This is a genomic window from Schaalia suimastitidis DSM 15538 (assembly GCF_000429105.1).
In the GTDB taxonomy this organism is placed as follows: Bacteria; Actinomycetota; Actinomycetes; order Actinomycetales; family Actinomycetaceae; genus Pauljensenia; species Pauljensenia suimastitidis.
The window spans coordinates 1-57,671 of the sequence record NZ_AUBF01000006.1; the positions used below are offsets into that span (position 1 = coordinate 1).

48 protein-coding genes, 1 tRNA gene and 1 riboswitch are annotated in these 57,671 nt (G+C 56.6%); of the genes, 23 read left to right on the forward strand and 26 right to left on the reverse strand.

The window, feature by feature from the left end; translation table 11 throughout:
• Together G438_RS10045 and G438_RS0100085 are read left to right on the forward strand one after the other, a co-directional pair.
• On the forward strand, nucleotides 1-266 hold a 266-nt coding region (locus tag G438_RS10045; protein WP_034284492.1), incomplete at its 5' end, for a hypothetical protein.
• On the forward strand, nucleotides 263-856 hold the full coding sequence (locus tag G438_RS0100085) for a DUF4853 domain-containing protein (RefSeq protein ID WP_131245685.1): 594 nt from the start codon (nucleotides 263-265) through the stop codon (nucleotides 854-856). The genes G438_RS10045 and G438_RS0100085, both read left to right, overlap by 4 nt.
• Nucleotides 857-946: 90 nt before the next feature.
• Here the strand turns inward: G438_RS0100085 and G438_RS10050 are convergent, their stop codons facing one another.
• The 10 genes from G438_RS10050 to G438_RS0100135 all read right to left on the reverse strand — a co-directional run bounded on the left by G438_RS10050 (nucleotide 947) and on the right by G438_RS0100135 (nucleotide 13,434).
• On the reverse strand, nucleotides 947-1,612 hold the full coding sequence (locus G438_RS10050) for a nucleoside/nucleotide kinase family protein (RefSeq protein WP_051259144.1): 666 nt from the start codon (nucleotides 1,610-1,612) through the stop codon (nucleotides 947-949).
• Nucleotides 1,605-2,711: an ABC transporter ATP-binding protein gene (locus G438_RS11765; protein WP_051259145.1), complete on the reverse strand. Its 1,107-nt coding sequence runs from the start codon at nucleotides 2,709-2,711 to the stop codon at nucleotides 1,605-1,607. Before G438_RS11765 ends, G438_RS10050 begins: the two co-directional genes overlap by 8 nt.
• On the reverse strand, nucleotides 2,708-4,378 hold the full coding sequence (locus tag G438_RS0100100) for an ABC transporter permease (protein WP_051259146.1): 1,671 nt from the start codon (nucleotides 4,376-4,378) through the stop codon (nucleotides 2,708-2,710). Before G438_RS0100100 ends, G438_RS11765 begins: the two co-directional genes overlap by 4 nt.
• 186 nt (nucleotides 4,379-4,564) lie before the next feature.
• A complete protein-coding gene (locus tag G438_RS0100105; RefSeq protein ID WP_026459630.1) occupies nucleotides 4,565-5,644 on the reverse strand; it encodes a thiamine ABC transporter substrate-binding protein in 1,080 nt (359 codons plus the stop codon).
• A 49-nt stretch (nucleotides 5,645-5,693) separates the two neighbouring features.
• A riboswitch (TPP riboswitch) is annotated at nucleotides 5,694-5,803 on the reverse strand.
• Between the two features lie 80 nt (nucleotides 5,804-5,883).
• Nucleotides 5,884-6,918, reverse strand: a complete 1,035-nt coding sequence (locus G438_RS0100110) for a LacI family DNA-binding transcriptional regulator (protein WP_026459631.1) — start codon at nucleotides 6,916-6,918, stop codon at nucleotides 5,884-5,886.
• 198 nt (nucleotides 6,919-7,116) lie between these two features.
• Entirely contained in the window at nucleotides 7,117-8,292 is a 1,176-nt protein-coding gene (gene mmsB / locus G438_RS0100115; protein ID WP_026459632.1) for a multiple monosaccharide ABC transporter permease, read from the reverse strand.
• Entirely contained in the window at nucleotides 8,289-9,836 is a 1,548-nt protein-coding gene (gene mmsA, locus G438_RS0100120; protein ID WP_026459633.1) for a multiple monosaccharide ABC transporter ATP-binding protein, read from the reverse strand. The genes mmsB and mmsA overlap by 4 nt, the downstream gene beginning before the upstream one ends.
• A gap of 94 nt (nucleotides 9,837-9,930) precedes the next feature.
• The gene (gene chvE, locus G438_RS0100125) at nucleotides 9,931-11,115 is read right to left on the reverse strand and encodes a multiple monosaccharide ABC transporter substrate-binding protein (RefSeq protein ID WP_034284495.1); all 1,185 of its coding nucleotides are present in this window, start codon (nucleotides 11,113-11,115) and stop codon (nucleotides 9,931-9,933) included.
• A gap of 223 nt (nucleotides 11,116-11,338) precedes the next feature.
• Nucleotides 11,339-11,863 carry an NUDIX domain-containing protein gene (locus tag G438_RS0100130; RefSeq protein WP_026459635.1) on the reverse strand — a complete coding sequence of 175 codons (525 nt, stop codon included), beginning with the start codon at nucleotides 11,861-11,863 and terminating at the stop codon, nucleotides 11,339-11,341.
• Between the two features lie 2 nt (nucleotides 11,864-11,865).
• Entirely contained in the window at nucleotides 11,866-13,434 is a 1,569-nt protein-coding gene (locus G438_RS0100135; RefSeq protein ID WP_026459636.1) for an aspartate:alanine exchanger family transporter, read from the reverse strand.
• A 171-nt stretch (nucleotides 13,435-13,605) separates the two neighbouring features.
• Here G438_RS0100135 and G438_RS10060 point away from each other — a divergent pair, with 171 nt between their 5' ends.
• The 4 genes from G438_RS10060 to G438_RS0100155 are packed head-to-tail and all read left to right on the forward strand — an operon-like array spanning nucleotide 13,606 to nucleotide 16,878.
• The gene (locus G438_RS10060) at nucleotides 13,606-14,658 is read left to right on the forward strand and encodes a DUF2510 domain-containing protein (RefSeq protein WP_034284500.1); all 1,053 of its coding nucleotides are present in this window, start codon (nucleotides 13,606-13,608) and stop codon (nucleotides 14,656-14,658) included.
• The gene (locus tag G438_RS10065) at nucleotides 14,655-15,392 is read left to right on the forward strand and encodes a hypothetical protein (protein ID WP_034284503.1); all 738 of its coding nucleotides are present in this window, start codon (nucleotides 14,655-14,657) and stop codon (nucleotides 15,390-15,392) included. Before G438_RS10060 ends, G438_RS10065 begins: the two co-directional genes overlap by 4 nt.
• Nucleotides 15,392-16,456: a hypothetical protein gene (locus G438_RS0100150; protein ID WP_026459637.1), complete on the forward strand. Its 1,065-nt coding sequence runs from the start codon at nucleotides 15,392-15,394 to the stop codon at nucleotides 16,454-16,456. Before G438_RS10065 ends, G438_RS0100150 begins: the two co-directional genes overlap by 1 nt.
• Nucleotides 16,456-16,878 carry an RNA-binding S4 domain-containing protein gene (locus tag G438_RS0100155; RefSeq protein WP_026459638.1) on the forward strand — a complete coding sequence of 141 codons (423 nt, stop codon included), beginning with the start codon at nucleotides 16,456-16,458 and terminating at the stop codon, nucleotides 16,876-16,878. The genes G438_RS0100150 and G438_RS0100155 overlap by 1 nt, the downstream gene beginning before the upstream one ends.
• 50 nt (nucleotides 16,879-16,928) lie before the next feature.
• On the opposite strand, the gene G438_RS0100160 is transcribed toward G438_RS0100155, so the two are convergent.
• The 4 genes from G438_RS0100160 to G438_RS0100175 form a co-directional block, all read right to left on the reverse strand.
• A complete protein-coding gene (locus G438_RS0100160) occupies nucleotides 16,929-19,637 on the reverse strand; it encodes an ABC transporter permease family protein (protein ID WP_026459639.1) in 2,709 nt (902 codons plus the stop codon).
• A gap of 76 nt (nucleotides 19,638-19,713) precedes the next feature.
• Nucleotides 19,714-20,430, reverse strand: coding sequence for an ABC transporter ATP-binding protein (locus tag G438_RS0100165; RefSeq protein WP_026459640.1), 717 nt, complete (start codon nucleotides 20,428-20,430; stop codon nucleotides 19,714-19,716).
• The gene (locus G438_RS0100170) at nucleotides 20,427-21,020 is read right to left on the reverse strand and encodes a PadR family transcriptional regulator (protein ID WP_026459641.1); all 594 of its coding nucleotides are present in this window, start codon (nucleotides 21,018-21,020) and stop codon (nucleotides 20,427-20,429) included. The genes G438_RS0100165 and G438_RS0100170 overlap by 4 nt, the downstream gene beginning before the upstream one ends.
• A gap of 132 nt (nucleotides 21,021-21,152) precedes the next feature.
• Nucleotides 21,153-21,803: a hypothetical protein gene (locus G438_RS0100175; protein ID WP_026459642.1), complete on the reverse strand. Its 651-nt coding sequence runs from the start codon at nucleotides 21,801-21,803 to the stop codon at nucleotides 21,153-21,155.
• Between the two features lie 155 nt (nucleotides 21,804-21,958).
• On the opposite strand from G438_RS0100175, the gene G438_RS0100180 reads away from it, so the two are divergent.
• The 5 genes from G438_RS0100180 (at nucleotide 21,959) to G438_RS0100200 (ending at nucleotide 28,410) form a co-directional block, all read left to right on the forward strand.
• Entirely contained in the window at nucleotides 21,959-23,698 is a 1,740-nt protein-coding gene (locus G438_RS0100180; RefSeq protein WP_026459643.1) for an ABC transporter ATP-binding protein, read from the forward strand.
• The gene (locus tag G438_RS10070; protein WP_084402881.1) at nucleotides 23,695-25,590 is read left to right on the forward strand and encodes an ABC transporter ATP-binding protein; all 1,896 of its coding nucleotides are present in this window, start codon (nucleotides 23,695-23,697) and stop codon (nucleotides 25,588-25,590) included. Before G438_RS0100180 ends, G438_RS10070 begins: the two co-directional genes overlap by 4 nt.
• Before the next feature lie 77 nt (nucleotides 25,591-25,667).
• Complete coding sequence (locus tag G438_RS0100190; RefSeq protein ID WP_026459644.1) at nucleotides 25,668-26,510, forward strand: aldo/keto reductase; 843 nt, start codon at nucleotides 25,668-25,670, stop codon at nucleotides 26,508-26,510.
• A gap of 89 nt (nucleotides 26,511-26,599) precedes the next feature.
• Nucleotides 26,600-27,007 (forward strand): ACT domain-containing protein, encoded by a 408-nt coding sequence (locus G438_RS0100195; RefSeq protein WP_026459645.1) that lies wholly within the window; start codon nucleotides 26,600-26,602, stop codon nucleotides 27,005-27,007.
• Between the two features lie 80 nt (nucleotides 27,008-27,087).
• Entirely contained in the window at nucleotides 27,088-28,410 is a 1,323-nt protein-coding gene (locus G438_RS0100200) for a DUF4921 family protein (protein ID WP_026459646.1), read from the forward strand.
• Nucleotides 28,411-28,483: 73 nt separating this feature from the next.
• On the opposite strand, the gene G438_RS12415 is transcribed toward G438_RS0100200, so the two are convergent.
• Nucleotides 28,484-29,518, reverse strand: coding sequence for a hypothetical protein (locus G438_RS12415; RefSeq protein WP_051259147.1), 1,035 nt, complete (start codon nucleotides 29,516-29,518; stop codon nucleotides 28,484-28,486).
• A 250-nt stretch (nucleotides 29,519-29,768) separates the two neighbouring features.
• Here G438_RS12415 and G438_RS0100210 point away from each other — a divergent pair, with 250 nt between their 5' ends.
• Nucleotides 29,769-30,032, forward strand: coding sequence for a DUF4235 domain-containing protein (locus G438_RS0100210; RefSeq protein ID WP_240470935.1), 264 nt, complete (start codon nucleotides 29,769-29,771; stop codon nucleotides 30,030-30,032).
• Between the two features lie 32 nt (nucleotides 30,033-30,064).
• On the opposite strand, the gene G438_RS0100215 is transcribed toward G438_RS0100210, so the two are convergent.
• From G438_RS0100215 to G438_RS0100230, 5 genes are all read right to left on the reverse strand, one after another.
• Nucleotides 30,065-30,424: a sterol carrier family protein gene (locus tag G438_RS0100215; protein ID WP_026459648.1), complete on the reverse strand. Its 360-nt coding sequence runs from the start codon at nucleotides 30,422-30,424 to the stop codon at nucleotides 30,065-30,067.
• Nucleotides 30,425-30,681: 257 nt separating this feature from the next.
• Complete coding sequence (locus tag G438_RS0100220; RefSeq protein WP_026459649.1) at nucleotides 30,682-32,637, reverse strand: OPT family oligopeptide transporter; 1,956 nt, start codon at nucleotides 32,635-32,637, stop codon at nucleotides 30,682-30,684.
• Nucleotides 32,638-32,821: 184 nt separating this feature from the next.
• Complete coding sequence (locus G438_RS12420; RefSeq protein WP_165569212.1) at nucleotides 32,822-32,959, reverse strand: hypothetical protein; 138 nt, start codon at nucleotides 32,957-32,959, stop codon at nucleotides 32,822-32,824.
• Between the two features lie 239 nt (nucleotides 32,960-33,198).
• Nucleotides 33,199-33,288 (reverse strand) — tRNA-Ser (locus G438_RS0100225).
• Between the two features lie 109 nt (nucleotides 33,289-33,397).
• Complete coding sequence (locus G438_RS0100230) at nucleotides 33,398-34,363, reverse strand: patatin-like phospholipase family protein (RefSeq protein WP_240470936.1); 966 nt, start codon at nucleotides 34,361-34,363, stop codon at nucleotides 33,398-33,400.
• Between the two features lie 105 nt (nucleotides 34,364-34,468).
• On the opposite strand from G438_RS0100230, the gene G438_RS0100235 reads away from it, so the two are divergent.
• From G438_RS0100235 to G438_RS0100260, 5 genes are all read left to right on the forward strand, one after another.
• Nucleotides 34,469-36,673 carry a S9 family peptidase gene (locus G438_RS0100235; protein WP_026459651.1) on the forward strand — a complete coding sequence of 735 codons (2,205 nt, stop codon included), beginning with the start codon at nucleotides 34,469-34,471 and terminating at the stop codon, nucleotides 36,671-36,673.
• Nucleotides 36,670-37,719: a ribonuclease H family protein gene (locus tag G438_RS0100240; RefSeq protein WP_026459652.1), complete on the forward strand. Its 1,050-nt coding sequence runs from the start codon at nucleotides 36,670-36,672 to the stop codon at nucleotides 37,717-37,719. The genes G438_RS0100235 and G438_RS0100240 overlap by 4 nt, the downstream gene beginning before the upstream one ends.
• Before the next feature lie 549 nt (nucleotides 37,720-38,268).
• Complete coding sequence (locus G438_RS10080; protein WP_051259209.1) at nucleotides 38,269-39,033, forward strand: AzlC family ABC transporter permease; 765 nt, start codon at nucleotides 38,269-38,271, stop codon at nucleotides 39,031-39,033.
• Nucleotides 39,030-39,359 (forward strand): branched-chain amino acid transporter permease, encoded by a 330-nt coding sequence (locus tag G438_RS0100255; protein ID WP_026459654.1) that lies wholly within the window; start codon nucleotides 39,030-39,032, stop codon nucleotides 39,357-39,359. Before G438_RS10080 ends, G438_RS0100255 begins: the two co-directional genes overlap by 4 nt.
• Before the next feature lie 10 nt (nucleotides 39,360-39,369).
• Entirely contained in the window at nucleotides 39,370-40,707 is a 1,338-nt protein-coding gene (locus G438_RS0100260) for an alpha/beta fold hydrolase (protein ID WP_026459655.1), read from the forward strand.
• Between the two features lie 165 nt (nucleotides 40,708-40,872).
• Here G438_RS0100260 and G438_RS11775 read toward each other — a convergent pair whose 3' ends face one another.
• Nucleotides 40,873-45,300, reverse strand: coding sequence for a glycosyl hydrolase family 95 catalytic domain-containing protein (locus G438_RS11775; RefSeq protein ID WP_165569213.1), 4,428 nt, complete (start codon nucleotides 45,298-45,300; stop codon nucleotides 40,873-40,875).
• Between the two features lie 285 nt (nucleotides 45,301-45,585).
• Here G438_RS11775 and G438_RS0100270 point away from each other — a divergent pair, with 285 nt between their 5' ends.
• The 5 genes from G438_RS0100270 to iolG all read left to right on the forward strand — a co-directional run bounded on the left by G438_RS0100270 (nucleotide 45,586) and on the right by iolG (nucleotide 49,822).
• Entirely contained in the window at nucleotides 45,586-46,308 is a 723-nt protein-coding gene (locus tag G438_RS0100270; protein ID WP_205618391.1) for a hypothetical protein, read from the forward strand.
• A 133-nt stretch (nucleotides 46,309-46,441) separates the two neighbouring features.
• Entirely contained in the window at nucleotides 46,442-47,401 is a 960-nt protein-coding gene (gene nrdF / locus G438_RS0100275; RefSeq protein WP_026459657.1) for a class 1b ribonucleoside-diphosphate reductase subunit beta, read from the forward strand.
• A 152-nt stretch (nucleotides 47,402-47,553) separates the two neighbouring features.
• Nucleotides 47,554-47,868, forward strand: a complete 315-nt coding sequence (locus G438_RS0100280) for a YbjQ family protein (RefSeq protein ID WP_026459658.1) — start codon at nucleotides 47,554-47,556, stop codon at nucleotides 47,866-47,868.
• 42 nt (nucleotides 47,869-47,910) lie between these two features.
• Nucleotides 47,911-48,690: a DUF1684 domain-containing protein gene (locus G438_RS0100285; RefSeq protein WP_026459659.1), complete on the forward strand. Its 780-nt coding sequence runs from the start codon at nucleotides 47,911-47,913 to the stop codon at nucleotides 48,688-48,690.
• Nucleotides 48,691-48,832: 142 nt separating this feature from the next.
• Nucleotides 48,833-49,822 (forward strand): inositol 2-dehydrogenase, encoded by a 990-nt coding sequence (gene iolG / locus G438_RS0100290; protein ID WP_026459660.1) that lies wholly within the window; start codon nucleotides 48,833-48,835, stop codon nucleotides 49,820-49,822.
• 91 nt (nucleotides 49,823-49,913) lie between these two features.
• On the opposite strand, the gene iolE is transcribed toward iolG, so the two are convergent.
• The 5 genes from iolE to iolC all read right to left on the reverse strand — a co-directional run bounded on the left by iolE (nucleotide 49,914) and on the right by iolC (nucleotide 56,593).
• Nucleotides 49,914-50,801, reverse strand: coding sequence for a myo-inosose-2 dehydratase (gene iolE / locus G438_RS0100295; RefSeq protein WP_026459661.1), 888 nt, complete (start codon nucleotides 50,799-50,801; stop codon nucleotides 49,914-49,916).
• A 144-nt stretch (nucleotides 50,802-50,945) separates the two neighbouring features.
• Entirely contained in the window at nucleotides 50,946-52,439 is a 1,494-nt protein-coding gene (locus G438_RS0100300; RefSeq protein WP_026459662.1) for a CoA-acylating methylmalonate-semialdehyde dehydrogenase, read from the reverse strand.
• 148 nt (nucleotides 52,440-52,587) lie between these two features.
• A complete protein-coding gene (gene iolD / locus G438_RS0100305) occupies nucleotides 52,588-54,495 on the reverse strand; it encodes a 3D-(3,5/4)-trihydroxycyclohexane-1,2-dione acylhydrolase (decyclizing) (RefSeq protein ID WP_026459663.1) in 1,908 nt (635 codons plus the stop codon).
• 218 nt (nucleotides 54,496-54,713) lie between these two features.
• Nucleotides 54,714-55,598 (reverse strand): 5-deoxy-glucuronate isomerase, encoded by an 885-nt coding sequence (gene iolB, locus G438_RS0100310; RefSeq protein ID WP_034284512.1) that lies wholly within the window; start codon nucleotides 55,596-55,598, stop codon nucleotides 54,714-54,716.
• Nucleotides 55,599-55,600: 2 nt separating this feature from the next.
• Nucleotides 55,601-56,593: a 5-dehydro-2-deoxygluconokinase gene (gene iolC, locus G438_RS0100315; protein ID WP_026459665.1), complete on the reverse strand. Its 993-nt coding sequence runs from the start codon at nucleotides 56,591-56,593 to the stop codon at nucleotides 55,601-55,603.
• Between the two features lie 152 nt (nucleotides 56,594-56,745).
• On the opposite strand from iolC, the gene G438_RS0100320 reads away from it, so the two are divergent.
• The gene (locus tag G438_RS0100320; RefSeq protein WP_026459666.1) at nucleotides 56,746-57,510 is read left to right on the forward strand and encodes a GntR family transcriptional regulator; all 765 of its coding nucleotides are present in this window, start codon (nucleotides 56,746-56,748) and stop codon (nucleotides 57,508-57,510) included.
• The last annotated feature ends 161 nt before the right edge of the window (nucleotides 57,511-57,671 follow it).

Consider the following 57,671-nt stretch of genomic DNA (forward strand, 5'->3'; position numbering starts at 1 on the left):
ACAACTTTGATGGTGGCGCGTATGTGTCTGCTGTGGATAGTCATGATGCGGTAGCTGGTGTGGGGCATTGGGTCCATGGCCCTAATCCTTTGGATATTGACCAGTTTGAACGTATTTCAGGTGATGCACCCGGTGTGAGTGGCCTGGCCGAGTGGGTGAATCCTGTTGCTCGGCATAGTAACTACATTATGGTGGATCCTGTAACGGGTCAGCCGTCAGGCGCCTTGCATGATATTGCTCGAATTGTGGCGGGGGTGGAACCATGATGTGGAGCCAGCGGCTGCTGCGCGTGTGTGTGGTGGTGTGTGTGATGGTGATATCTGCGTGTAGTGGTGGGGAGGAACGTATGTGGTTTGAAGGATCACTACCGTTGGAAGAGCGTGAAACAGTGGAGCATTTCCAACACAGTGTTGAGCCCGCGTTAGGGCAATTCGTTAAACGAATGGAAGCCTACAGCGCAGGAGCCACACTCATCAGGGATTCAGTGTTACGAACCTCGGGGGAAGCCTTCGACCTCGAGACAGCAGGTATCGGCTTTGCTGATCCTGTTGATATCGAAGCAGCCCGGGCGTTGGGAGATGAATTATTTATCCCCCTTGGCTTTGACACCATCAGCGTCCATGGTGAAGGTGATGATGCGTCTATTTGGTGGCTCAACCTTGAACACGGTGGGTACGTGCGTTTGATGCTGCTGGGCCCACGCGGAGCATCAATCAGCGCAACATCGTCTCGGCGTCCTAGTGATGGGTCAACCGTACCGAATTCGCGGACTCGTCTGACCGCGCCCGCATGGGAACTGGCCCTACCCAAAGGCGAGCACTACATCCCTTCACGCCGCGACCGGTCACTGGAATAACATGCCCCACCCCACACCACTCTGCATCCTCACCACCACCAGCACGCAATAGCTGACACACTGAAATGTCGAGTGCCAGATGCTATTGCCCTATGTCCAAATCTGAATATCCGCAAGCATCTGCGGCAAGTCTTCATCGCGATGCCGCCGATCGTGAGCTGCCCACCGGTGCCACCAAGGCTCAAATATTTCACCATCACGCACAATTGCGCGACGTTGCCGCTCCTCTTCACCGCCGAGCGCGTCGATCCACACGGCTGCCTCGACCATCTGGCGCGTCACCAGCGTCAGCACACCGCACCCCTCAATTATGAGCGGCACACTCGGGTCCAGCAGTGTGACACCATCGGCACGCATCTGCTCCCAATCCCAGTGACGGTACCCCACCCTGCTGCTGTCAACGATTGCCATATTAGGCACCATCGCCTCGGCATGCGACGCAGGCCGCGAACGGCTGCCAGCAACTAAGGCCGCAGCACTTTGTCCTCCCGAAGCATGTCCATCCCACCCAGGAAACCAATCATCTGCCCTGGCCACTTGGAAACGAACCCCCGCAATCCTTAACTGCCGAGCCAAATACGCTAAGAAAGTACTTTTTCCTGCACCTGATGGCCCGTCGATAACGACAACAGGTGTCGTATTACGCCTAGCTGCCCGGGTGTACTGCCTTGACAGGCGACGACCTTCCAAGGTTTCGCGTAGTGAGGCAAATACCGCAGGAGGAAGCAACCCACCCGACCAAACAACCTCAACCATCGGCCACCACCGGACATGCTCGGTAGTCAATGACAATGGTGCAGCGCTGAGCACGGGTAATCACATGGTCATACGGTAATGCGACGCGGAAACGGCGATCATCCGCCTTCAGCTCCACCTCGCATCGTCCGCGAGCGCTACGTACCGACGTCACAACCGCTGGTAAACGCAGTTCCGAGGCCGACTGCTGCGGGCAGTCATTCTGCTGTCCCACCGCCGCAAGTGCGGGAGCTGCCCCCTCCGGGCCGTCACCCTCCCTCCCCCTGGTATTCCTTCGCCCACTAACTGGCCTTTCTGTATCAGAGCTGCCGTGTGGCACATACTCTTCAACATGTACGGCCGACGGTACCGCCATACGCACCGTCCCGTCGGGCGCACGGAACGCAGGCCCTTGGCCAAGGAACTCGGCAACATCGTGACGCCTCGGATGTGTCCACAAGCCGCTGGGAGTATCGAGGCCAGCAAGCTGTCCGCCGATCATCACACCAATGCGGTCAGCCACTGTGAAGGCTTCATCCTGATCGTGCGTGACATACACGCAGGTCATCCCTGTCTGACGCAATATGGTTCGTATGTCCACCGACAGATGCTCGCGCATGCTGCGATCTAAGGCTGATAGTGGCTCGTCAAGTAGGAGGAGTTTCGGTTGAGGGGCAAGAGCGCGCGCCAGAGCAACACGTTGAGCTTGTCCACCTGAAAGACTATGTACGCTACGGTGCGCATAATCGCCCATGCCGACCATGGAAAGGCATCGCGCCACGGTGGCAGTGCGCTCCTGCCTCTTGTGACTGCGCAGACCATAGGCGACATTGCCTGCCACATCCGCGTGCGGGAAAAGCTGCCCATCTTGGAACATTAAGCCGAAGCCGCGTCGATGCACTGGAAGAGCAGTGATATCTTCACCTTCCCACAACACTTGGCCGCCGCGAATATTTTCTAAACCAGCAATGGCACGCAGGAGGGAGGATTTTCCAGACCCTGACGGCCCTAAAAGAGCAAGGATCTCGCCGGGAAAAATATCAAGACTCAACGCATCAACGGCCTTGGTGGAACCATAATGGACATTGACGTGGCGAAGACTCAACGCAGGGTCGTTCATGCAAAATCTCCAGAAGTAGAAGGCCTGCCTTTTTCGACGCACACCATTACCGCGGCCGCCACTATGGCAAGGAGGACAGATGCGGCAATCGCCACGCCTTGTTCTGCTGCATGAGGACGCGCAATAAGCCGATAAATCATCACTGGGAGTGTGGGGGCCTCTGGTCGCGCAAGGAATGCGGTAGCACCAAATTCCCCGAGGGATGTCGCAAAGGCGAAACCTGCGGCAACAGCGCCCGCGCGCAAAAGGTGCGCACCGTCGATAGTGGCAAGTACACGCATTGGACCAGCCCCCAATGTGGCCGCCACTTCGCGTTGACGCGGGTCGATGGCGCGCAACACAGGCGATACGAGGCGTACCACCAGTGGCACGGCCACCACCGCTTGGGCAGTGGGGATCAGCAAAGGCCACGACCGTAGATCCAAGGGCGGCTGATTCAAGGTGATCAGGAATCCGAATCCTACAGTCACAGCTGACACACCAAGAGGCAGCATGAAAAGTGCGTCAAAGAATGACACCGCTGCACTACCTGCCCTGCTGCGCGGTTTTCGACTGACAATCACGGCAACCGTGACACCAATGGTTAAAGCTATTGCGCTGGCTTGCAATGCCACAAGCACAGAGTTTGCTGTAGCGTCCAGTGCACTCACGCGAATGGCAGGCGACAACTGCGCATCGGCAAGGTCCATCCAATTCGCCCACGTGAGTTGTCCTGATCGATGAAATGAGCGCCACACCAAAGCTGCTATTGGCGCAAGCAGTAGGCCACCTACCACCATCGCAGTGCAGATAAGAGCAGGAAGATCACCGCGTGTCGGCACTTTTTCGTGGGCATCTGAGCGCAGAGCTAACGCGCGTTCACCCCGTTTGCGGGCAATACCTGCCACCCATAAAGACGCGGAGATCACCGCTAGCTGAATGACGGATAAGACCGCGGCGCCTCGTAAATCAAGGAAAGATGTGGTCAGAAGGTATATTTCGGATTCTATCGTCGCCAGGTGCACGCCACCCAAGATAAGGACAATTCCAAATGCAGTCGCACAAAACAAGAAAACGACAGATGCTGCTGACGCAATTGCGGGCAGCAAACTCGGCAGCGTCACCGTAAGTAATGCGCGCATCGGCCCTGCCCCTAGTGCACGCGCAGCCTGCACCATGCGTGGATCTAAACGACACCACACACTACCAACGGTCCGCACAACCAACGAGTAATTAAAGAACACCATGGCAGCCACGACCGCTATCACCGTGCCGTCAAGGTCAAGAAATGCCAGCCACCCGCCCGGCGATAGCAGTGAACGAAATGCGACACCAACAACCACAGTTGGTAGGACAAAGGGGATGGACACGATGATGCGTGCCACTACGCGCCCCGGGAATGTCAATCGGTACAAAACGTGGGCACCTGGCACACCAAGGATGACTGACGCTACGGTTGCCGCCGCTGCCATTGAAAGGGTGAGGCCGATGATGCGCCATGTGCGGCTACGGGTGAATACCTGGTAAAACGCGGTGATATCCCACTGACCAGCTTCGTTGACGAAACCTCGAAGGACTAGGTTGGCAGCGGGCCACGCGAAAAAAACGAGGAGGAAAGCTAGGGGGAGCATTAAGCACAACGCCCATACGCTGATTGTGGCGGCTTTGCGCATTATCGTGCGATACATTCTCTCCTCCTTTCGTCGCTTGCGTGCACCTTGGCACATGTCATGCAGTGCGGTATTCTACGCGGCGCTCAGTGGGCTTTGATCTGCACTGAGTGATGTCCGCTACAGGTATGCCCTGTGCCTCAAACTGCACAGCCTCGTGAGAAGCAAGCGACCACAAGGCATACCTGCGCATCACACTAGCGGTCAGCCAATGACGGTACTTTGCCAGGTGCGTAGCCATACCTCTGCGTTGGCAGCAACGTCATCAGCTGGGATCATCACCGGGGTTGGTGACAGCGGACCGAAGGTGACCAGGTTTTCAGGTGCCTGCGCCCCCTCAACAGTAGGGAACATGTAGGTGACCTCTGAAATGGCTGCTTGCACCTCGGGGGTGAGCATATATTCAATGAATTGGGCCGCACCGTTAGCATCCTTAGCGCCCGCAAGAACCCCCGCGTATTCGACCTGGCGATAGCAGGTCTGGGACATCGATGCAGTAGACGTGTCAGTCCCTTCGTCATTGACCGAGTATGCCGGAGATGAACCGTAGGACACCATCATCGGGTAGGGACCGCTGCCCTCGCCTGCCGAGTAGTCGACCGCGAAGGCTTCTGACCACCCTTGTGTCACCTTCACACCATTGTCTTTCAGTGTTTGCCAATACTCGACCCACCCATCCTGGCCGAAGTGGGCGATGGTGGCCAACATAAATGCCATACCTGGGGTGGAAGTGGCTGGGTTCATCGCCACCAGAAGGTCCTTGTATTCTGCGCGGCTGAGATCTTCGAAGGTCTGTGGTGCCACCATACCTTTGTCCGCGAACCAGGTCTTGTCGAAGTTGACGCAGACGTCACCTTGATCAATGGGGATAAGTCCGGCTTCACCAGCGAAGTTGAGATTCTCGTTGGGACTAGTCACGGTGGTTTCTGCAATGACGCCCTGGCCTGCAATGCGGTATGACACGGTATTGTCGAGGCCATAAACCGCATCACCTAGTGGCGCATCCTTTGTCAAGACCAACTGGTTAGCGAGTGTTCCACCGTCTCCAATTGCTTGGATAGTCACCTCAATCCCTGTGTTAGCGGTAAAGGTATCGAGGAGTTCTTGAGGAAAGTCAAATGAGTCGTGGGACAAAACAACAATTGACCGCGACGTTTCGCTTGCGGCCTGGCTCGTATCGGTAGTGTCTGAGGTGCTCTGCGTCGTGCAGGCAGCCAGGGCAACGATACTGGCGACAGTGAGAACCGTGCCGAATAAGCGTGTCAATGGGCGTGTGTGGGCCATGCTAAGTTCCTCCTCAGCGTATGCGGGAGGGGTTGAAACCGTCGATGGACGGCTAGAGATTGCGACTTCCTACGCCGGTATTGACCGGTTCAGGTTCGAGGGTCTGCGTGCGCACTCTCAGCTCCCGCTCCACATGCGGGGGCTCCCCTGTCTTGCAGGAAAGAGTCTAGCAAGGGGGAGGGAATGCGCGCGGCATTCGGCCACAATATGGCCGCACAGCAGGCTACCTGTCCAGCCGCTTATGCTTCCTGCCGAGGCGCCGCAGTGGAGTCCCGTAAGATCAGACGAGCCGACAGATGTTGTCTGCCCGAAACTGGCCCATTGTCAATGGCATCACGCATCGTTGACACAATCGCGCGACCCAGTTCAGGAAAATCTTGCGCCACCGTAGTTAATGCGGGTCGGTAGTATGCCGTTGTTGGCTCATTGTCGAAACCGATGACGGAAATATCTTGCGGAATCCGCGCCCCCGCCTCGTCACATGCCGCATAAAAACCGGCGGCCACCTCGTCATTTCCGCAAAAAACGGCCGTTGGCCACGGCGTTGCTAATAGTGCTTTCCCCTGTTCGTAACCAACGTCGGCACCCCATCCGCGCACACCGATTGGGCGCAGCGGAAGGCCACGCAACTTCATCGCAGTTGCCCACACATCTTCGCGGATACGTGCATGAATAGAATCTGCGGGTCCTGCGATATGGGCGATATCTGTATGTCCAAGGTCAAACAGGTGCTCCATCGCTTGCCGCGCCGCCTCGTACTGGTCAAACTCAATGGTGATGGCGCCACTGTGTTTCTCCGGTTCATTCGATGTCACTGCAACGAAGGGCACCGACATTTGGGCACCCCACAATTCAGAGTGCACCAGACGTCCAGGGGCAATCAGGATGATGCCCTCCACAGGCAGCGTGAGGAAGCGTTCACAGGCTGTGGTAATCGCATCGGAGTCACTGTCATCCACGGGGGCCACCACCGTGTAATAGCCTGCATCACGTGCAGCAATCTCAACCGACAGCAGGATTGAGGTCGGGCCGTAATACCACTTGTTGGTGGTGACGACGCCAAGTATGCCAGAGCGGCGCGTCGACAAGGCGCGTGCCACCGTATTGCGGCGATACCCCAACTCTTGGATCACCTGGCGAACTTTTTCTTTTGTTGACTCTGCGACACGGCCCTTGTTATTAAGAACGCGAGAAACGGTCTGGTGTGACACCCCCGCTTGGGCAGCCACGTCATGTATTGACGGGGGGCGATCCGTACTTCGTGGGCGTGCCACTGTTTCTCCTCACGTTTTTGGGCTTCGTCAGTAATCGTAGTGGTGAAAGGAGTCAGGGGTGAAGCATTTGTTTTGCTTCACCCCTGACTGGCGTATAAACGGTGTCACAACGGGCGCGACGCTATGCTTACCTCACTGTGCGTCCAACACTGCACATGTCACTGTGTGCGTCACGGTGCGGGCGACACCGTGCGCAGGTCACTGTGCGCCCGCTCGGCGCTTATTCCACACGTCGAAGGCAACAGCAAGCAGAAGCACCATGCCTTTGACGATTTGTTGGGTGGAAGTGGAAGCGCCCAGAAGCTGCATACCGTTGGACATCACTGCCATGATCAGACCACCAATCAGGGCGCCAGAGATACGTCCGATACCGCCGGTGGTTGATGCGCCACCAATGAAACATGCGGCAATGGCATCAAGCTCGAACATATTCCCCGCTGAAGGCTGAGCACCATTCATGCGTGCCGAGTAGACCACCCCTGCAACAGAGGCCAAGAAGCCCATATTGACGAAGGTCCAGAAGGTCACCATCCGCACGTTAATGCCTGACAGCGCCGCTGCCGCTTTATTACCACCGATGGCGTACACATCGCGTCCAAATACGGTGGAATTAGCCAAGATACCGTAGATCAGGACGAGGACCGCGAGAAGGATCAAGACGTTAGGAAGGCCACGTGATTGGGCGAGCTGCCAGGAGAACCACATGACGATGGCGCCAACGACAACAATGCGGACGATAAGCAGCCACATTGCTTCAACCGCCTGATTGTAGGCGATACGCGCTTGACGGTTGCGCCATTGTTGGAAAGCGAAACCCACTACCGCAATACCGAAGATAACGAGGGTGAAAACGTCGTAACCTTGGCCGCCGAGCAGCCCGTTAATGAAGCCGTTGGCGATGTTGTAGTAAGGCTTAGGGAAAGGTGACAACGACACGTTTTCGAGGATTTGGAAGGTGAGGCCCCTAAAGAGGAGCATGCCAGCCAGGGTGACAATGAAGCCTGGGATGCCGACGAAAGCCACCCAAAATCCTTGCCAGGCGCCTATAACAATGCCAAGGGCGATGCCTGCCAATACCCCTACCCACCACGGCATACCGTTTTTAATGATCAGGACAGCAGAAAGTGCGCCGGTGACAGCGACAACAGACCCTACTGACAGGTCAATCTGTGCCAAAACAATGACGAATAGCATACCAATGGCTAGGACCAGGATGTAGGAATACTGCAGAACAATATTCGTCAGGTTACCTGGGCTCAAGAATGAACTGTTGAGGACCGCGAATAGGACAACGATCAGGAAGAAGGCGATGAAAATGCCGCTTTGGCGCATATTGCCTTTGAGCATCTCGCCGAGGCCTTTTGTGGTGCTCACTTTTCTTGCTCCCTTGTAGGTTCGATAGTCATGAGTTCCATGAGGTTTTCTTGGTTCGCTTCGGATACAGGCATTTCGCCGGTGATTCGCCCATATGCGAGGGTGTAGATGCGGTCGGATATGCCAAGTACCTCTTCAAGTTCGGAAGAGATGACGATGACGGCTTTACCCGCTTCCACCATGGTGTTAATGAGGGTATAAATCTCGTATTTGGCGCCGACGTCAATACCGCGCGTCGGTTCGTCAAGGATGAGGACATCCGCGTCAGTAAAGAGCCATTTTGAGAGGACGACTTTTTGTTGATTGCCGCCGGAGAGAGATCCGGTGCGTTGCATGACGCTTTGGGAACGGATATTCATACGTTCCTTGTAGTCCACTGCAACAGCGAGTTCCTCATGCGCATTCACCATGCCTCGTTTTGCCAGTTTGAATAGGCCAGCGGTGGCGATATTGTGTCGGATATCGTCGATAAGATTGAGGCCGTATTGTTTGCGGTCTTCGGTTGCGTAAGCGATACCGTGGTGAATCGCGTCGGAAACCGACTTGATGGTGATCTCTTTTCCTTCTTTGAAGATTCGGCCAGAAATGTCCCGTCCATAAGCCCTACCAAAAAGGCTCATAGCCAATTCGGTGCGTCCAGCACCCATCAGTCCAGCGATACCCACAACCTCGCCGTGACGGACATTAAAGGAAGCGTCCTTTATGACGACACGATCCTGTTGGGTGGGGTGGTACACCGTCCAATTTTCCACACGGAATAGCTCGTCACCGATATTGGCTTGACGTGTAGGGTAACGCTGCGACAGTTCGCGACCCACCATCAGCGAAATGATCTTATTTTGCGTTGATGCTGGGTCTTTCATATCGATGGTTTCGATCGTTTGTCCATCACGCAAGATGGTGGTGCGATCAGCGATGGCCGCTATTTCGTTGAGTTTGTGGGAAATGATCACAACAGAAACACCGCGGTCACGGAGTTGACGGACCAAATCAAGCAGCTGCGCAGAGTCATTATCGTTGAGTGCTGCGGTAGGTTCGTCAAGGATCAGCAAACGCACGTCTTTAGCTAAGGCTTTGCCAATTTCAATGAGTTGTTGTTTGCCCACACCGAGCTGTCCTACGCGGGTGGTGACATTTTCGTCGAGACCCACCATTTTGAGGATTTTTTCTGCCTCATGGTTGACCGCATGCCAGTCGATGAGGCCGGCTTTCTTGGGTTTTTCTGAGCCAAGAAAAAGATTTTCGGCCACAGAGAGGAACGGCACGAGCGCCAATTCCTGGTGGATGATACCGATACCCAGGGCCTCGGAATCTTTAATGGAAGAAAACTGTACTTCTTTGCCATCAAAGATGATGGTTCCGTCGTATTGTCCGTGAGGATACACGCCGGAAAGGACTTTCATCAGTGTAGATTTTCCGGCACCGTTTTCACCGCAGAGGGCGTGTATTTCGCCTTGTCGGACCTCAAGGTTGACGTGCTTGAGCACCTGCACCCCAGAGAATCCTTTGTCGATGTCACGCATTTCGAGAATATTGGACGCCATGTCACCTGTCCCAATCATTGCGTTGTGTATTCAAGGGCGGGGAGTGTCGTGGCGGTTACTACGCATCAGACACTCCCCGCCAGTGGGCTATCGATTAGTTAGCGACGCCGGCGGCGACTTCTTCGGCGGTGTAATAGCCGGAGCCGACAATCTTCTCCTCAATGTTGTCCTTGATGACGGTTTCAACTTCAAGGAGGTAGGAGGGGACGACCTTTACGCCATTGTCGTAGGTTTCGGTGTCATTTGCTTCAGGTTCTTCGCCTGCACCGATAGCTTTGACAGTCTTGACAGCTTGTTCAGCCAAGGTGCGGGTGTCCTTGAAGATGGTGGAATGCTGGACGCCGTCGGCGATGAGTTTCACTGAGGCAATTTCAGCGTCCTGGCCCGATACAATGGGAAGGCCTTCAGCAATCGTTGGGCCGTAACCTGCACCTTGGAGGGCGGTAATGATGCCGCGGGAAATGCCGTCGAAGGGCGACAAGACACCAGCGAGCGGTTCGCTGCCCCCGCCGTAGGTGGAGGTAAGAAGGTCTTCCATACGCTTTTGCGCAGCTTCTTGTGACCAGCGCAGGGTTGCCACTTGGTCGAATGCGGTTTGTCCTGACTTCACAACAAGGGTGCCATCTTCAATGTAGGGCTTGAGGGTATCCATGGCGCCGTTGAAGAAGAAGCCAGCGTTGTTGTCATCAGGGGAGCCTGCGAACAGTTCAATATTGAGTGGACCAGCTGGTGCGTCGGCCTTCTTTTTGCCGTTTTCGTCAACGATGCCAAGGCCTAGGAGCAGTGCGTTGGCTTGAGCCACACCCACCTTGTAGTTGTCGAAGGACACGTAGAAGTTGACGTTTTCATTGTCGCGAATGAGGCGGTCGTAGGAGATCACGGGGATGCCTGCAGCACCTGCTGCGTCAAGCTGGCTTGATAGCGCTGTGCCGTCAATGGAGGCGATCACAAGGATCTTTGCTCCGTTGGTGATCATCTGGTCGATCTGCTGGGTTTGGGTAGGAATGTCGTCGTTGGCGAATTGAAGGTCAACTTCATAGCCCGCGGCTTCGAGGCCTTCCTTGACGGCGTTGCCGTCAGCAATCCACCGTTCAGACGTTTGGGTTGGCATGGCGACACCGACTTTAATGGCTCCATCAGAGGAGTCAACGGCAGTCGTGCCGTCGGTGCTGGTGCTACCTGCACCGCCACCTGCACATGCAGACAATGCCAGCGCTGCGGTTGCAAAGAGTGCCGAGGCGCCAAGAAGACGTCCGGACAATGCCCTACGGATATTCATTGATTACTCTCCTCAAGGTGTCGTCAACTCCGACGTTGACGTGGGCGGTTTCGAGTGCCTCTACATCGCTGTAGATGCCTCACCCACCAAGAATGTTAACGGTCACACTCGCGGGATACAAGCACAAAAGATAACTATTCGATAACGGCGCTCGCATAATATGCCCACCACAGGGCACCTCGTTCCTCACTCCCACCGCATCAGCCTGAAAAAGCCGCCGCATTCAGCAACGCTCAAAACCAGCGGCAATCTCGCCAGACAAAGCACGATTAATCACCCGCTCAAAGCGAGCATTCATCGCGGGCAACTCATTGGCAGGCATGAAGCACGCACGCGTATTCTCACCATCAGCAGGCCACGGCGTCCCACTACGCCACAGCAGCAAGAAAGCAATATCCAGGTATATGGCATGATCGCCGTTGCTGTAGGTCATCGGCCCAACAACCTCGGTGCTCAACAGACGTACCGCCTCAGCCACAACACCTGCTTCCTCCTGCACTTCCCGTTCAGCCGCTGCGGCGGCCTCTTCACCTGGATCAATAATGCCTGTGACAGGTGTCCACCACCCATTGTCGGCACGTTGAACGACGAGGATTTCAACCAAAGTGGGGTCTATGGGGCCGTGGAGAATTGACGAGGCAGGAAGGCCGTTCTTCGGGCGCACAACCACGGCAGTGCAGCCAGGTATCCACAATTGCTCATGTCCGACATGGCGGCGTAGCGCAACGATGAACTCTGGGGTAGCCATATTTATATACTCCACATCAAGGGAACGAGTAGGATTTTCACAACGATCGCGAAGGCAAAGAGCGAGGCGTAGGCCGCCTCGACACGCTCATCAGCACGTCGACTGCTTGCCGACTGAAGCACCGCCGGCTGGCCCAAGAAGCCCGCAATAGCGCCGGCACTGCGCGCAGCCGACAAATTGAGGACTCGCGCACCCACTGCCAAAAGTACGCAGCACACGGCGACGACGGCAGCAGACAGTAATGCTGCCCGCCATCCCATGGGGGAAAACAGCACGGATGCGAGTTCATCGCCCGCATTCAGACCCAATGCTGCCAAAAACATCATGAGCCCAATTTGGCGAATGGTGAGGTTGGCGGCAATGGGTAACGTCCACACCAGGGGCCCAGTGCGGCGTAGCGCCCCAAGCAGCATCCCGACAATCAGTGGCCCCGCAGCCGACCCGAGTTGGAAATACTGGCCACCAGGCATGGGGAAGGCGATCACACCAAGGAGCAGCCCCATGACCATCCCCAGTCCGAAGGCTAGTCCGTCGACTTCGCTGACGCCTCGTTCAGAATCGCCAAAGAAACTCTGTACTGCGTCGAGTTCCTCGGTCGGCACGACCACCGCGACGTGGTCACCAAGCTGCAAAGCAAGGTCGTCGCGCGCAAGCAGATCAAGGTCACCACGACGGACCCTCGTGACCGCACCGCCAAAACGCTGCGCTATCGCAAGGGATGCCACTGTGCGTCCAGCGACATCGGGGTTCGATACAACGATCCGCTCAAATGCCACTTCGCTGCGGTCGTTAGCGAGGTGGGTGTCGGCGGGTTCACCGATTTGCGAAATACACGCGTCAATTGCCGAGGCGTCACCCACAATCAGCACAAGGTCACCTTTGCGTAGTTCCTCCCCTGGTACAACGACGCGGGTGCGGCCTTCGCGGCGTAGGTACGACATGCGTATACGCTGGTCTGCCCAGGCTTTGACATGCCGCATACTCACCGTGTGGCGCACCTTGATGGTTACTGCGTCCAAGCCGCTTTCGGCGACCGATGGGGCATCTTTGGTGCCGGGCCATGCTTGCACGACCACGTAGGAGACAACGAGGATCCCGATGATGACGCCGATGGGGTATCCGAAGGCGTAGCCTACGGCTGCGAGCGGATCACCTGTGACACGGCTTGCAGCATCGAGTGCGGGTGCGGCGGTGAGGGCGCCAGTAAATAGTCCGATGGTGAGACTGCGGTCAATGCCTAGCCATTCGCCTATTGCCCAGGCCAAGCCCGCACCGATAAGGCAAACAAGGGCGGTGACCAGCAGTAAAGGCTGTTGTCTCTTCAGGTCAGAGAAAAAGGTGGCGCCTGCTGCAATTCCGATGGTGTAAACAAAGAATGCCAAACCAATTTGTTGGACAAGTTCAATCCCATGTCCAAGATTGGGCACCAGGGCAGAGAGGGCAAGACCCACAAAGAGTGCTCCGGCCGCCCCGAGACGCAGTGGTCCCAGTCGTATCGCACCGAGTATGCCACCCAGGGCCACGACCAGAAATAAGGTGAGCAGCGGATGCTGTGCGAGTAATGCGGCCATGGGTTCAAGCCTAGTGGTCGCAAGGCTTCCTATAAAACGGGCAGGCGTCACACCTACAGGCGTCAAAACATGAAGTGCCTGCGGTGAATTGGGGATAGGGTCGCATCTACACCAGCACTGTGGCACGATTAGGGGCGTAGATACCGCGGTACTGTTGTTAAAGGAGCGTCAATGTCCACACCACAACAAGGTTGGTACCCTGATCCATCGCAAGCAGGGATGCTTCGTTGGTGGGATGGGACGATGTGGACGGGCTATACCCGCCCTTATGAGAACCCGGCTCAGCCGCCATTTGATACAGATACTCATCAGAGTGATTCAGTTGCACCAAACGCAGACCAGGTAGCAGATTCCGCAGAGGCAGCGCCCTCGGACACAGCGGACGTTACCCCTGAATCCGCCGATGCCGCAGAGGTCGCGCCCTCGGACACAGCGGAGAATAACCCAGAGTCCGCCGGTGCCGCGGAAGTAGCGCCACTTGAACCATCGGAAGTAGCGGCCCCCGAGCCAGCAGAGATTTCCCCTGAATCCTGGGCCACGCCAGCTGACGAGGCCCCTGCGCCCGCAGAGCAGGCAAGTAGCGAAGCATTAGCCACGGACCAGGCACCCGCAGAGCAGGCAAGTAGCGACACAGAGCCTGCCACCAGCGCCGATACGCCCAACGACGAGGCGACAGAGGTTTTTGACGCCCCACTCACGGTGGTCGATACACCCCAACAGGCCGATGAGACCACCATCCTGGAGGCCCCTGTTGTGCCAAATGAACCTGAGGTTGCGCTGGAGGCAACAAGAGTCTTTGGCGCAGTGACGCCCACCGATGTCGCCGTCACAGCAGTCGATGATGCTAGTGTTGCCGACGTTTCCCCCGTACAAACGTCACCATTTGCAGCGCCAACAGCGCAGGCCTCGCAAATGCCGTACCCTACGGTAACGCCACCTCTTCCCTACGGCGATATTCAGAGCGGACACCCACTGGTCGCCCCACCAACGCCGCCGCAACCACAAAACACACGCAAGAGTACCGGCATGATCATTGTCGCCTCGATTCTTCTTGTCGTTGCTGTCATACTCCTCGGCATCTCGTTTGTGATGGACGCCGGTATCCGGGGACAGGAAAAACGTCAACAGGATTTGAACGCTGAAATCAGCAATTCGCAACAAATCAACGAAGAACGCCAAGCAACCCTTGACGAATTGCGCACTGCTGTGGAGGAAGCACAATGAGCACCCACTTCCCACAAAATCCGGCACCACAGGCTCCTTCTGGGAAAAAGCCCTTGTCGACAGCGGGGCTGATCTTCCTTATTGTTGCTGCAGTCGCCTTGGTCCTTTCTGGCGTGAAACTCGGACTATCCGCAGCCGGGTTACGCGCAGCCTCAGCCCAGACTCAGACGCTTGAAGCACAACTGTTAGATTCCCAAGCACAAACTGATGCACTTGATGCCGAAATCGACACAGCGCAAGAAGAATACGACGCGCTACAGGCCAAACAGGCTGCTGCCGCCTGGTGCGCCCAAGTGAACGAAAAAACACCACCCGATGACACCCGTGCTCTCCTTGGCGACTTGTCGGCCATGAACGATCAAGAATATGCCGCCACAAACGAGCAATGTGCATGGGAAGTTGGAGCAGTCACCGTGTCATCAGCCATCGGTGACTCTATAGAACGTCATCTCACGTTGGATGAATGTGTGATCGAAGTTGGTTCAACCAATGCCACTTTCACAGGTAAAGTTCGGTGGGATATGCCCACAGAAGTTCCTGAAGGTTTCACACTGTCACGCGTTGATGTCTGGATTGACGGCGTCGTGAAAAATGGCGACACCGTTGAAGCCACAGGCACGGCAAATGTGTCCCTTGCGCCTGGTGAAGATGGATCGTACCGCCTAGTGACAAGTGGCAATATCACTGGCAACCTGTGCTCACTTGCTGACGTGAGATGGTGGCCAGCGAAGTAATGAGTTCCACTCCATTACGCGGTGCCCTCGGGTCCATTGAACCTGATGCCACCGAATTATCCACACTGCTATCCCGCCTAGACATCCTTGAAACCCATCCTGAATGGGTACTTGTCGAAGTCGACGCGACGACCCATCCGCAGGCGTGTATGGATGGGCGTCCACAGGCACCGATCAACATTCACGAGGCAAATTCAGGCGCGCTGCCACCGGTGCGTATGGCAGGGGCAACCTTAGCAACATGGGTCACCGACCTGCTGGTCACATGCTCATTCGCACCGCCACCCGATGTCGTAGGGATACCATCGCCCGTCTCAAGCGATGACGCCGCAGGCATGTCCGTACTTCAGGCAACACCCGACGCGAATGCGCTGCGCAATATCGCCCCAACGTGGTTGTCCTTGATGTGCTCTACGCTGAGGGAACGCGGTATCGACGTTGCCACTCACAGCGATACCCACGCTCACGGCAGCGGATGCGGGTGCGGTGCCGCTGATAATCTCAGTTCCATTTTGGCCCTGATTGCGCAAATGCCGTCAGGTTTGGAAGAGACCTTGAGGCAATGGGGTGTCGACCCAGCGCATATTGATGATTCCGTACGTAGACGTTGCGCTGAATTTGCGGCGACCGTTCCCAGCGGTGCCAGTATTTCAGGCATCCTCAATGGCTACTGTTCCACGCCCGCACCGACTCTTGTCGGTGACCATCGCGAGGTCACTGTGGTGGTCAACCTTCGACCATCGACCGCGGTCGACAGCCAAGCGGTAGGCCGCTGGTTGGCCACAGGCTCCTTTGACGCCATCGGTACCGAAGAACTTGAATACACGGCCGCACCCACCGATGACCAAGCGGTAGATCCACACCAAATCCTGTGCATCGATGCGTGGGCCTGCGATGTGGTGGCAGATTTTCTCTGCACGCATCAACCGGGCCCAGCCTCGCCAACAGCGGAACTGCCACGTGAAGACTTACGTGAACGCGCCTCGTCAGTGGCCGCCGCGGTAAATGCCGCCACGCTGATGGTGCTTGCTGGCCCGCACCTTCCCATGGCGATACTCCGTTAATGTGTGCCGAGGCGCTGCCGGTCCCCTCTGCTGCTGTCGCCTCGGGGCGATCAGTCCGGGTCGACACGTGGCTATGGTCGGTCCGGCAGGTGAAGTCACGCTCACAGGCGACAGCTGCCGCACGTGCGGGCCACGTCAAAATCAACGGTGTGACCGCAAAGGCCGCCGCGCCTGTGTCACTTGGAGACGAGGTTCGTCTGCGCGTAGACGGTTTCGATCGGATACTTGTCGTCACTGGCCTACTGGTCAAACGTGTGGGAGCTCCACTTGCCAAGCAGTGTTACCAGGACCTGTCTCCCGAGCGACCACGACCAGGCATTGCCGCTGTCCCCTACCGCGAGCGCGGAACAGGCCGTCCGTCAAAGAAGGAACGCAGAGAACTTGACCGCTTGCGGGGCTGGGATTCATCGTCGCATTTTTAGGTGATTTTCGATGGGTTTCTGCCGCACCAGTGGTGACGCTGCGCAGCGAATTAGCCGATTCTACGGATTGGTTGACGTCGTGATGGCACCAGCATGGCCGAGGCAATGCCCGCCACTAGGGGGATACCAATAAGTAACAGCGCAAGCAGAAACCACGGCACCTCAAGCATCAGCGGAGGTGTCACTGACAGTCCCTGCCTGGCGGTCGCACGTTCAACAGCCATCACAAGAGCTATGCCAATTCCACTTCCTGCAATGACGGCTGTGGGCACCGTGTAGGCAGTCAACACCAGACCCTGGGCGGTTCCGATGCGGCGACGCAGAGTTGGTGGTGCGCCAAGGCTATCTAGGAGCGCGTATTCCTTACGTCCACGTCCAAGCGCGATTGCTGCCACCATACTCATCGACACCAGCACCGATATCGACACCAATAGGCCGATGACATAGGGCAACGCACTGACGTCACCCTCTACACGCATCACATGCAGATTCGGGTCCGCATCGGCGAAAGCACTGTCCAATGCGCCAAGTTCTTGATCAGACACGTGAGTGGGTGAAGAAATGACGCTCCCGAGGATGTCATTAGGTACGTTCAGCTGTTCGGCAACCTGTGGCGAAATAATAGGGATGTCAACTGCAGCGATATAACGTGCCCGCACCTGCGCGACCTTCACATCGTCTTCAGTATCGACAGTCAATTCGTCGAGCCAGGACGTGTTAGCAACACGTAACTGCGCCCAGCCATCCTGACTGACAGCTGTTTGAACTGGGATGAGTGCGCCACCATTGCGCAGCACCTCGCGTGCGTCTTTTAGCTCCTTGTCACTGAGTAGTTGCGTATGTTCTAGCCATGTACCGTCGTCAATGATGTAAATTGGCGACGTTTCTTTGATTTGTCGTGACGCCTCCGACGAGAGCACAGTATCACCGGTGACTTGATCCACCATGAAGAGGAATGTGGTGGGGCCCCATTCGCCCGAATCCCAGCTCACGCCTCGTAACGCGGTGGAGTGGTGTGTTCCGATGATTTGCTCCACGATCATCGAGGCGTGGGCCAGTTCCGCTTCCTTGGTGCTGGTGGTTGCGTCCTCGTCGCTGGAGGTAACAAATAAGTCGCCTTCTCGCCCCACGTGTGCGGCAGACTCCCAAACTGCTCGTTCGCGGCTCGCATGTATTACGAGGGTGGCGCTGGCAATGATCACCACTGTCATCAGGGCTGCCATTGTGGGGAAGGTCCTGTGTCCGATGCGGATACAGTCACGCACCGCCAGACGCCACGGCAAATAACGATGCCCTTTAAAACGTGATGACCCAGTCAGCATCCACGGCAGGCAACCAATAAGCGCAAAGGCAATAAGGATTGCACCTACGAACGTGACGATCAGGTGTCCCCAATAGGTGCCTGCAACAATGGTGGCGACACCAAGCGGCAGTAGCAGAAGAAATACGCGGTATTTCAACGCCAAACGCGATCGCTCACGATAGCGGCGCTGCAATACGGCAACTGCATGTGTGCGCCCTGCGTGTATGGCCGATGGGATAGCTGATAGGCAACATACGAGGAATGCGATGAGGCCAGCTGCAACAATGACAGTATTGCTCGCCTGCCACGATGGGACCTCAAGGTAAGTATGGAGGACGGTAATACCGGCTGCCATCAGAACCAAAGCGGTTGCCGAGGAAGCTACAGCAAGAAAGAGGGCGAAGATGTAAAACAGGCACCGGATATCCTTTGGTCTGGCGCCGATAGCAAGTAGTTGCGCAACAAGCCTCAAATGGCGCCGTTGAAAACCGGTGTAAATAGGCATGACCAACATGGTCGATTCGACAATAATGACCAGAATTATCAGCGCCATCGCAATGGTGCTTCCCTGCCCCCACAATTCACTTTCCAGGCCATTGGTTACCCGCATAATAAAGATCTGTTCACCTACAGCAAGCGGCTCATTGACCAGTTTTTGTTGTCTCAGCCGGGTTTCTTCAACTACTTGCGGGTCTATCTCATTGTTGCTGGGTAGGTGATGAAGGACGTAACGAGAGGTCACGACAAGACCGAGGTCATTGAGTTGTCTCACCTGATCCCAGGTCACGGGCTCTTGGCCGGTGATCGTCCACAGTGTTGCTTTGACTGCAGAACTGTCACCGGTGGGCAGTGTCACCGTGCCCTGACCGACGATGACTGAGTTTTCGTCAACAAAGGTCTCAACCAGTGTCACTTCGGTGGCAGTGCCTGTGGGGGTGGCATCGGATCGTCGCCCCTGCGGTGTTGCGCCAACCTCAACAAATAGGCGCTGCCCAACACTTACGCCGAGGCGGGCAGCCACGTCAGTGGATAAGGCAACTTCTCCAGGTGCCAAGGTTTCTCGCTCCAGCAGCACACCTGAATGATCAGGGTAGCTGGTCTGCGTCACCATGAGTATTTCTTGCTTACCAGCGTCATTCCACACATTCAGCGGGTAATAGTTTTGCGTCAAACTCACTGAGTTATTGGGCGAGATGATTTTTTCAATATCGTGGTGGGAGGCTTCTTGTCCAAGGGCTTGGCTTGTTGTCACCGTGTGATCGCCATAAGGGTCCTGACGTATTTTCCCTTGGTTCAGTTGAACGGCGACTGCTTGTATGCGTTCATCTGCACCTAGCCATTGATATGCCTCGCGCTGCGGCAGCTCAGCCATAATTGAGGCAGACATAGTGCCCAGTGCCAGTGTCACCGGCAGTGCGATGAGCAGCGCAGCAAAAACAACGGTTCCCAAATCCATTCGAGTCTGCCGGGCGACTACTCGGTATAAGGTCCGCCATCGGTGAAGGTATCGGGCTAGCGCCATTATGGCCTCATTAACGTAACAATGTTTCGGGGCGGTCGCTTCGGGTGCGATCAACGACTTTTCCGTCGCGCAAAAATACTGTGCGGTCCGCCCATGCAGCGTGACGGGCCTCGTGCGTCACCATCAGACATGCAGCCCCTGCGTCAGCACGTTGACGCAGCAAACTAATGATTTCTTCGCCTGCGGCAGTGTCGAGGGCGCCGGTCGGTTCGTCGGCAAGCAGCAGCTTACGGTGCCCCACCAGTGCACGTGCAATGGTGGCTCGTTGCGCTTGACCGCCCGAAAGCTCGTCAGGAAAACGGTGATCGAGATCTGTGGCGCTCACTGCCTCAAGGGCGAGGCGCGCCTGAGCAATTGCCTCCGATGTTGCCACACCGTCAAGCTCTAGGGGAAGAGCAATATTTTCCAGTACTGACAAACCCGGCACGAGATTTGACTCTTGGAATACGTAGCCAATATCCCGCAGGCGCACGCGCGCACATCCGGCGACGTCGAGGGCGCTCAGTTCATGTCCTGCCACAATGACCGTACCCTTGGTGGGGCGTTCAAGACCACCTGCAATATTGAGCAAGGTTGACTTACCAGAACCTGACGGTCCCATGACCGCAACGAGTTCACCGGCATACACCTTTAATGACACGTCTTTCAGTGCATCAACAAGTGCAGGACCGTTGCCGTGCTGGTGACTAACGGCCTCAAGTGTTAGGACAGGCGCCTGGGCGCTCACTTCGTTCCAACGAGGTCGTCAGCGTCTTGAGTGGCACGCCGACCCTTTGCCAGTGCAAATGATGCGCGCCCCGCGGCTGCCGAAATTGCGCCTGATTCAATATGATCAAGCCAATTGAGTTCTGCTTCGAGGTCGAAGATATGCCGTTCAAGGATGAGCTTCCACGCCAATTCAGTTTCGTCAGCACTGGCCTTGAGACGCGTAATGTCACGCAGCGTTTCATGGGTGGCGCGCCGTTGGGTTTGGATAAGCGCACTGACGTCAACGCGAGGATCGGCGGCGGCAACTGCTAGTTTCATGACAAGTTCGTCGCGTTCTGGACGTTCACGCGACACTGGTGTGGCCCACCATGCCTCAAGGACCACGCGCCCCTCTTCAGTCAGTTCAAATACTTCTGAGTCTCGGCCATCATTTGTTTCAGGGTGGGAGACAACGTGCCCATCACGTTCGAGGCGCTGCATCGTTTGGTAGACCTGGCCGATATTGAGCGGCCATGCTGAGCATGTTTGCTCTTCGAACATCTGCTTGAGGCGGTATACGCCGGCAGGTTGTTGCGACACGAGTGCAAGTAGCGCATATCGAACCGACATAGGACCTCCTACGGTACGCGGTTGAAGTACCCTTCCAACCTGAAGTGTTAACCAAAGAATATGCCCCTTTGGTTATTTCGTCACTATTACGCGGTATTTACTACCTCACGCCTGCGCGATGTGCGCATTTTTTCAGGACAAGCCTGCGGTCGTCAAAGCTGCACCCCAGGTGCCGAATTTTTGACGAATCGTTGCTGGCGAAGGAATGTTGACACCCTGCTCACGCAAACGTGTGGCCCACCGCGTGTACCCTGTAAAGGAGAGTCCTTGACCACCGTCTTCGGAGGCATAGCGGCGAAGTGCCTGGCAAAAATCGTCGTCACTGAATTTACCGGCGCCGCGTTCACGTCCACGTTGTGACACTTTCATGTCATATGTTTCCATCGCAGTATTCCAGGCGCCGTCCCCCAAACGCACTGCAATGGTGCGCGCGGTGGGCGGCCAAATCAAGGCGCCTTTACTGCTGGCGAGACCCCACTCGTCGAGGATCAACGCACGGGCTTTGTCAAAGCCGGCACTGGACGGCGCTTGGCGTCGCCGAAGTGTCCATCGGTGTCGCGAGGCAACTGCCGCTTCAGCAACCATTCGATGCAGCCGCGCAACAATCCCCTGATGTTCCAAAATGGGGGTAAGGAGGTCAACGGTATCGTCTACTTGGCCACGTAACTCATCAGGCACATCAGCGGAGATTCCTTTCGCGCGGTCCATCAAGGCCACGACGAACCAGAAGCCCTCATCGATGAGCTCATCGGAAAACGCTGCGGTACGAGGTGAACGGGTCATAAGACGATCCTAACCAGTTGTAAGACATTTTGCGCTACGTAGCATTAATGTGAGGGACTCCTCATGTGGGTATTTCAAAGTGGAATTGACACAGTGTCAGCATAGGCTGAATGCATTACGTTACCAACAATACGCACGAAATGAAGTGAATACCTGTGCTCTTTTCGCTGTCCTGGGACTACCTCAGCACGCGGTGGCGTGAAGTAGTTATCGTCGTCGTTTTGCAGGTGGCAGCTACGCTCGCCGCACTCGAATTACCAACCCTTAATGCGAGAATCATCGATGAAGGTGTTGCGCTGGCCAATACGGCCACGATCTGGCAACTTGGCCTCGTCATGCTACTCCTCACGGTCGCACAGGGTATTGCAACCGCAATCGCCGTGTATTTAGGCGCACGTATGGCGATGGGTTTAGGTGCGTGGTTACGTCACAAAACTTTCATACATGTTCAACAATTCGCGGCACAGGATATGCACGATTTTGGTGCGCCGTCTCTCATTACTCGAACAACCAACGACGTACAACAAGTCCAAATGGTGGTCGTTATGGCCTTCGCCATAATGGTTCAAGCCCCCATTATGGGGATCGGCGCATTAGTCCAAGCCTTCCGCCAAGACGTCAGCCTTTCGGTGCTGTTATGGATTATGGTGCCCGTCCTTGTGGTGGCGGTCGCCATCATGATGCGTCTGATGGCACCCCAGTTCTCGCGCCAACAAAAACGTATCGACGCAATGAACACCGTCCTACGCGAAGAACTCACTGGCATTCGCGTCATACGTGCTTTTGTCCGCCAGCCCTTCATTGCGAGTCGATATGGCGACGCTAATGACGCATTGCGCGAGGTGGCTATGCGAATCGGCGGCCTTTTTGCTGTCCTATTCCCCTTGGTCACGCTGATCATTTCGGTGACAAATGTGGCCGTCGTGTGGGTGGGTGGCCACCTCATTGATACTGGTCAATCTCAGGTAGGCTCGCTCTTTGCCTTCCTCAGTTATGTTGGCATGCTCATGGGCGCGGTAATGATGTCCGCGATGATTATCATCATGGTGCCACGTGCTGATATTGCTGCAGGTCGTATCCGTGAGGTGCTTACACATGAGGTCGCAATCCGCCCTCCCCGTGAACCCCAAACGGTCGAAGGTGAGCGTTGGACCTTCACACTGACCGATGTTGCAGTGCAATACGCCGGTGCAGAACATGCAGTCCTAGAAAATATTGACCTCACCCTTCAGGCAGGAACACGCACCGCGCTCATCGGCGCTACCGGCTCAGGCAAGACAACCCTGGCTCAACTCTTCCCACGCCTCCTCGACCCCAGTAGCGGCACTATTGCCGCCAACGGTGTGGCATTGTCCGATATCGACCTTGCTCAGTTGCGTCGCCGCATTGCCTTCGTCCCACAAAAGGCGCACCTTTTCTCCGGCACCATTGCGTCAACGGTGTCAGGCGTTGACACGCCCAATGATGCCGAGCGTGCACGTGTCGAATGGGCTTTGCAGGGCGCCTGCGCCCAAGAGTTCGTCTCACGGCTAAGTGACGGTATCGATGCAGTAGTTGAACCTGGTGGAAAGAATTTCTCTGGCGGGCAGCGGCAACGGCTCTCCATTGCTCGGGCACTGTACCGGCAAGCTGATCTTTATATCTTTGACGATTCTTCCTCTGCTTTGGATCACGCAACCGACGCCCAACTGCGCGCCAACCTTGCTGCCTATACGGCCGGTGCAGCAGTCCTTCTTATTGCTCAACGTGTCGCCAGTGTCAAAGATGCCGACGTCATTATCGTCATTGACGGCGGACGTATCGTTGGACGCGGCACTCACGACGATCTGCTCAAGGAGTGCCTCACCTACCAAGAGATTGTCGCCTCGCAAATGAGTCAGGAGGTGGAGCAATGAGCCACGGACCACACGGACGCACCATTGATCCCACCGCAAAATCCAGCGATTTTTCACGCACCTTGCGCCGTCTCGCTGCTGAACTACAACCCGATCGCTGGCGAATCCTCCTTGCCGCAGGTGCCACCGTCGCAACGGTTTCCGCCACCGTTGCCGCACCGAAGCTCCTAGGGCAAGGCACCGATATTCTGTTCTCTGGCGTCATGTCGAAATTCGTCACCCAGGGTTCGTCCATTGACGAGGCGGTGGCATCGTTGCGCGCCAGCGGGCAAGATCAGTTGGCGGATATGGTCGCCACCATGGATTTCGTGCCGGGTGCTGGCGTTGATTTTGCTGCACTGGGCACTATCTTGCTCATCGTGCTTGCCATCTACATTGCCAGCGCAGTTTTCGGGTGGATCACCGGCATAGTGCTCCGCACCGCCGTGCAGAATACGGCGTGGCGTCTACGCGACAAAGTGCAACGCAAAATCGAGCGATTGCCGCTGTCTCATATCGACAAGAATTCGCGTGGCGACTTGATGTCGCGCGTATCCAACGACGTGGATAACGTTGCGCAGGTAATGAACCAAACCCTGTCACAGTTCATGCAGTCGGCACTGACGGTGGTCGGCATTATCGTGATGATGCTGTCCATGTCGTGGCAGCTCACACTGTTGTCACTCGTTGTCCTACCAGTTGGTATGGGTATTGTTGGTTTCCTTATGGGCAGGGCTCAGCCACATTTCCGCGCCCAGTGGAAGCACACGGGCGACCTGGCTGGCACTGTGGAAGAAGCCATTTCTGGTCACGAAGTGGCATTACTTTACGGCTTAGAGCAGCGTTTTGAGGACGAGCTCAACGCTTCTAATAGTGCCTTGTATCAAGCATCAACGCGTGCACAATTTGTGTCGAACCTCGTGATGCCGATTATGAATATGATTTCGTCAGCAACCTACGTGGTGGTGGCCGTTGGTGGTGGGCTGATGGTGGCCAATGGGTCAATGTCCCTTGGCTCTGTCCAAGCGTTCATCCAGTATTCACGCCAATTCATGCATCCGCTGGGCACACTGGCAACGATGGCCAGTTCCCTCCAATCGGGTGTGGCCAGTGCCGAACGTGTCCTCGATTTCCTTGACGCTGACGAGATGGAACCAGAGACCGCGAGTGCATCTTTGCCTCAGCACGTGTCGGGTCGCATCGTATTTGACCATGTGTCTTTTAGTTACGTCGCTGGCTCTCCGGTAATCAAAGACCTATGTGTCACGGTGGAACCTGGACAGATGGTGGCAATTATTGGCCCCACGGGTGCAGGAAAAACTACATTGGTCAACCTTTTGATGCGTTTTTATGAGGTTGATTCGGGCACTATCACCCTTGACGGCGTTGATATCCGTACCTTGTCGCGTGACGAATTACGGCGCCACATGGGGATGGTTTTGCAAGACACTTGGCTCTTCGACGGCACAATTGAGGAAAATATTGCCTTCGGACGCCAGGGTGCGACAACAGCTGATGTCATTGAGGCTGCCGAGGCGACGGCTGTTGATCGTCTCGTACGCCATTTGCCTCAGGGATACGACACGCATGTGAGCGACGAATCGGATGCCCTGTCCACTGGGGAAAGGCAGCTTCTGACCATTGCGCGTGCCTTCGTTGCACAGCCCGATATTTTAATCCTTGACGAGGCGACCTCCTCTGTTGATACGCGTACCGAGGTCTTGGTGCAGCGCGCAATGGATCGCTTGCGTCACGGGCGCACAGCCTTCGTTATTGCTCATCGTCTGTCAACTATTCGCGATGCTGACCTTATTTTGGTGATGGAGGAGGGTGACGTGGTGGAAATGGGTCGCCACGAGGAGCTCCTTGCCTTGGGTGGTACCTATGCGCGCCTGCACCATGCAGCAAATTAGGGGACAATTGAAGGCACAGTAGCGCAGTGGATTCAGTCAGCCATACGGCTTTTGCGTGTCAACCCAAAGGAAGGACTATGCAGACGATTCCAACGGTAACTTTGCCAACGGGCGCGCCAATCCCTCAGTTAGGTTTTGGCACCTACAAGGTGGCACCTGATGTCACCGTTGATGTCGTCGCCAATGCCCTTGAAGTGGGATATCGACATATTGATACGGCCCAAATGTATGCCAATGAAGCTGAAGTGGGACATGCGTGGTCGCAGTCAGGAATTGCTCGCGAGGATCTGTTTCTCACATCGAAACTCAATAATGGCAACCACGAACCGGGGCCTGCTCGCGATTCCTTTGAGCGGACATTGGAGGCGCTGCAAACCGATTATGTGGATCTGTTTTTGATTCACTGGCCACTGCCCGACCTGTATGACGGCGATTTCCTTATGCCGTGGCGTGTCTTAGAGGAGTTTTTCGCTGATGGTCGGGCACGCGCGATTGGTGTCTCTAATTTTCAACCCGCCCATATGCGTGTCCTTCTTGAGGGTGGCGACGTTGTTCCACACGTGAGTCAAGTGGAGGCGCATCCTTTTATGGCCAATGACGCGGTTCGAAGTGCGGCTCGCGAGGCGGGAATGGTGACCCAGGCGTGGTCACCTCTGGCACGTGGGCGTGCCTGCACCGATCCTATTCTTGCCGAGGTGGGGGCGACTTATGGGGTGAGTGCCTCACAGGTGGCACTGCGGTGGGCAATCCAGCGTGGCGACGTGATTTTCCCAAAGTCGCTTGATCGCAACCGCCAAGAGGAGAACGTTAATATCTTCTCCTTTGAATTATCTGCTGAGGATATGCAACGCATTAATGCGCTCGATCAGGGGGAGGCTGGGCGTACAGGTTCGCATCCTGACACGATGAACCGCCTATAGGACGCATGTCACTTGTCGCATGATGAGATAGATGTCCATTTGCGGGACAGTAACCGGACAACTATGGCGAGCCAGGCTAGCCTATCGACATGCCGAATGTGTCTGAACTTGATCAAGCCCTAGCAACTATTAATCCCAGCTCGTTGGGAACCTACGTTTTTGCCCTCGTTGATTCTGTCCCGGAGGGTGTCGACGCCTTCGCAATCATCCGAGATGAGAACCTATGGACGGTAGTCGTCCCCGAAGCTGAAGCACGCCGCCTCCACCTCCCTACCGATGATACCTATGAGCGCATTAGCCTTGGCCTCACCTCGGCTCTTGCAGCCGTTGGCGTAACAGCTTCGATTGCACAAATTTTGTCCGCGCGGTCAATCACCGCGAATTTTGTCGCCTCCAACCGCCACAACCACCTATTCGTTCAAAAGGGACGTGCCCAAGAAACCCTGGCACTCCTCACCGATCTGGGACGACGCGCCAAGGGCTACCTCCCCCTTTAACGACATAGGGCGTATCACCTCGTCAATCGGGAACGAGGCGATAGCGCACCGACAGGGGCTACGACCGATAGACTAAGCCTATGGCAGCGCTGCACCCCTCGACTGATTCCGCAATACGCCGACTTCCTGACGGAACGGTCAAACAGCGTAACCTATTAACTGGAACGGAAGTGTGGACAGTACCCGGCAGAGGCAACCGGCCCCTCGACAATGTCCGTACCGTCGACCCTTTACCAATCGATCAACACGCACACGGGCACTACTGTGCATTTTGTGAAGGCCGCTACCTCGATACGCCGCCGGAGAAAGCGCGACTCATCCGTGACGCGCACGGTGCGTGGCACGAACTTGCTGGCCTACCAGCTGAAGATCTTTCCGCCACGGTGGCCGAGTTTCGCCGCATTCCAAATCTGTTCGAAATCGTCTCCTACAACTACTGGCACCTCAACTACGGCCATGTCCCCTCTGAGGGTGAACACCGTCGAATGGCGGAATATTTGGCGTCATCACGCGGCTATGACCATGTGATGAATGTTGTGGGCGCGCGTATGAAAGCGCAGGGAACCACCGAGGAAGAACTTGCGGGCTTAAGTGATTCTGATTTGCTGCGGCAGGCCAACGGCTTTTTCAGTGGCGGACATGACCTTATCGTCGGGCGTCGCCACTATGTTGACGGCGCAGAAGACACCTCTCAATTGGCGTCATCTGGCACTCTAACCCCGGAAGAGCACTACCAGTACACCGCCTTTACTGCGCGCTCCATGCGGGACTTATACCGCCTCGATCCTGCCGTGCGCTACGTCGCTACCTTCCAAAACTGGCTTAAACCTGCTGGTGCATCCTTCGACCACCTCCATAAGCAGCTGGTGGCCATCGACGAACATTCAGTGCAAACACAGGCTGAAGCCGACCGACTGATTCACGACCCAGATATTTACGACGAGATTTTGAAAGTTGGGGCCACTCGGAAACTGCTTATCGCACAAAACGACCATGCGGTAGCGATGGTGGGCTTTGGGCATCGATTCCCAGGCTTGGCGGTGTGGCCACTTCACACGCCGCGCAATCCGTGGGAAGTCAGCGACGAAGTGATGCGAAGCGTATCTGATCTGCTTCACGCTGTTCATGCAGCAACTGGCTCACAGGTACCTTGTAATGAAGAGTGGTACCACAGGCCACCTGATCTTGATGTACCAATGCGGTGGCGGATTCTCCTCAAGTGGCGTCTGTCAACCTTGGCGGGTTTTGAGGGTGGTACGCGTATCTACCTCAATACGATCGATCCTTGGCAGGTTGCCTCGCAAGTCGTCCCACGCCTGCTGCACATGCGTGAGGCTGGCCAAATTGCGCCCATGAAGATTGGTGAGGAGTGCCGCGTATCACCCAGTCTGCTACGGGATTAGGCGTTCATCGTGGCCTGGGAACACTGGCCTGGCCAGGCTTTGCGGCACCGGCGTATACATGCTGAGGCGGAATCTACCGTTCAAGCGACGCAGGATCGGGTGTGAGGAACCACCATGCAGGGGCATCGGCTGTCTCAGGTGTGGGCGTTCCTGCCAATGGGGTGACCCACGGACTGTAATTCAACAAGGCCTGGCCAGCATCAGAGGTGAGGTAGGTGATGAGGTTTTTGGCTGCCCCAGACAGTTCTTCTGGCGCTGCGTCACCCGCTGGCGCAATATGCACGATGCGTTGGATACACGTGCCTGGGATAAGGCGTGCGTAACTTTGTGTACCAGTGTTGTCGCGGGCTTGCGCCGCTAACGATTGCGGGGCAACGATCAGAGGATAATTGCCATTAGTGGCGTCCGGCAGCCACGACAGTGACGAGGCGGCGCTCCACTGCGTCAGCGCGTCGTTGTAGGTGGGGGCCGTCATGGCGCCAACGCCTTGCGCCGAAGCTAACCACTGGCTGGCGTCGCCTGTATGTCGACTAAGCATCTCAACAAATGCGTTGCCGAAGGTCGTATCTGCTGCAGGTATCACAAGGTGCTCGGCCATAGTAGCCACCTCATCCGCAGTCGTTGGCATGGCCACGTTATTGGCCGAAAACCAGCTGATATCTGCCATCACACAAATATCGTCGCGCCCATAGGCCGTGGCGTGGGGCACCTGCGCGTTATCCACACCAAGGACAAGTTCTGCATCTTCAGGTACCGCATCGAGGCTAGCGGCTTCATTTTGGACGATGGTCTCACCAGTAATTTCATTGAATATTGAGACAAGTTCGTCGCTCAGGCGAGCACCCGGCAAGTAGGCAACATTAACCTGACCTTTTCCACGTTCAACGGCGAAAGCAGATAAGAGTTCCTCCCGGTGGGACGTGGACGTCACTTCCTCTTCGCTTATTCCCACCTCGGGCGTGGAGGATTGACTGTGTTGCGGCTTTCCATCAAGGGGACCAAAACTATCCGTGAAGGGCTGTGCATCGCCGATAGCAGGACTGCACGCTGTCAAAAAGGTGGCGGTACCTGCAATGATGACGGCGGCAATACTGCGTTTGCGTGGCATATGTGTTCCCTTCTGAGCAAGTCTTAGTGTATTGCGCCCACGGCATTGGCGGGTTGGCATATACGCGGCGCGCCTTGGAGCGCAACAAAAGAAGGCATCTGCCTGATGGCACCGTGACCGTGCCCGCTGGCAAATACTCTTAAGCACACTGGTCCGCATATGCGTGACACACCTGCATCGTATGACTAAATAAGGCAAGATGAGTTCTAGCAGTTGCTGCTCAATCGCCACAAGGAAACAGGAGAGCATGATGGATTTAGGGTGGAAGATCTTTTCAGGCGGCGCATTAGCTCTGACCGCCCTAGCTGCTGGCAAAGTCGCCGAGGTGGGGTGGCGCGTGGCCACCGGTATGGATGTTCCCGATGACGATGACGACGAGGTGAGCCTCGTTGCGGTGGTGGCTTTCGCTGCGGTTTCTGCTGCCGTTATTGCCTACGCACAGCACTACACTTCACGAGGCGCGAAGAAGGTCTACGCTCGACGCAGCCAGCGTCGGCAGATTACCGAAGCCTGAGTGCGCGGTTCGAGGCGTCAGTAAGACGCAGTTCACATTAGCGGTAAATGTGCCGCCAAATCGGTTCGTTGTCCCGACGCTTCTACACTCCCTGCGCGCACGGCCTCGTCCCACGTGACCGCACCCGTGACCAAAGCAAGCCACGTGTGAGGGTCCGTTTCGATGACAGCCGGAGGAGTGCCTCGTCGATGGGTGGTACCAGAGAACGCTTGTGTCACGCCAGCTGGAGGAACACGGATTTCGACGGCACCGCCTGGGTGAAGCGCGGCAAGTTCTTCGAGGCTCCACCGCACCGCAGTCAACAGGTGTTGACGATCCGTATCCTCACCTAAGCGCCTCCAGGTTGAAATCGCCGCGATGCCGTCACTGTCACTGATCCGTCGCTTCACCATATCCCTATCCTTGCACAGCTCCTCAGCCTGCATGTCAACGGTGGCGCTCGGTGGTGCGCTGGCAGGGCGTCGCAGCTTGTGCGAAGCGTCTCTTCGGTGACACGACACCGGAAGAACGTGCAGACGAGATTATCGCCTACTGCAAACAGCACATTAAGAACTCGACGCTTCGCACTCGCGGACCTATTACTACGACTGCTCACCGTTCCAACACGTGCATGCCGGGCCCCACCAAGATCACACTATTGCGCAACCTTCTACCTCTGAGTGGCGACCCTGCGAGTGCGCGTGTACAGAGCCACCACGATGGCAACAAATACGGCCAGACCCAGCCATGTCGCCACCGGCGCGAAGGATTCGGGGACAAAGCTGAGCGGCACATTCAGACCAACCAAGCCCGCGAAGATCACGCCCCACAGGGATTCGCCAACGATCAAACCCGTCGCAGTAAGAATCCCCATGCGTTTGGCACGTTCAGGATCCTTCTGGGTAGCAGCCCACTTGTCGTAGAAATGCCCCAAGAGGGCGCCGATCGGGATGACGATGGTGACCGCCATCGGCAGATACATACCCATGCCCACTGCTAGACCCGGCAAGGACAGACCCTGAGTAAAACGGCGAAGCACCTCGTCAATGATGATCACGCCGATACCAATCAAAGCGCCAAGACCCAGCAGATTCCAATCAAGGTCACCACCGAAAACACCTTGGGCCAACGTTGACAACAGCGAGGCTTGTGGGGCAGCCAAGGCATTCTCGCCCGCTCCCGGCGCACCCTGGAATCCAAAAGCAGTCTGCATAAGGTTCAAGACGGGTGGGATGATGATTGCACCAAAAATCACGCCGATGACCAGCGCGACCTGCTGGCGCCACGGGGTCGCGTCCACCAGTTGGCCGGTCTTGAGGTCCTGCAGGTTGTCGTTAGAGATAGTGGCGATACCAAAGACGATGGCGGCAGTGAACAGCGTGTAAGCAACTAGTGCGCCCTGCTCATCTCCGGTCGCGGTGCCATGCACTAGCTTGACGACCAAGGCGGCAGTAATAACGACGAGGATACCCACGCCGGAGATAGGCGAATTGGATGCACCAATGAGGCCCGCCATATACCCGCAGACCGAGGCGACAGCCAAGCCGGTGAGCAGGACGAAAAGGATGGACACAATGACCAGACCGACGATGCCGTGGGCAGCAGGGGTGTCTTTGACGAATAACCACAGCAGCACGCCGATAGGCAGCATCGAGGCCAGGGTGACGCCGATGACGACCTTGGCAGACAGATCTTGTTCGGTCAGTGGCACCTCTTCACCTGCACCGCGCTTTGCGGAGGAGGCGAGGGAGTCGCGGATACCAGTGACAATGGGACCAATGAGCTTGAGGAGGGTCCAGATTGCGGCGATCGCGATGGTGCCAGCGCCAATCAGACGGACCTCGCTGCGGAAGGTGGTGGATACGACGGAAGCCAGATCGGCAGCGTCAGCGATCTGACCGGAGGTGAGCACCGGCAGGAGCACACCGTAAGAGATGAGCAGACCGACGATCATGGCTGCACCGACCCCGATACCGACGAGGTGCCCCACGCCAATCAGGGCCAGGGACAGAGAGCCAGCAGCCATGGTGCCGCCCGCACCCAAGCGGAATACACCGGAGATTTCAGTGCCTACGGCCTTAATAGAGCCGAGGATGGCAAAGCCTGCCGAGGACAGGCCACCCCAGATGATAGCCCACAGCCCGCGCTTGGAATCCTCGGCGCCTTGGTGAGAGTCACCGACCTTGAGGACCTCGGCGGCTGCCACGCCTTCGGGGTAGGGCAGGGTCGAGTTGGTGACCAGCGCCCGTCGCAGCGGGATGGAGTACATGACGCCGAGGATGCCACCCAAGGCAATAACAAAAACCGACTGCCAGTAGGGGAAGCCTTGCCACCAGCCGACCATCACCAGGCCAGGCAGGACGAAGATGATCGCTGACAGGGTGCCTGCGGCGGACGCAATGGTCTGGACAATGTTGTTCTCTTGGACGGTGTGGTCCTTGAAGTAACGCAGGATCGCCATAGAGATGACAGCCGCTGGGATAGATGTCGCGAAAGTCAGACCCGCTTTGAGGCCCAGGTAGACATTGGCCGCCGTGAAGATCAGGGTGATGATCCCACCAATGATGACGCCTCTCAGCGTCAACTCTTTGATCGACGGGCCGCCGGTCTTCGATGCAGGTCTCATATGGGGTGTCATGGTGTACTCCGTTAACGAATTGATGAACTGTCGCATTCAACACCCTCTGAACTAGCCGTGCCCCACCCTTTCGTCCCTTGCCTACATAGGCAGGCTACCTGGGTGTGCGTCACATTACGGCACGCGTATATGTGCCGGATCACGTGACAACGGGGATGCCTGACTTCGCCAGTCATCTCACCTCCGGGTCGAGGCGGGCAGCCTTCCAGAATCCGCTGAAGACGATCCGCACCTTGGGTACTCCTGCTGCCACCAGGTGGCGGCGCCCGCAGGTCACCCGTCCCTGTTCGCCGAGCACATAGGCTGACACAAAGCGAGGTTGAGACGAGATAAACGGTACGGAGCTCCTCAAGGACTTTTTCACCCGCGATCGTACTCGAGCCGTCACGACTCAGCCACCGGACCTCGACATTACTGGGCGCTTCGATACATTGGATAACGGCCTCCCGGGGACCTCGGGGACCTCTATCCGCACCCTCAGCATCGGGGTTTTAAGACATAAAGAAACCGCTTGACCCCAACTTTTTGTTGGAATCATGCGGTTTTCAATGGCGGTAGCGGTGGGATTTGAACCCACGGTGGCTGTTACACCACACAGCATTTCGAGTGCTGCACCTTCGGCCGCTCGGACACGCTACCTCGGCCAATAACATTAGCGCATGGCAACCAATCGGTGCTAATCGGCTCTGACGCTTTTCGTCACAATCCACGCACAGCAACTATGCACGACGAAGAGCCTCCCTGTCGCCTACAGCCCCAAGAACGCCTTAAATGCCGGTAACTCCCGTTGGAATTGAGCAAGACCCATGTGATACGCCGCGTCGAGACGATCCACATTCATCTCGGTACTACTTGCGGTTGTCACCTCAGGAGCAAAGACGAAGGCACGTCCTTGTTCTTCCAACTCAAATACTTTGCGTCGCGCCGTATTGTAACGCGCAGGTCGACGCAGCACCCCCTCGTACACGGAAGGAAAATCCTTAAATTTTGCCCGCAACGCAATGTCAAGAGCAGGCCGCAACCCACCCTTGACGTAGTCACGTGGCCGCGTCAGCACCACGACGTATTTTTTGTAGCCTGCGCGCATCGCGGCATCTAAGGCAATACCGCCATTGTCACCAAGTGCGCCGTCAAAATACGTTTCGCCCTCAACTTGCAGTGGCGGCATCAATATTGGCAGGGTTGACGAGGCACGTACCGCTTGGCACACCGCCTGCAGTGTCGCCATATCTTTCCTTGTCAGCCACTCCGTTTGACCGCGGGTAGCATTAAATGTGGCCACCTGAACCTGCGCTGGATTTGCCTCGAATGCCTCCATATCGAATGGTAATTCACCATCTGGCTGGGGGATTTGCTCGTAGAGGAACTCAACATTAAACATCCCTTCTCCCCTCAGGAAGGAGGCCATTCCTCCACACCGTGGATCAGCCGCAATATCAACAAATGCGGCGCGTGCTCGCCACGCATCACGAGACACATAGTTCAGCGAATGTGTCGCCCCTGCAGAAACACCGGATACATGCGGGAAGACGATTCCTTCTTCAATCAGTGTAGTAACAACACCTGCCGTGTGGGCGCCACGCATACCCCCACCTTCGAAAACAATGGCAACATCGTCGATCACGTGTTCACCGGTATTACTGTCCGTCATAGCGACCTTCCCCATATCTGACTGCTGAGTCGATTTTGCTCCTTTCACCTTGTCGGCGCCCACCGTAGTCCTCCCTATGAGACCCGCTCAGTATCCACGATCACAACACCTCACCTACACAAGCACCGTTTCGCGCCTTTTTCTGCCAGAACCTTTAGGCTTACAGGCATGACTGATGCCCGCGTCGACCACTGCCATCCGCCTCGTGCCGCAAAAAAATACGGTTACCGTATTCGCAACATCCACGGCGCACATTTTGACGACCCGTGGGATTGGTTGCGTGACAAGCATGATCCTGAGGTTATTGCTCACCTCAACGCTGAAAACGCTTGGGCTGACACCATATGTGCGCCGCAACGCGATTTGGCTGAGGCCATCACGCAGGAGATTCGTTCCCACACTGCGCTCACCGACGTCACGGTACCGGTACGCGACGGCGATTACTGGTGGTTTTCACGATGGGCCGAAGGGCAGCAATACCGCACGCATCACCGGATAGCTGCGCACAACAACCACCTGCCGATACCGAAGCCTGGTGTCGCATGGAGAGGCGAAGAACTCGTCCTCGACGAAAACCAACACGCTGTCGGCCACACGTATTTTCAGCTCGGAGACCTTGTGCCCAGCCCCTGCGGACGCCTCGTCGCGTGGTCCCGCGATACGAGCGGCGACGAACGCTGGACGTGGACAGTGCAGGAGGCGGCCACGGGCACCGTAATTGACGAGGCGGTGCACGATACCGGGGTCGGCCTGGCGTGGGCAGCTGACTCGTCGGCTTTTATCTATACCCGTCTTGACGAGGCGTGGCGACAGCACGAAGTGTGGCTGCACCGCGTGGGCACGAGCGCCGATGAAGACCTTCTGCTCCTTCGTGAAGACGATGAACGTTTTGAGGTGTGGTTCTCCCCTAGCGCTGACCCACACCATGTCGCCATACACGCTGTGTCACCCACCACGGGTGAGGCGTGGTTGTGGCGCACGGCAACCCCTGAACAGGTCCCGCTCCCGCTCACTGGACGCCAGGCCTCGGTAATGGTCACTGTCGAACCCGCTGGGGACCACCTGTTGTTGATTCATACGCGCGACAGTGTCGAAGGTACCCTCTGTGCTGCTCCGCTGCCCGCCGTCACCGTCACTACCGCATCTGAGCCACTGGCTCCACCATCGACCTGGGTACCTATCCGGCACGCGAGCGACGGGGAACGCCTCACGGAAGTAGAAGCCTATCGGGACTTCTGCGTCCTATCGTTGCGTTCCGGCTCCTTGACGCAAGTGGAACACCGTCTACGCACAGAAAAACCCGCTGACAGTACCGATGCCTTGGACCTGACAACTCTTTGGGGACCAGGCGTCTTTGTCGAGGTCCCCTCCTCGGTGCGCACGATTTCGACAGCCCCTGCCGGGCGTTTTGTCGATCGACATTTCCGCATCACATATCACAGTGTCACCGTGCCACCCACCTGGGAAAATGTTGACCCGCGTACCGGGACACGCACCCGTTTAAAAACCTTGGAGGTCCCCTTATGGGATCCCAACGACTATGTTGAAGAGCGCGTATGGGTGCAGGCGCGCGATGGACACACCCAGATCCCTGTGACACTCGTGCACCGACGAGACGCCCAACCCGATGGCACACATGCGGCGTGGCTCCACGGCTACGGCGCATATGAAATACCCTTTGATGCCGAGTTCTCTGCTCTGCGTCTGCCAGCGCTGCGTCGCGGCGTGGTTCACGCTATTGCGCATATCCGAGGTGGCGGCGAAATGGGGCGCGCATGGTATGAAGATGGGAAAGAACTCCGTAAAGTCAACACCTTCACTGATTTCCTTGATGTTGCCCAGTGGTTGGAAACGAGCGGGTGGGTTCAGCCGGGTCGCCTCATCGCTGAAGGACGTTCCGCTGGCGGCCTTTTGATGGGTGCCGTTGTGAATATGGATCCCACCCGCTTTGGAGCTGTTTTAGCTGGAGTGCCATTCGTTGATGCGCTCACAACGATCCTTGATGCATCTCTGCCATTGACTGCCGGCGAATGGGAAGAATGGGGAAATCCCATAACTGACGCCACTATTTACCGGGCGATGCGAGCTTATACGCCTTATGAGAATGTTCGCGACGGGGTGGCGTATCCGGCGATGATGGTGACGACCTCACTCAATGACACGCGCGTATTCCATGTTGAACCTGCCAAATGGGTGCAGCGCCTGCGCGAAGCGACGACATCGGATACCCATCGTTGTCCGATTGTTTTGCGCACGGAAATGGTCGCTGGACACGGTGGGCCGTCAGGACGTGAAGGTCACTGGAGGGCGCGCGCTGAAGAGTTTGCCTTTGCGCTGTCACGCGTTGACGCCACCATAAGGTTGGACGCATGACGATCACAGCGGCAGCGGATGGTTCATCGCTGGGCAATCCTGGCCCGGCAGGATGGGCGTGGGTAGTTTCAGAAGATATCTGGGCTGCTGGAGGCTGGAATGAAGGGACGAATAACCTCGGTGAGCTCACCGCTGTTTTGGAATTGTTGCGCGCCACCGCAGAAGCAGGGTTAGCTGATGAACCGTTGCATATTCTGGCCGATTCACAGTACGCCATTAATGTCGTCACCAAGTGGAGGCACGGGTGGAAGCAACGCGGATGGACCAAAGCTGATAAGCAGCCCATTAAAAACCTTGACTTGATTCAAGCCATTGACCGAGCCATCGAAGGACGGAACGTCACCTTTGAATGGGTGAAAGGGCATGCGGGGCATCATCTCAACGAGATGGCTGACCTGCGGGCACGTTCCTGCGCTGAGGCATTCCGCGACGGTGTGCCACCTGAGTTGGGGCCTGGTTTTTCTGCTGATAACCTCATTGTTGGTGAAGACCCGTTTGATGGCACTGTCGGCGTGAGCAAGATCGGCGCCGGTGAGATCGACACTAGTGAGATCAGCGCTGCGGCACCATTGATTGTCGGCATTCAAGAACCTTCAGATACTCCACTGGACCACTCAATGCCGACCAGCACAATTGAGGCGCAACACCTGGGTGCGTTCGCGGATAAGTCAACGCTTCACAAGGCGCCCCACAGTAGCACTGCCACCACAGACCCTGCTTCGACCACGCGTTCAGATGCGGAAGTCCTTGCAGCTCATGAGGCATATATTGTCGCGTGGCTCAAGGCTGACGAGGCTGCACTGGCACCCATCACCACCAACGACACTCGCCGTGTCTGGCCAGATGGCACCATCACCTCGACCTTGACGGGCAGGGCCCCACAGCACGCCACAATTGTGCACCCAAAGGTTCGCCAACTCGGACCCGGCGTATGGCTCATCCGGCACCTCTTACGATGGGACGGCGGAGGCAGCGTTGACGCGGCGATATGGGAGGCTTCGGATGATGGTTTGACGCTCATCCACCACCAATCCACCCGCGCCTAACAAACTGGCACACGTGTAACAGCACCGAACCGATTACTGAATCAAAACCCCACACCGAACAACACACCGTTTGGACCCTGCCCTACCGTTCCATGTGTTGACCCGGCAGAACACGTCTCCAATACCCCCATCCCACGCAGGTCAACACACCAAACGGAAGCACACCTACCGTTCCGTGTGTCGACACCAACGAGGGCACCCCTTTGTCCACCTCCAACGCACGAACAACACACCGTTTGGACCCTGCCCTACCGTTTGCTGTGTCGACGACAGAAAAACGTTCCCTTTAGTTGATCCTCACAACAGGTGAACACACCAAACGGAAGCACACCTTCCGCACGCTGTGTCGACCCGGTCTGTGCGGTGCTGGTAACCAATAGCAATCAGTACAGTGCCTGAATCAAGGTCCTTCACAACCACAGCTATTTCCACCGAAGCGGCAGCGCCTCCATACCCTTGCCCATACTTGCGCCCCACACCCACACCGGCACCTGCACGCACAGCGGACTATTGGGCACCGCCACCAGTGGCAGTGCCACAATCGCATATATGACCCTTGGCCCACACGAGTACGGTATTGAGCTACGCGCCGTACCAGCCTCGCCTGTGCGTGCCGAGATCGCCGCCGGTTTAAGAATCACAGCACCTGCAGCACTAGGTTACGTGCCACTAGGTTTGGCTTTCGGTTTACTCGTCGCCCAATCGTCGTTGCCGTGGTGGATGGCACCTGCCTTGTCGCTCACCGCCTATTCAGGTTCGGTGGAGCTACTCATGGTGTCCCTGGCAGGAGGTGGAGCGCCGCTAGCCACCATTGCGGTGACAACGTTCCTAGTCAATGCTCGCCACGCTTTCTATGCCTTCTCCTTCCCTTTGCGGGCGGTGCGTGGGAAGGCAGCGCGCGCCTACTCCGTTTACGCCCTTGTTGACGAGGCCTACGCGCTTACGGTGGCACGCCCACATGGATGGACCAGCAGTCGCATACTCACAATGCAAATATTCCTGCAATCCACGTGGGTGATTTCGGGCCTTATCGGGGTGACTTTGGGGTCTCTCATCCCAGCGAAAATTGATGGCCTAGATTTTGCGTTATGCGCCATGTTTATCACCCTTGCTTTAGATGCAGCACGCAGCCGTGAACATATCCCCTCCGTACTATTGGCTGGACTTGCACTTGTCGTAGCGTGGTTCTTATTCCGGGGCCAATGGTTAATTTCTACCCTGCTGCTTTTCGTTGCCTTACTTATTGGGCGTCATCTGTGGGAGCGCTACCTCACCGCCCGTGACCATGCTGCTAGGTGCACGGAGGCCCAATGACACCTACTGTGCAGTATCTGCTCGCAGTCCTTGCCATTGTTTTTGTCATTGACCTAGCGTTGCGTGCCCTTCCATTCGTTGTTCTTGAACCGCTGAAAGAGTCACATTTTGTTCGCAATATGGGCGCATGGATGCCTGTCGGTATCCTCCTCGTCCTTGCAGTGGTCACTCTAGAAGGACACCTCATTGCCGTCCCGTCCCATGCGTGGGCTGCTCTTGTCGCCGCGGCGGTCACCGTTGCCACCCATCTTTTGTTCGGTCGTCGCATGATGATCAGCATCGCCGCTGGTACGGCAACCTACGTGCTTTTACTTCACGTGCTCTAGGCTTTTGCCTATGCGCACCACACGTTACCGCCAATATGGCTGCACTATTTACGAACACCGCTTCGACATGCCTGCCGACCATACGAGGCCCAACGACGGTAATACCACCATCGAAGTTTTTGTCCGTGAGGTGGTACGTGATGGAGGGGAAAACCTTCCTTACCTGCTGTATCTACAGGGCGGTCCAGGCTACGGGGCGCCTCGGCCAGGTAATTTCCACGACGGCTGGTTGGGACACCTCCTGAAGGACTACCGCCTGGTCCTCCTTGACCAACGCGGAACGGGACAGTCCACGCGCCTCGATGCGCGCCGCCTCGTCAATGATCCGCGTTTTTGCACCACCTCCGGCACCCTTGACGCACCCGCCCTTGCTGCCTACCTCATGCTTTTTCGTCAAGACCAGATTGTGCGCGACGCCGAGGTTGTGCGCGAAGCGTTAACGGGCGGCAAAATGTGGACCACCCTGGGTCAAAGTTTCGGTGGGTTTATTACCACCACGTACCTGTCTTTGGCACCGCATGCCATTGAAAAGTCATATATCACTGGCGGCCTGCCGGGCATGGTGCATATCGACGATATTTACCGGCGCACCTACCAGGCTACTGCCGCACGCAACGAGGCGTACCTGCGTCGCCACAGTAATGATGCGCAAGTCATTCGAGAGATTGCCGCGCACCTCCAAGACGTTGAGGAGTACCTCCCCAGCGGTGAGCGTCTGAGCACGCAGCGTTTTCGTATGCTCGGCCTTGGTTTAGGTACGCAGACACGAACGGACCTCCTGCATTATCTGCTGGAGGGCCCGTGGGTGCAGGTGAAAGGCACGCGACGCCTCTCCGAGCAATTCCTTGAAGATATCGCTGCTGAACTTGCGATCACACCAATGTATGCCGTGCTCCACGAAACGATCTACGCTGGTGCGACACCGGCGCTTGCGGGCACTGCAACCGCATGGTCAGCTGACCGTTTGGCCGAGGAAGTGCCCGGTTTTGCCAAAGATGCGAATCCTTTAGATATGTCCGAACCGTATTATCTGACGGGCGAACATATGATGCGGTCGCTCTTTACCGAAAGCCCTGCATTACGACCTTTCGCACAGGTGGTCGATATTTTGGCGACACGTACCGACTGGAATGCGGTTTATTTGCCTGAGGTTCTGAGTGATCTAGACGTGCCGGTTGCGGCAGCGGTGTACTACGACGACATGTTTGTTCCACGGGAGTTGTCAATGGACACAGCAGCCCTCATGAAGAATGTACGCACCTGGGTGACCAGCGAGTATCAACATGACGGGTTGCGCGCGTCAGGATCGCAGGTAGTGGAGCACCTTCAGTCGCTGCTGAATGAATAAATAAGGGTGCACGAAGCGTCGCTCACGGCGCCGACCAGCGCGTATACAAGATGCACGAGGCGTTATGTGCGCACTCTGCGCACCTCGCGGCGCTCGCGACCACGCATGCGCGTGCCGCTGCCCCATGAAAGAAGCAGCGGCACGCCCACAGCGACAGGGATTCGCCTAGTGGTCTTGGCGGCGTACCTTCATGGTCACTGCCCCCGCGGTTGCTAAGAGCATCGCGCAGGTGAGGAGCATAATGCCGTCAGACCCTGTCTTTGCCAGAGCTGAGCGCACTGTGCTGATCTTCGTTGTCTTCTGGCTGCCGACACTTGACGTGTCTTTCGTACCTGCAGTACCCGTATCGGTTTGTGATCCCGACTCAGTAGCATCACTTGCCTTCACGGTGACCGGTATGCGGACTTGTCCAAATGACCCTTTCGCAACGATGTGATGCTGGCCAGCAGGGAAATCGGCAGGGACATTCCACACCAGTGACACTGTGCCCGAGGCAGGTACGGTGAGCGTTGCAATGTGGAGTGGGTCTGAGTGTGCCTCTAGGATCACTTCGTCTCCCGGGGTCAGGCCGTTCAATGTGATACGGATGGGTTGACCCGCAATGAGTTCGGAAGCACCCAGGTCGAATACTGGCATGGGATTTCCTCCACCCTGGTCTGGATCCGGGGTATCGATTGGCGGCTGTGCTGGGTCGCTTGGCTGTGCCGGGTCGGCAGCAAAACCATGTGTCCACGACGTTACGGCATCGTCAGCGAAGACGTATCCATTTGCTGGCGCTGCGGTCACGGTGATGCTGGCAGGTGGTGCCACCTTGACGGTACCTGTCACCACAACGTCGTCGACTGTGTAAATGACGCCTTCAACGTGATGAATGGTGTAGGACTTTGCGTCATCATTCCACGTCGGTTCCAGTGGAGTGACCTGAGTTTCAAGTACGAAACGGTGGCTAAAGTCAATCGGCGCCTCATCGGGGATGTAGTAGCCGTCGTGCGGCACCGCAACGACTGTAACGGTACCCGTTTCTGTGGCGGCAACAGTGCCTGTGACGACTTCCCCATTGACGGTGTATGTCACGCCTTCCACTGTTGGAATCGTGTAGGCATGATCAGTGTCGTTCCATTCAGGTTCGATTGGTGTTACTGCCGTGGGCTGTGCTTTCACGGCGCCTGTTATCACGCCAATTTCAGCTACTGTCATATTGCCAGCGCCTGGCGCGTGCCGACTAATGCCACTGAGGCGAAGGTACTTGGCGTTGGTATTGAGTGGAACAATCTGAGCGCCTGCGGCGGTCGTGAAATTACCGGTGCTCACTGCGTCGCCCCAATTCACGCCGTCAGCAGACACGTGGATTTCGTAGGCATTGACGCGCCCATTTGTTGACCCGCCGGTGGTGCGAGCAGTGTAGGCAAAGCCGCAGATATCTGTCGCTTCAGGTAGTTGGACGGAAATCCAGTGTGGGCCTGCGCTAGTCCACGCGCTGTGCCAGAAGGTTGCAGCGTCGCCATCAACGGCTTTCACCATACCTGTTGGTTCAATCTCGGTGTGCTCAGAGGACGCCTGGTGAATCTGCGGTGTCGTCAGCTGTCCACAGGTTGCAGTCAGTGCCACCGACAGTTCGACCCGTTGTGTGCCGCTGGTGACGTTAAAGGGGAAGGTTTTGTCGCCGATGGCCCAATCGGTCCCTACCTGGAAGGTCACGCTACGGCTTTGGCCGGCCGGCACCTCGTCAATGGTTTGGGACCGGGTGTCCATGGTCCATCCTGCTGTGCGGGTTGGCCCTGCAACGACAACATCGTTGAGTACCCCGTCGCCCACATTGTGCACATTCACCGTGATCTGTGAGGTGAGATTGCCGCTGATCGAGGTGGTGCTGGCGACGATATCGGCGCGCAGTGTCGGGAATCCCGACAGCGCATAGCTCTTACCGGCAACCGTTGGGAAGGTGATGTGGGTGTCGTCTAGGACCGTGATGTCGACCGTATTGCCGTCACTGTCGCGAACCGAGGCGTTGGCGGCGTGAGGGAAAGACAGCGTCGCTTGTCCGCCGTCGTAGGAGAGGACCTTGAGTTTTGTGAGAGAACCACCCACCCAATCCATGTCGACTTCGAAGTTGCCGCGCGCACGCAGACCGTGGATCGAACCTTCGGACCACGCACTGGGTAGCGCAGGGAGGATATTCATGTAGTTGGCGTAGCGCTCGCCGTCACTTGCCACATAGGTGGCGTTGGACTGGAGCAGCATTTCGTTGACACCTGCGGTGTAACCAAAGTTGCCGTCAATTTGGAATGGGGGATGCGAGTCGAAAAGGTTGGGGTACATCCCGTTGCGCATCAGGGAGTTCACCAGTTCGTATGCGCGCTCCCCTTCACCGGTGCGTGCCCACGAGGCGAGGCGTTGGGCAAGGCCCCAGCCGGTGGAGTTGGTTCCGCGTTCAGTCAGAGACACGATTGCCGCATTCATAAACTCGGGCTGGTCTGCTGTGATGAGGTCGCCGGGGAATAGTCCGAGCATGTGGGACAGGTGACGGTGTCCTGATTGGAAGCTTTGGATTCGGTTGCCGTTATTGTCGCTACCAAGCGCACCTTCGTGGTACCACTCTTTGATTTGCCCGGAGTCGCCCACTTTAATGGGTTTGAGCAGGCTGAGGGTACATGCCCACGTGCGGTTGGCGTCGGCATTAACGAATGCGCCTTCGTTATTCCAGTCTTTGCTCCAGTTTTCAACGGTGCAGGCATCAACATTGCCGACAAGGTTCTGGTCAACGCCCAGGGCATTCGCCGCTTCAATAAGGTCATTAAATAGCTGCCAAATCAGGACCTGTTCATACACGTTACCGTCGGTGGTGGGGCCATGTTCAGGTGAGTAGGCCGGTGACGACACTAAGCGTTGTTCGCCGTATACATCGGTTGATCGGTGGAGTAATTTCTCGGTGTAAAGGGTCGCGCTTTCTTTCAGCAGTGGGTAAATCTGGTCACGCAGCACTGTTGTATTGCCAGTGAATTCGTAGTATTCGTAGACGTTTTGGAGGATCCACGGCACTGCGGCAGGTGACCATCCCCAGGAGAACTGGTAGCCCGGCGTGGTCCATCCATATGGCGTGTTTTCGGTGTGTGCCATAAATCCGGTCCCCGGCTCACCGGTCGTACCGGCGTAGACACGTGCTGTGATGCGGCCGGGAGTGACAAGGCCGTTGACGTAGTCAATGAGTGGCAGCGCGGAATCTGGCAGGTTACCTGAGTATGCGGGCCAGTAGTTCATCTGGAGGTTGACGTTCATGTGGTAGTCCGCCCGCCAGGGGTTCTCGCCGTTAACGTCTTTAGAGCAGGCTGCCCATAGGCCTTGGAGGTTGGCGGGCAGTTGACTTGTTGATCGGGACGAGGAGACAAGGAGGTAGCGTCCGTACTGGTGGACGAGGTTTTCTAGGTGGCGGTTTTGGGCGGGGGTATTGCGGTTGGCTTTGTAGCCTGCAAGTAGCGCATCGGTTGCTTGGCCGCCGTCGTTGCCTTTGAGGTCGAGGCGCTGGGCGCTCATTTGCGTGACAAAGTCTTCTGCGTGGTGTTCTTTGACGGTGTCGTAGCCAGCGCGAGCAGCGGTATCGACACGCTCATTGACACGTTGAGCTAGTTCTTCGGCTGTTTCGCCGTTGCGGTAGTTGGGGTGAATATTTTTGTAGTCGGTGGCTGCCGCCAGGTAAAAGGTCACAGATTGCGCACCTGTGACGTTGATTTTCTTCGCGTTGTCGTCAACGGTGGCACTGCCGCCGTCAACTTCGACACGGAGATGAGCGTTGTATTTCAGTCCGTTGTTGTGCAAGGCGCCCGCGACGGTGATGCTGTCGGGACGTACAGTCGTCACTTCGTTATTTTGTGCCGCATTTTGCAGTGTCGGCAAGGTGATACCCACATTGACGCTGCCGCCTTGGGCCGTGAGGCGTCCTGCGATGACATTATGCGGGTGGGACGAGAAGTATTCGCGCGTATATGTCACCCCGTCTTTTTCAAATGAGACATTCGCGATGCCGTGGTCGAGGTCGAGGTCACGGACGTAGTTGGTGGCCCCAGTAATGCCCTGGTCGAGGCGGAGTTTGCCAAAGGCTTGATAGCCGCCGTATTCGTTGGAGCGGTTATGCCCGCCAACGAGGTTGCGTGTGCCTGTGGTGGCTGCCGCTTGACTGTTACCTTCTTCGAAGAGGCGTTGCACGTCGCGCAGGGTGGCGCCGTTACGTCCGTGTGTGACGGAGTTTCCTCCGTCGAAGGTTGGGGTGGAGCCTGGTCCGCCGGTCCACAGGGTTTTTTCGTTAATCAGCAGTTCTTCGATGCCGGTTTCACCGTAGATGGTGGCGCCGAGGTCGCCGTTGCCGATGGGGAGTGTCGTTTGCTGCCATCGGTTGTCACATTGTCCGGATCCTGCTGACAGCGTCAGTGTGGTTGCCGAGGCGGGTTGGGCATACCACAGGCGCATGTCGCTACTGCCGTCGGCAGCTTCGGCGACTTCTTGAAAAGCGCCGACTGACAGCAGTGGAGTAAGGGCGAGGCTCAGCCCGGCTCCTAACGCAACGAGGCGTCGCGGGAGCGGCGTTGTCGTCGTTCTCATAACAGGGACTCCATTGTCGATTGTGTTCAATTCGATGGGCATTCGCGCAACATTGCGCACTCCTTGATCGTAACTGCCACAGCTTCACCATTTCAAGCCCCAATTTCACACGGGTCTACGAATAGAAGATTGTCGCCAACGTGAGTCCTTTACGACTGGACGAGGCCTCAGCGCGGTCAGCTTCAGCTACCTCACGTTACGGGTACGTATCCTTCGCGACTGGATAACGCATGGCCCCTCGGCGATATGACAAGCATCTGCGCACGGTTCCCGCTAGGCTCGTATGTGTCACCTATACCTGTTTGGGAGTTCACCATGTCAGATCTTTGCCCGTCATCAGCCTGCCAAGCAGTGCGGGAAACCCTCAACGACCAACCACAGGCATTAACGAATGCCGGCATTGATGCCGCCTTGACCTTTGCTTGGTACGCCATGCCTGACTTCATCCGCTCACGCGCACTTCGAACAGTGGCAAAGACCGGGCTTCTGGGCCTTTATGTGGCGCGCAATACAAAGGATCTCAGCGTGATGCTGACCGAGGAAGGCACCTGGGAAGACTTCGAGATGGCTATGGCCGACGACGAAGGTGTGGCTGCCAATGATCAGGGTCTGTCTAAGGACGCCACCGTTGACCTGGGCATTGATGACCTTAGTGTTGATGCCGACGACTCACTTGTCGACGCACACGGTGACGACTCTTGTGACACAGCCTGTTGCGGTGGGCAAGATGGTTGTGGTTGCGTCGTTGACCCCAGCGCTCACAGTATTCCTTTGATTGCTGCAGCCGTTGGTATTACCGCGGGTACTGTCGCGGTCACAGTCGCCTGCGAAAAGTGGCTGTTTGGCCGAGGCGAACGCGCCCGCACCGCAGGAAAGTCACTGCCTCACCTCAAGCAAGCGATTCCTTTGGCGTTCCTGGCTGGCGCTATCTCCTTTGGTGCGGAGGTTCTCCTTCACCGTGCCGAAAAGGAAGATATCTGGGCAGACGAGTACGACGAACTCAGCTAAGTTTGCGCTACCTGGTGTGACACTGCCTTCCTTGTTGTTCATTGGCCCGTGATGCCTCGGCATTGCGGGCCAATGAACGCTAGCCTTAGTCTCAACGAGATTATCCATCCCGGACACAAGGAAGGTGCCGACCGTGACTGAGCCGGTGTTTGAAGCCATCAACTGGAACCGTATTGAGGACGAGAAGGATCTTGAAGTCTGGGATCGCCTCACCGGCAACTTCTGGCTCCCGGAAAAGGTGCCCTTGTCTAATGACATTCAGTCGTGGAATACACTCACGCCTGAAGAACAGCTCATGACCAACCGGGTCTTTACGGGCCTCACGTTGCTTGACACCCTGCAAGGGACAATTGGCGCGGTCTCGCTCCTGCCTGATGCGCGCACCCCGCATGAGGAAGCGGTGTTGACCAATATTGCCTTTATGGAATCGGTCCACGCGAAGTCGTACTCGTCCATCTTCTCTACGTTGCTGTCCACCGAGGACATTAACGCCTCGTTCCGCTGGTCTCGTGAGAACCCTGCCTTGCAACGCAAAGCGGAAATCATCAAGTCGTACTACGAAGGCGACGATCCTGAAAAACGCAAGGTCGCCTCGACAATGCTGGAGTCCTTCCTTTTCTACTCTGGTTTCTATGCGCCGATGTACTGGTCCAGCCATGCGAAGCTCACCAATACGGCTGACCTCATTCGTTTGATCATTCGTGACGAGGCGGTCCACGGGTACTACATCGGCTACAAGTACCAGCTCGCCGTCGCTGAGTCCTCGCCACAACGTCAGGAAGAACTGAAAGACTACACGTACGCATTGCTCTTTGAACTGTATGAGAACGAAGAGCAGTACACCGAGGACCTCTACGATCCTCTGGGGCTGACTGAGGACGTGAAGAAGTTCCTGCGCTACAACGCCAATAAAGCGCTGATGAACCTGGGGTACGAGGCGCTCTTCCCTGCCGACGCAACCGACGTTAATCCAGCGATCCTTGCAGCCTTGTCACCCAATGCTGACGAAAACCATGACTTCTTCTCGGGATCTGGCTCCTCCTATGTCATCGGTGAAATTGTGGACACCGAAGACGAGGACTGGGATTTCTAAGCTTCATTGGGCACGGTCGGCTTTGGGTGTGCCCAATCCTGACCGTGCCTTGTCTTGAGCGCGCGTACGCCCAGCAGAGGACAAAGGCGCCGACCCGCAGTGGGAGCAATCGGCACCACCCGCCAACACAACACCTACTAAGGAGTAACCTGATGCTCGTTATCACCACACCTACGATCGAAGGACATCCCATCACGCGATACCTGGGCATGGTGTCAGGCGAAACAATCGCAGGGGTGAATTTCCTCAAAGACATTGGCGCTGGGCTGCGCAACCTTGTGGGCGGACGCGCAGAATCCTATGAGCGCGAAATGCGTGACGCCTCCATTGCTGCCGTTAACGAGATGTGTGGCCGTGCGGCACAAATGGGTGCCAACGCGGTTGTCGGCGTGAAAGTTGATTACTTTACAGTGGGCGACGGTTCTATGCTTGCCGCCTGCGCAACCGGCACAGCTGTGCAAATCTAGCGTCTGCCGCGCAAATACGTCACGTAACGAAAGGGTGCCATTATGTTCCCTACACCTGAATCCTGGACCGCGTGGCGCCGCGAGCGCACCGAAACACTGTCGCAGCCTCACGGTTGGCTTTCCCTCACTTCACTTACCTGGCTGAGTAACGCGCCGACGACACTGCCCAATTTTCCGGGCCAGTGGCGAGTTGAAGGCACTGGCCCACACACCGTAACGGCACTTTTTGACAAGGCAGATCAGGTACATGACGCCGACGGTGCGGTCAGCACGTCTTATGTCATCACCCTCAGTCCTGGTAGTTCCACCATGGACCTTACGTGGGGTGAATCTCGCGCAGAAGTCGCCCAACGAGGCGACGGCGTAATTGTGCGCATCCGCGACCCTCGTGCGCCTCGTCTATCCACTTTTTCCGGTGTGCCGTGCTGGGATTTTGACTCCTCCTGGGTGTGCTCAGCAATCACGACCTGGGAAGATGCCACGCCGGTTGAGGTTTCTTCTGCGCAACCTGGACTGCGTTCGCGCCTCATGCGCGTTGGCAGCACTGCGGTAGCGCTTCCTAACGGTTCCACCGCCACACTGATGGTGACTGGAGAACGTGACGACGCCTCAGTAATCTTTCATGACCTGACCAACGGGGTGGATACCCCCGATTGGCGTGTGGCGCCAATCATCGAGGCTGATTCGCGCACCTGGGTGGATTTCACGCGCTCGACAGTATTTCCTGCACATTTTTCGCCCTTTGGTACCTGCCCGATGCCTCCCGCAGGTAATTGTGTGGACATGAGAGTCGAAGCGGGTGAGAAAACGCCTCTCCCCTGAGCAATGGCGGTGCAGGCCAGCAGCACACCCACACCCACACCCATTTTGTCATCACATGGAGTGGAAAACTCTTAACATAGATCGTAAGATTCTTTCGGGGTGCTCACGCGTCCCATTCGTCTAGACACGAGGGAGTGCCTCTATGTTAAGAATCGGCCTAATTGGCGCAGGCCGCATCGGCCAAGTCCACGCTCGTTCCGTTGCCGCACACCCGGAGGCAACCCTTTCAGTCGTCGCCGACGTATATGCTGACGGCGCGCAGAAAGTCGCAGCCGCATACGGTGCTCGCGCAACAGCCGACGTGGATTCAGTGTTCACCGCCGACGATGTTGACGCTGTCATTATCTGTTCGCCCACGCCATTGCATGTGCCACATATCTTGGCAGCCGCACGCGCAGGTAAACCCGCATTGTGCGAAAAACCCGTGGCAATGGAAACAGCAGCCGTCGAGCAACTCCGCAAGGACCTTGAAGGCCTCAACCCGGTCGTGATGCTTGGTTTTAATCGCCGATTCGACCCGTCATTCAAAGCCATACATGACGCGGTTGAGGCAGGAAAAATCGGCACTCTCGAACAGCTCACCATTATTTCACGTGACCCCGCCGCACCACCGAAGGAATATATTGCAGTCTCAGGTGGCATTTTCAAAGATATGACCATCCACGATTTCGACATGGCTCGCTACTTCCTCGGCGATATCGTGTCAGTATCTGCCATGGGCCTTAACCTTGACCCAGCCCTAGCCGACACCGGCGATTTTGATGGGGCAGTCATCACCCTAGTCAACAGCGACGGCAAGTGCGCTACGATCACCAATTCTCGCCACTGCGCCACCGGATACGACCAACGCCTAGAAGCATTCGGTACCGAAGGCGCGCTATTTGCTGACAATGTGCGACCCACCACCGTTCGCTACTCGTCAGCACAGGCAAGTGACGCACTTGATCCCTACCTCGATTTCTTCCTCGAACGCTACGAGGCAGCCTATTCCAACGAATTGTCAGAATTCGTGTTGGCAATCAGCCAGGGACGTCGCCCTACGCCCGATATTGAGGACGGCGCAGCAGCACTACGTATTGCCGAGGCGGCAGCAGCCTCAGCTCAAAGCGGGACCGTCATCCGCCTCGACTAGCCCTATTTATCCCCAGCGCAATAAGCAAGAGAGCGGATGGCCACAATGCCTTCCGCTCTCTTGTCGTCTGTGCCGTTTACCTTCCCGAGCGTTACAACCCGAGGCTATCGTGCAGTGTCTTGCGTGCGAGCTTGGCATACTCCAAAGGATTGGCCAATGCTGGATCTTGCTCTGCCTCGACCATAAACCATCCGTCATAGTCGGATTCGACAACTGGACGCAGCAGCGTCGCAAAATCTGTTTCCCCGTCCCCAGGTACCGTGAATGCACCGTGAAGGACTGCGTCAAGGAATGACCAACCCTGCTCACGCGCCTGTTCAACAACTGCGGGACGAATATCCTTCAGGTGCATATGCCCGATACGTGGCAGATACTGTGCGATCACGTCGGCGGTGTTTTCGCCAGAAAACAGCAGGTGCCCATTGTCGACCAGCAGAAGGAGCGCATCAGGATCGGTCATTTCCATCAGACGGTCGATCTCGGCGCGCGTTTGTACACCTGTGCCCATGTGATGGTGGTAGGCCAGCCGCAGGCCTTTGTCTTTGGCCAAGCGTCCAAAGCGGTTGAGACCATCCGCCAAACGCTGCCATTCGTCGTCAGTGAAGGTCGGCTTGTCAGCAAAAACTGATTTGTCGCGCATCCCTTGAATAGAGTGCCCCTGCTCGCAAATATTCACACAGTCCGCACCCAAGGCCACCATGTAGTCACAAAATTCAAGGAAACGCTGTTCTTCAACCTCGTAGGTGCCAGTGGTGAGTAAACACCCGTGCCATGCCGCCGCAATACGGATACCACGCAACTGCAATTCCTTGTTGAGGACCGTCGGATCTTTAGGGTACTTATTGCCAATTTCGGTGCCCTCATACCCTGCCAAGGCGACCTCCGACAGGATCTGCTGGTAGGTGGTTTCACCTCCAAGTTCAGGCATGTCGTCATTGGTCCAGGCGATGGGGGCGCAGCCAAGGCGGATGCGGCTCATGGGTTCTCCTTATGTGGGGTGGTGGGGATGGCGACTGTGGGCCGAGGCGGCAACGCATTGCGCGCGTTCTTGGGGCCGTATTGCCGAGGCGGTGGCGGCGAGGCCAGGGAAGGGGTGAGAGCAGGCCCTGGCCTCGCCACGCACCTATTCTTCGCGTTGGAATGACATCGTCGCGCTGTAGGTTTTTTCGGAGGGCCAGCGCGAGGTGACCGCTTTAGCGCGCGTGTAGAAATGCACGCCTTCTGGGCCGTGGATATGTGTGTCTCCAAGCAGCGATTCTTTCCAGCCGCCGAAAGAGTAGTAGGCAACCGGGGTAGGGATGGGGACATTCACGCCGACCATGCCTGCGTCCACGTCAAGGGTGAAGCGACGTGCTACGCCACCATCGTTGGTGAAGATTGCTGAACCATTGCCGAATTCTGAGGCGTTGACCAGTTCAATGGCAGCCTCATAGGTGTCGGCATGAACGATGGTCAGGACTGGGCCAAATACTTCTTCATAGTAAACGGGGGCATCCGTGGGTACCCCATCGAGGATAGTGGGGCCCAGGTAGTGGCCATTTTCGTAGCCGGGTACCACCAAGTGACGTCCGTCCAGGACAATATCGCAGCCGCGCTGTTCAGCATCGTCGATCAGTCCGGTGATGCGTTTCTTTGCGGCAGCGTCAATGACGGGTCCCATTTCGACGCCTTCATCCATGCCATAACCAACGTGAATCTTTTCGGCGTGGGCTTTGATGCGTTGTGCGAGTTCAGGACCGCAGCCTCCGACGGCAACAACCACAGGCAGAGCCATGCAGCGTTCTCCAGCGGCACCGAATGCTGCTGCGCTAATGTGTTGAGCCGCAAAATCCAGGTCGCAATCAGGCATGACGATGGCGTGGTTATTGGCTCCGCCAAGGGCTTGGACACGTTTGCCGTGTGCCACACCGGTGTCTTGCACGATGTGGGCCACGGGGGTTGAGCCAACGAAGGAGATGGCGTCAATACCCGGATGTTGAAGGATGGCGGTGACCATATCGCGGTTGCCTGATAGGACGTTGAAGATACCGTCCGGTAGCCCTGCTTCTTTGTAGAGCTCGGCTGTGAGGAGGGCTGCGGACGGGGTGGTGGAGGCGGGTTTTAAAATAAAGGCGTTGCCGGTGGCGATTGCGACAGGGTGCATCCACATGGGCACCATGGCTGGGAAGTTGAAGGGGCAGATACCTGCAACAACACCGACAGGTTGGCGCATTGTGTGGATGTCAACGCCACTGGCAATGTCGAATGAATGTTCCCCTTTGAGGGCAATATTGATGGCGGTGGCGAAATCAAGCGTTTCGCGGCCGCGTTGGATTTCGCCGATAGCATCGGAATAATTCTTGCCGTGTTCAGCGACAATCATTTTGGCCATTTCGTCTTGGTGATCCAAGACAAGCTGACGCATGCGGAACATCACTGCCACACGCTTGGACAACGGTGTGCGTGCCCAGGCTTTTTGGGCTTCGCGGGCGACGGCCACCACATGGTCAAGGTCCTCATTGGAGGCTTGAAGAAGCTGCGCTTCGATTTGGCCGGTCCCGGGGTTTTCTACCGCGAAATGGCCAACGGGTTGGCCAGCGTAGTAGGCACCATTTACCCAATGTTCAATTGTTCTCATCTTTATGACCGCCTTGTCACCTTTGATTCTTGGAGATTTCGTGCCACAACAGCAACACGCCTCACTTAATAGTAATATACAGAATCCTATTTGTCATTACATAGGTGTGGTCCGGTTGCGCTCAGACCGGACCACACCCACATCACAATCAGCGCAAGTAATGGCGCTGCGGCGCCCGATTAACCACATGCTCCTGGTAGGCACGCTGGGTACTCTCCAAACGGGACACCTCACTGACCGGTACATCCCACCATGACGACGACGGTGGATTTGGCCCGCACAGATCTGTCTCAATATGAATCATCGTGGCCCGAGGCGACGCCTCAGCCTGCCTGTAAGCCGCCTTAAACTCAGCAATGGTATGTACCTCAATGACGTCAATACCCCAAGACCGAGCATTGGCAGCAATATCCACATCAAGTCGAATACCCTCACTGGTATGCGACGCGCCTACGCCGCCAACACGGTAACGCGTCCCAAAACGCTGCGAACCACGTGACTCAGACAGTGCCCCAATGGAAGCGAAACCATGGTTTTGCAACAGGACAAAGATCGCCTTAATTCCCTCTTGAGCCACCGTTGCCAACTCCATGGGAAGCATCTGATACGTGCCGTCACCAACGATAGAGACCACCTGTGACTGTGGCCGCGCCAACTTCACGCCAATTGCTGCGGGTATCTCGTAGCCCATGCAAGAGAAGGCGTATTCGACGTGGTATTGCACAGGGGTGCGCGCACGCCACAGTGCCTGAAGATCCCCCGGCATTGAACCAGCAGCATTAATGACAATATCGTCCTCACCCATGAGTTCATTGAGCGCACCAAAGACCTCCACCTGAGAAGGAAGCGGGCCATGATCGCAATGGGTAAGCTCATCAACCACCGCATCCCACGCAGCCTTCACCTGCTCAATTTCATCCGAATACGCCTGGCTGACCCGATACTGTGCCAACGCCTCGGTAAGCGCACGAAGCGTTTCGCGGGCGTCCGCCACCAACATCTCACCCCCGTGCTTGACTGCATCAAAGGCCTTCACGTTGATATTGATGAAGGCAACATCGGGATTCTTAAACTGCGTATGTGACGCCGTAGTGAAGTCTGAATACCGGGTGCCAACGCCGATCACAAGGTCCGCCTGGTCCGCGAGCACATTCGCGCTGGCCGCCCCCGTTGAACCGACGCCACCGACTGCACACGGATGATCGAAGTTAATGGCGCCCTTACCCGCCTGCGTATCAGCGACAGGTATCCCTGTTGCTGAGGCAAATGCACGCAATTCTTCACTGGCTTCAGAGTAAATGACACCACCACCTGCAATAACGAGTGGCCGCTGAGCTGCGGCAATTTTCTTCACCGCACGCTCCAGCGAAGCGTAGTCTACCGGCGTGCGGCGTACATGCCACACACGTTTGTTAAACATTTCAACAGGGAAATCGTAGGCTTCGGCTTGCACATCCTGCGGCATAGCGAGTACCACCGCGCCAGTGTCTGCCGGATCGGTGAGGGTACGCATCGCCTGCATCAGCGAAGGGAGCAGCTGCTCTGGACGGTTAATGCGATCAAAGAAGGCCGCCACCGGACGGAAGGCATCATTGCAGGTAGTGTCTAACGTTTGGGCATTTTCAACCTGCTGAAGTACCGGGTCAGGAAAACGTGTAGCAAATTGGTCTGATGGGAACAAGAGGACAGGAAGTCGGTTTGTTGTCGCCAAGGCGGCACCCGTCACCATATTGAGAGAACCTGGCCCGATCGAGGCGGTGCACATCAGGGTTTGCATTCGGTTCGTAGTCTTAGCGAATGCTGCTGCCGCATGAACAGCACCTTGTTCATTACGTGGCATGATGTACGGCATTTCGCCACCATCGGGCGCCGAGTCCACTTCGTTTTGCAAAAGCGCTTGGCCGATGCCCGCAACATTGCCGTGGCCAAAAATACCCAGCGCTCCAGCAATGAGACGATGCTCCACCCCGTCACGCTCGGAGTACTGGTTGACGAGGAATCGGATCGTCGCCTGTGCCACGGTGAGGCGCACAGTTTCTTGTTGGGCATATGTCATGGGTTTCTCCTTGCGGCGTTGTTCGAAAATCTAGTGTGCCTGCGGGCGCAGCGCGACGAGGCGGTGGCGAGTGAGGGAATGAGTAGGGTCGTCACTTAGTGGCGCAGCTTGGCGAGTGGGCGGTATGCGCCTTGGGGGGTGCGGTGTAGGTGGGTCGGTCAGTGGTAGCACTGGTGGTGAGTGGTGACACACGTTAGTCAATGGATCGTGTCCGTGGGTCACCGGGCAGGATTCATCGGCGTCATCGGCAACCGAGGATCAACCACCTGGTCATCCCACGTAGTACGAACCCATGTGTGATGAGGGTCGTCGGTCATCAGCCATGTTGAATCCTCGGCCGGCCCTGCCATGACATTGAGGTAATACAGGTCGTATCCCGGAGCAGCGATAGATGGACCGTGATACCCGTAGGGCATAATCACCATGTCACCGTGGCGAACTTCCGTACACACATCAATATCGTGGCCTGGCGACGGGTAAATGCGTTGGATCGCAAAGCCTTCAGCGCCATCTGCGCCTGAGCGAATTTCGTAGTAGTAAATCTCTTCAAGGATGCGTTCAACATCTGTGTGTTCGTCGTGCTTATGCGGTGGGTACGATGACCAATTACCTCCGGGGGTAAGTACCTCGCAGGCCAAGAGGTGCGATGTTTCCACGTCATTACCCAAAGCGTAATTGTTGACTTGTCGCGAGGCCGGGCCTGCGCCTCGTAAAGTCGTCACTACCTCGCCGCGTGGGCAGTAGCGGATCGGCAGGTCGTGGGTTGCCTTCGAGCCAGGCAAGGCGATGCGCGCACCCGCCTCACTGCCGAGGACCACATCAACGTTGCGGGGAATATACGCGTAGTCCGTAATGTCAGTAAATACGCTATCACGGCCTGTAATAACGAAATGCTCACCATCTACGTCAACGACGCATCCACCAGAAAGCGGCAACACCAGATATTCCGTTTCACTGCCTGCGATTTCAACGCTGCTACCCGGGGCGATTTCTACGACGCGCAGCGAGGACCATTGCCACTGAGCATCCTCAGGGGTGAGGTCAACCGCGTACGGCCCATGTGATGTGGAGCCAGCGCGGCGAATATAACGATCTTGTGTCATGCTCATAGGGCCTTCCGGGTAGTGACATGCGGGGTGATCGCGTCATACGTCGCGATCAATGCGTTAACTTCGTCTTCTGTAGGCATTGCGGTTGAACATTCGAGGCGGGACGCAACTATGGCACCTGCGGCGGCCGCAAAGTGGAGGCAGCGTGGCAGCTCCCACCCTTGAAGTAGGGCGTGGCAGATTGCGCCGCCGAAGGCATCACCTGCGCCAAGGCCGTTGTAGACGTCGACAGGGATGGCTGGGATTGTTGCGGTCAGGTCACGACTGCGCAGCAAAGCGCCCGAAGGACCCTGTTTGACAATGGCAATATCAACACCGCGCTCAAGGAGCGCGTCGGCTGCACCTATTGCGTCGCGTCGACCAACCGCAACTTCACACTCTTTGATATTGCCAATGACGATATTGACCTGCGGGAGAACGGTGTCGATCTCGCGTGCAGCGTCCGCCTCCTCGCCCCAAAAACGTGAGCGGTAATCAAGGTCAAGGATTGTCGTGTGCTCACGCGCACGAGTCGAGAGGACTTGGTGGTGTGCGCCGCGCGATGGTTCCTCTGATAGCCCAGTGACCGACAGCCACAGGATCGGTACGGTACGCACCATATCGAAAGGAATGTGGTCACCGCTCAGCTGCAGGTCCGGCGCGGAAGGTTCCCGATAGAAATACAAGGGGAAGTTGTCGGGGGGGAAGATTTCACAGAATGTGACGGGCGTATTGAAATGTTCGTGGGCGATGACGTAGCGGTCATCCACGCCGAGGCGACGCATCTCTTTGCGCACGAAACGTCCAAATGGGTCACATCCAACGCCTGTGAGCAATGCTGTGCGGGTGCCGTGCCGCGCGGCGGCCACAGCAACATTGGCAGGAGAACCACCAAGGAACTTTCCGAAACTCACGACGTCTTCAAGACCGACGCCTGTTTGAAGCGGATAGATATCAACACCGCTTCGCCCGATCGCAAGCAGATCGAAGTCGCAGGGGGCGGTAGACACTCGTCATTCCTTCCACGTCGTCGGGAAATGGAAAGTACATTAAGTCTCCCCCACCCACGACCTACAGTCAAGTTTTGTATTAACAAAACAACATTCGCGCCGGTCAGGTATGCTAGTTATGTCATAATCCCTGTTGCACACCGGAGTAACCAATGGCGGATACACCCTCAACGCTTGACGATCCTTTTATTCCACCAATCGTCCTTGATCGCACATCGCCCGTTCCGCTGTACCACCAGATCTCACAGCCGCTTGAAGAGCTCATCGTCGCAGGCAAGATCACTGCGGGGCGCCTCATCGAAGATGAAGTATCAATGGCGCAACGCCTACACGTTTCGCGCCCGACGACGCGACGCGCACTGCAAGACCTGGTATCACGAGGATTGTTGACCAGACGTCGCGGAATTGGCACGCGCGTGACGCCATCACATGTGCGACGCCCTCTTGCGCTCACCTCACTGAACGAAGATCTTCAAAAAGCAGGGTTCGAGCCCCGCACAGCGGTTCTTGCCTACGAGGTACGTTTGGCAAATGAGGTCGAGGCCTCGTTCCTCAATCGTGAAGTTGGTACGGAGATTGTCTATATCGAGCGCAAACGCTCCCTTGACGATCGCACCCTCGCCATCATGCACAACTACCTGCCAGCTGATATCGCGCCATCGTTGACCCAGCTCACACACACCGGTTTATACGCCTGCTTCCGGGAACACAATGTCATTCCTGCCTCGGCACAACAAACGGTTGGCGCAAAAACGGCTGATGCCCAAGCAGCTGCACTCATGGGTATCGATGTCGGTGCTGCGCTGTTAACGATGCAGCGCACTGCTTACGATGCCCAAGGTGCTGTGATCGAATACGGCGATCACATCTATGACGCAGAACTGTATTCCTTCCACTTCACCCTCACCGCTGATTAGTGGACGCTGAGCAGGCAGTTTCTGCGCGGAATTAGCGCACTGCACCGCATCGAAAGACAAACCCGCTATTTTGCCACCCAAGTACGAGCAGTAACATCCGCGAGCCGCATTTTTTGCGCCACTAGCTGTCTACCACCAGGCTGCGGGCACGCGCATCCTTT

Coding starts and splice junctions, on each gene's coding strand:
- G438_RS0100135 (WP_026459636.1), bottom strand. CDS start 13,434: ATGGCCGCATTACTCGCACAGCATCCGCTGCTCACCTTATTTCTGGTC.
- G438_RS12415 (WP_051259147.1), bottom strand. CDS start 29,518: ATGCCACGCAAACGCAGTATTGCCGCCGTCATCATTGCAGGTACCGCC.
- G438_RS0100285 (WP_026459659.1), top strand. CDS start 47,911: ATGTTCCCTACACCTGAATCCTGGACCGCGTGGCGCCGCGAGCGCACC.
- G438_RS0100255 (WP_026459654.1), top strand. CDS start 39,030: ATGACACCTACTGTGCAGTATCTGCTCGCAGTCCTTGCCATTGTTTTT.
- G438_RS0100100 (WP_051259146.1), bottom strand. CDS start 4,378: ATGTATCGCACGATAATGCGCAAAGCCGCCACAATCAGCGTATGGGCG.
- G438_RS0100175 (WP_026459642.1), bottom strand. CDS start 21,803: ATGACCCGTTCACCTCGTACCGCAGCGTTTTCCGATGAGCTCATCGAT.
- mmsA (WP_026459633.1), bottom strand. CDS start 9,836: ATGGCGTCCAATATTCTCGAAATGCGTGACATCGACAAAGGATTCTCT.
- G438_RS10070 (WP_084402881.1), top strand. CDS start 23,695: ATGAGCCACGGACCACACGGACGCACCATTGATCCCACCGCAAAATCC.
- G438_RS0100210 (WP_240470935.1), top strand. CDS start 29,769: ATGGATTTAGGGTGGAAGATCTTTTCAGGCGGCGCATTAGCTCTGACC.
- G438_RS0100130 (WP_026459635.1), bottom strand. CDS start 11,863: ATGGCTACCCCAGAGTTCATCGTTGCGCTACGCCGCCATGTCGGACAT.
- iolB (WP_034284512.1), bottom strand. CDS start 55,598: ATGACACAAGATCGTTATATTCGCCGCGCTGGCTCCACATCACATGGG.
- G438_RS0100320 (WP_026459666.1), top strand. CDS start 56,746: ATGGCGGATACACCCTCAACGCTTGACGATCCTTTTATTCCACCAATC.
- iolE (WP_026459661.1), bottom strand. CDS start 50,801: ATGAGCCGCATCCGCCTTGGCTGCGCCCCCATCGCCTGGACCAATGAC.
- G438_RS0100170 (WP_026459641.1), bottom strand. CDS start 21,020: ATGTCGGTTCGATATGCGCTACTTGCACTCGTGTCGCAACAACCTGCC.
- iolD (WP_026459663.1), bottom strand. CDS start 54,495: ATGACATATGCCCAACAAGAAACTGTGCGCCTCACCGTGGCACAGGCG.
- G438_RS10065 (WP_034284503.1), top strand. CDS start 14,655: ATGAGCACCCACTTCCCACAAAATCCGGCACCACAGGCTCCTTCTGGG.
- G438_RS0100190 (WP_026459644.1), top strand. CDS start 25,668: ATGCAGACGATTCCAACGGTAACTTTGCCAACGGGCGCGCCAATCCCT.
- G438_RS0100105 (WP_026459630.1), bottom strand. CDS start 5,644: ATGGCCCACACACGCCCATTGACACGCTTATTCGGCACGGTTCTCACT.
- G438_RS0100300 (WP_026459662.1), bottom strand. CDS start 52,439: ATGAGAACAATTGAACATTGGGTAAATGGTGCCTACTACGCTGGCCAA.
- G438_RS10080 (WP_051259209.1), top strand. CDS start 38,269: ATGACCCTTGGCCCACACGAGTACGGTATTGAGCTACGCGCCGTACCA.
- G438_RS0100160 (WP_026459639.1), bottom strand. CDS start 19,637: ATGGATTTGGGAACCGTTGTTTTTGCTGCGCTGCTCATCGCACTGCCG.
- chvE (WP_034284495.1), bottom strand. CDS start 11,115: ATGAATATCCGTAGGGCATTGTCCGGACGTCTTCTTGGCGCCTCGGCA.
- G438_RS0100280 (WP_026459658.1), top strand. CDS start 47,554: ATGCTCGTTATCACCACACCTACGATCGAAGGACATCCCATCACGCGA.
- G438_RS11765 (WP_051259145.1), bottom strand. CDS start 2,711: ATGAACGACCCTGCGTTGAGTCTTCGCCACGTCAATGTCCATTATGGT.
- iolG (WP_026459660.1), top strand. CDS start 48,833: ATGTTAAGAATCGGCCTAATTGGCGCAGGCCGCATCGGCCAAGTCCAC.
- G438_RS11775 (WP_165569213.1), bottom strand. CDS start 45,300: ATGAGAACGACGACAACGCCGCTCCCGCGACGCCTCGTTGCGTTAGGA.
- G438_RS10050 (WP_051259144.1), bottom strand. CDS start 1,612: ATGGTTGAGGTTGTTTGGTCGGGTGGGTTGCTTCCTCCTGCGGTATTT.
- G438_RS0100220 (WP_026459649.1), bottom strand. CDS start 32,637: ATGAGACCTGCATCGAAGACCGGCGGCCCGTCGATCAAAGAGTTGACG.
- G438_RS0100235 (WP_026459651.1), top strand. CDS start 34,469: ATGACTGATGCCCGCGTCGACCACTGCCATCCGCCTCGTGCCGCAAAA.
- G438_RS0100215 (WP_026459648.1), bottom strand. CDS start 30,424: ATGGTGAAGCGACGGATCAGTGACAGTGACGGCATCGCGGCGATTTCA.
- G438_RS0100260 (WP_026459655.1), top strand. CDS start 39,370: ATGCGCACCACACGTTACCGCCAATATGGCTGCACTATTTACGAACAC.
- G438_RS10060 (WP_034284500.1), top strand. CDS start 13,606: ATGTCCACACCACAACAAGGTTGGTACCCTGATCCATCGCAAGCAGGG.
- G438_RS0100200 (WP_026459646.1), top strand. CDS start 27,088: ATGGCAGCGCTGCACCCCTCGACTGATTCCGCAATACGCCGACTTCCT.
- G438_RS0100150 (WP_026459637.1), top strand. CDS start 15,392: ATGAGTTCCACTCCATTACGCGGTGCCCTCGGGTCCATTGAACCTGAT.
- G438_RS0100085 (WP_131245685.1), top strand. CDS start 263: ATGATGTGGAGCCAGCGGCTGCTGCGCGTGTGTGTGGTGGTGTGTGTG.
- G438_RS0100155 (WP_026459638.1), top strand. CDS start 16,456: ATGTGTGCCGAGGCGCTGCCGGTCCCCTCTGCTGCTGTCGCCTCGGGG.
- G438_RS0100240 (WP_026459652.1), top strand. CDS start 36,670: ATGACGATCACAGCGGCAGCGGATGGTTCATCGCTGGGCAATCCTGGC.
- G438_RS0100195 (WP_026459645.1), top strand. CDS start 26,600: ATGCCGAATGTGTCTGAACTTGATCAAGCCCTAGCAACTATTAATCCC.